Annotated in this window: 47 protein-coding genes and 4 tRNA genes; 39 read left to right on the top strand and 12 right to left on the bottom strand. The window is 46.1% G+C overall.

Annotated features, from left to right (window positions below):
- The first annotated feature begins 98 nt into the window (after positions 1-98).
- The 4 genes from L3V27_RS20505 (at position 99) to L3V27_RS20490 (ending at position 533) form a co-directional block, all read left to right on the top strand.
- Positions 99-174: transfer RNA gene (locus L3V27_RS20505), tRNA-Gly, on the top strand.
- A 36-nt stretch (positions 175-210) separates the two neighbouring features.
- A tRNA-Gly gene (locus L3V27_RS20500) sits at positions 211-286 on the top strand.
- A 35-nt stretch (positions 287-321) separates the two neighbouring features.
- Positions 322-397: transfer RNA gene (locus L3V27_RS20495), tRNA-Gly, on the top strand.
- Positions 398-456: 59 nt separating this feature from the next.
- Positions 457-533 (top strand) — tRNA-Met (locus tag L3V27_RS20490).
- Positions 534-1,170: 637 nt separating this feature from the next.
- Here the strand turns inward: L3V27_RS20490 and queG are convergent.
- On the bottom strand, positions 1,171-2,298 hold the full coding sequence (queG, locus tag L3V27_RS20485) for a tRNA epoxyqueuosine(34) reductase QueG (RefSeq protein ID WP_005395385.1): 1,128 nt from the start codon (positions 2,296-2,298) through the stop codon (positions 1,171-1,173).
- 277 nt (positions 2,299-2,575) lie between these two features.
- On the opposite strand from queG, the gene tsaE reads away from it, so the two are divergent.
- The 8 genes from tsaE (at position 2,576) to hflC (ending at position 11,728) form a co-directional block, all read left to right on the top strand.
- Positions 2,576-3,040: a tRNA (adenosine(37)-N6)-threonylcarbamoyltransferase complex ATPase subunit type 1 TsaE gene (tsaE, locus tag L3V27_RS20480; RefSeq protein ID WP_005395381.1), complete on the top strand. Its 465-nt coding sequence runs from the start codon at positions 2,576-2,578 to the stop codon at positions 3,038-3,040.
- Positions 3,034-4,749, top strand: coding sequence for a LysM peptidoglycan-binding domain-containing protein (locus L3V27_RS20475; RefSeq protein WP_237312627.1), 1,716 nt, complete (start codon positions 3,034-3,036; stop codon positions 4,747-4,749). The genes tsaE and L3V27_RS20475 overlap by 7 nt, the downstream gene beginning before the upstream one ends.
- Positions 4,750-4,767: 18 nt before the next feature.
- Positions 4,768-6,780: a DNA mismatch repair endonuclease MutL gene (gene mutL / locus L3V27_RS20470; protein ID WP_237312626.1), complete on the top strand. Its 2,013-nt coding sequence runs from the start codon at positions 4,768-4,770 to the stop codon at positions 6,778-6,780.
- Positions 6,777-7,709: a tRNA (adenosine(37)-N6)-dimethylallyltransferase MiaA gene (miaA, locus tag L3V27_RS20465; RefSeq protein WP_005381378.1), complete on the top strand. Its 933-nt coding sequence runs from the start codon at positions 6,777-6,779 to the stop codon at positions 7,707-7,709. Before mutL ends, miaA begins: the two co-directional genes overlap by 4 nt.
- Positions 7,710-7,902: 193 nt before the next feature.
- Positions 7,903-8,166: an RNA chaperone Hfq gene (gene hfq, locus L3V27_RS20460; RefSeq protein ID WP_005381379.1), complete on the top strand. Its 264-nt coding sequence runs from the start codon at positions 7,903-7,905 to the stop codon at positions 8,164-8,166.
- A 38-nt stretch (positions 8,167-8,204) separates the two neighbouring features.
- Positions 8,205-9,494 (top strand): ribosome rescue GTPase HflX, encoded by a 1,290-nt coding sequence (gene hflX / locus L3V27_RS20455; protein ID WP_237312625.1) that lies wholly within the window; start codon positions 8,205-8,207, stop codon positions 9,492-9,494.
- A 45-nt stretch (positions 9,495-9,539) separates the two neighbouring features.
- Entirely contained in the window at positions 9,540-10,745 is a 1,206-nt protein-coding gene (gene hflK / locus L3V27_RS20450; protein ID WP_005395374.1) for an FtsH protease activity modulator HflK, read from the top strand.
- A gap of 2 nt (positions 10,746-10,747) precedes the next feature.
- Entirely contained in the window at positions 10,748-11,728 is a 981-nt protein-coding gene (hflC, locus tag L3V27_RS20445; RefSeq protein WP_005395373.1) for a protease modulator HflC, read from the top strand.
- Positions 11,729-11,790: 62 nt separating this feature from the next.
- On the opposite strand, the gene L3V27_RS20440 is transcribed toward hflC, so the two are convergent.
- Complete coding sequence (locus L3V27_RS20440) at positions 11,791-11,976, bottom strand: DUF2065 domain-containing protein (RefSeq protein ID WP_005381383.1); 186 nt, start codon at positions 11,974-11,976, stop codon at positions 11,791-11,793.
- A gap of 172 nt (positions 11,977-12,148) precedes the next feature.
- Here L3V27_RS20440 and L3V27_RS20435 point away from each other — a divergent pair, with 172 nt between their 5' ends.
- On the top strand, positions 12,149-13,465 hold the full coding sequence (locus L3V27_RS20435; protein ID WP_005395372.1) for an adenylosuccinate synthase: 1,317 nt from the start codon (positions 12,149-12,151) through the stop codon (positions 13,463-13,465).
- A gap of 219 nt (positions 13,466-13,684) precedes the next feature.
- Positions 13,685-14,320: a tetratricopeptide repeat protein gene (locus tag L3V27_RS20430; RefSeq protein ID WP_005387944.1), complete on the top strand. Its 636-nt coding sequence runs from the start codon at positions 13,685-13,687 to the stop codon at positions 14,318-14,320.
- Between the two features lie 80 nt (positions 14,321-14,400).
- Here L3V27_RS20430 and hmpA read toward each other — a convergent pair whose 3' ends face one another.
- Positions 14,401-15,585, bottom strand: a complete 1,185-nt coding sequence (hmpA, locus tag L3V27_RS20425; RefSeq protein ID WP_005395371.1) for an NO-inducible flavohemoprotein — start codon at positions 15,583-15,585, stop codon at positions 14,401-14,403.
- 157 nt (positions 15,586-15,742) lie between these two features.
- Between hmpA and nsrR the strand changes: the two genes are divergently transcribed.
- The 5 genes from nsrR to trpS all read left to right on the top strand — a co-directional run bounded on the left by nsrR (position 15,743) and on the right by trpS (position 21,523).
- Positions 15,743-16,168: a nitric oxide-sensing transcriptional repressor NsrR gene (nsrR, locus tag L3V27_RS20420; protein ID WP_005387939.1), complete on the top strand. Its 426-nt coding sequence runs from the start codon at positions 15,743-15,745 to the stop codon at positions 16,166-16,168.
- Between the two features lie 115 nt (positions 16,169-16,283).
- On the top strand, positions 16,284-18,788 hold the full coding sequence (gene rnr, locus L3V27_RS20415) for a ribonuclease R (RefSeq protein ID WP_237312624.1): 2,505 nt from the start codon (positions 16,284-16,286) through the stop codon (positions 18,786-18,788).
- A gap of 70 nt (positions 18,789-18,858) precedes the next feature.
- Positions 18,859-19,605, top strand: a complete 747-nt coding sequence (gene rlmB / locus L3V27_RS20410; RefSeq protein ID WP_005395369.1) for a 23S rRNA (guanosine(2251)-2'-O)-methyltransferase RlmB — start codon at positions 18,859-18,861, stop codon at positions 19,603-19,605.
- A 99-nt stretch (positions 19,606-19,704) separates the two neighbouring features.
- On the top strand, positions 19,705-20,391 hold the full coding sequence (locus tag L3V27_RS20405; protein ID WP_139059418.1) for a phosphoglycolate phosphatase: 687 nt from the start codon (positions 19,705-19,707) through the stop codon (positions 20,389-20,391).
- A gap of 115 nt (positions 20,392-20,506) precedes the next feature.
- Positions 20,507-21,523: a tryptophan--tRNA ligase gene (gene trpS, locus L3V27_RS20400; RefSeq protein ID WP_053807770.1), complete on the top strand. Its 1,017-nt coding sequence runs from the start codon at positions 20,507-20,509 to the stop codon at positions 21,521-21,523.
- Between the two features lie 55 nt (positions 21,524-21,578).
- Here the strand turns inward: trpS and L3V27_RS20395 are convergent, their stop codons facing one another.
- Positions 21,579-21,953 (bottom strand): hypothetical protein, encoded by a 375-nt coding sequence (locus L3V27_RS20395; RefSeq protein ID WP_012841336.1) that lies wholly within the window; start codon positions 21,951-21,953, stop codon positions 21,579-21,581.
- 546 nt (positions 21,954-22,499) lie between these two features.
- Between L3V27_RS20395 and L3V27_RS20390 the strand changes: the two genes are divergently transcribed.
- The 6 genes from L3V27_RS20390 (at position 22,500) to L3V27_RS20365 (ending at position 31,446) form a co-directional block, all read left to right on the top strand.
- Positions 22,500-25,454: an ExeM/NucH family extracellular endonuclease gene (locus L3V27_RS20390; protein WP_237312623.1), complete on the top strand. Its 2,955-nt coding sequence runs from the start codon at positions 22,500-22,502 to the stop codon at positions 25,452-25,454.
- A gap of 175 nt (positions 25,455-25,629) precedes the next feature.
- On the top strand, positions 25,630-26,217 hold the full coding sequence (locus L3V27_RS20385; protein WP_005397690.1) for an aminodeoxychorismate/anthranilate synthase component II: 588 nt from the start codon (positions 25,630-25,632) through the stop codon (positions 26,215-26,217).
- A 361-nt stretch (positions 26,218-26,578) separates the two neighbouring features.
- Positions 26,579-27,790 carry an aspartate aminotransferase family protein gene (locus tag L3V27_RS20380; protein WP_005397689.1) on the top strand — a complete coding sequence of 404 codons (1,212 nt, stop codon included), beginning with the start codon at positions 26,579-26,581 and terminating at the stop codon, positions 27,788-27,790.
- Between the two features lie 109 nt (positions 27,791-27,899).
- Positions 27,900-28,919, top strand: a complete 1,020-nt coding sequence (astA, locus tag L3V27_RS20375; RefSeq protein ID WP_237312622.1) for an arginine N-succinyltransferase — start codon at positions 27,900-27,902, stop codon at positions 28,917-28,919.
- Between the two features lie 28 nt (positions 28,920-28,947).
- Positions 28,948-30,405: a succinylglutamate-semialdehyde dehydrogenase gene (gene astD, locus L3V27_RS20370; RefSeq protein WP_237312621.1), complete on the top strand. Its 1,458-nt coding sequence runs from the start codon at positions 28,948-28,950 to the stop codon at positions 30,403-30,405.
- A 249-nt stretch (positions 30,406-30,654) separates the two neighbouring features.
- On the top strand, positions 30,655-31,446 hold the full coding sequence (locus L3V27_RS20365; RefSeq protein ID WP_237312619.1) for a DUF1338 domain-containing protein: 792 nt from the start codon (positions 30,655-30,657) through the stop codon (positions 31,444-31,446).
- Positions 31,447-31,591: 145 nt separating this feature from the next.
- Here the strand turns inward: L3V27_RS20365 and crp are convergent, their stop codons facing one another.
- The 6 genes from crp to L3V27_RS20335 all read right to left on the bottom strand — a co-directional run bounded on the left by crp (position 31,592) and on the right by L3V27_RS20335 (position 37,204).
- Positions 31,592-32,224, bottom strand: coding sequence for a cAMP-activated global transcriptional regulator CRP (gene crp, locus L3V27_RS20360; RefSeq protein WP_005381432.1), 633 nt, complete (start codon positions 32,222-32,224; stop codon positions 31,592-31,594).
- 240 nt (positions 32,225-32,464) lie between these two features.
- Complete coding sequence (locus L3V27_RS20355) at positions 32,465-33,334, bottom strand: phosphoribulokinase (protein ID WP_005397679.1); 870 nt, start codon at positions 33,332-33,334, stop codon at positions 32,465-32,467.
- A 124-nt stretch (positions 33,335-33,458) separates the two neighbouring features.
- Entirely contained in the window at positions 33,459-33,671 is a 213-nt protein-coding gene (locus tag L3V27_RS20350; RefSeq protein ID WP_048626696.1) for a YheU family protein, read from the bottom strand.
- Between the two features lie 33 nt (positions 33,672-33,704).
- Positions 33,705-34,712, bottom strand: a complete 1,008-nt coding sequence (locus L3V27_RS20345) for a hydrolase (protein ID WP_046874535.1) — start codon at positions 34,710-34,712, stop codon at positions 33,705-33,707.
- Between the two features lie 87 nt (positions 34,713-34,799).
- A complete protein-coding gene (locus L3V27_RS20340; RefSeq protein ID WP_005397673.1) occupies positions 34,800-35,288 on the bottom strand; it encodes a TIGR02444 family protein in 489 nt (162 codons plus the stop codon).
- Entirely contained in the window at positions 35,285-37,204 is a 1,920-nt protein-coding gene (locus L3V27_RS20335; protein WP_031780646.1) for an ABC transporter ATP-binding protein, read from the bottom strand. Before L3V27_RS20335 ends, L3V27_RS20340 begins: the two co-directional genes overlap by 4 nt.
- A gap of 209 nt (positions 37,205-37,413) precedes the next feature.
- On the opposite strand from L3V27_RS20335, the gene kefG reads away from it, so the two are divergent.
- The 5 genes from kefG (at position 37,414) to L3V27_RS20310 (ending at position 41,722) form a co-directional block, all read left to right on the top strand.
- Positions 37,414-38,007, top strand: a complete 594-nt coding sequence (gene kefG / locus L3V27_RS20330) for a glutathione-regulated potassium-efflux system ancillary protein KefG (protein WP_046874534.1) — start codon at positions 37,414-37,416, stop codon at positions 38,005-38,007.
- On the top strand, positions 37,991-39,787 hold the full coding sequence (gene kefB / locus L3V27_RS20325) for a glutathione-regulated potassium-efflux system protein KefB (RefSeq protein ID WP_237312617.1): 1,797 nt from the start codon (positions 37,991-37,993) through the stop codon (positions 39,785-39,787). Before kefG ends, kefB begins: the two co-directional genes overlap by 17 nt.
- A gap of 33 nt (positions 39,788-39,820) precedes the next feature.
- Positions 39,821-40,021 (top strand): YheV family putative zinc ribbon protein, encoded by a 201-nt coding sequence (locus L3V27_RS20320; protein ID WP_005381449.1) that lies wholly within the window; start codon positions 39,821-39,823, stop codon positions 40,019-40,021.
- Positions 40,022-40,113: 92 nt separating this feature from the next.
- On the top strand, positions 40,114-40,650 hold the full coding sequence (gene slyD / locus L3V27_RS20315) for a peptidylprolyl isomerase (protein ID WP_047010415.1): 537 nt from the start codon (positions 40,114-40,116) through the stop codon (positions 40,648-40,650).
- Positions 40,651-40,780: 130 nt separating this feature from the next.
- Positions 40,781-41,722 carry an isoaspartyl peptidase/L-asparaginase gene (locus L3V27_RS20310; RefSeq protein WP_237312616.1) on the top strand — a complete coding sequence of 314 codons (942 nt, stop codon included), beginning with the start codon at positions 40,781-40,783 and terminating at the stop codon, positions 41,720-41,722.
- An 84-nt stretch (positions 41,723-41,806) separates the two neighbouring features.
- Here L3V27_RS20310 and L3V27_RS20305 read toward each other — a convergent pair whose 3' ends face one another.
- Both L3V27_RS20305 and L3V27_RS20300 read right to left on the bottom strand, forming a co-directional pair.
- Complete coding sequence (locus tag L3V27_RS20305) at positions 41,807-42,034, bottom strand: SlyX family protein (protein ID WP_005381455.1); 228 nt, start codon at positions 42,032-42,034, stop codon at positions 41,807-41,809.
- Positions 42,031-43,017 carry a PQQ-binding-like beta-propeller repeat protein gene (locus L3V27_RS20300; RefSeq protein WP_046874532.1) on the bottom strand — a complete coding sequence of 329 codons (987 nt, stop codon included), beginning with the start codon at positions 43,015-43,017 and terminating at the stop codon, positions 42,031-42,033. Before L3V27_RS20300 ends, L3V27_RS20305 begins: the two co-directional genes overlap by 4 nt.
- Positions 43,018-43,145: 128 nt before the next feature.
- On the opposite strand from L3V27_RS20300, the gene fkpA reads away from it, so the two are divergent.
- The 9 genes from fkpA to L3V27_RS20255 form a co-directional block, all read left to right on the top strand.
- Positions 43,146-43,928, top strand: coding sequence for an FKBP-type peptidyl-prolyl cis-trans isomerase (gene fkpA, locus L3V27_RS20295; RefSeq protein ID WP_005397659.1), 783 nt, complete (start codon positions 43,146-43,148; stop codon positions 43,926-43,928).
- Between the two features lie 143 nt (positions 43,929-44,071).
- Positions 44,072-44,794 carry a transcriptional regulator gene (locus tag L3V27_RS20290; protein WP_031780643.1) on the top strand — a complete coding sequence of 241 codons (723 nt, stop codon included), beginning with the start codon at positions 44,072-44,074 and terminating at the stop codon, positions 44,792-44,794.
- Positions 44,791-45,186 carry a sulfurtransferase complex subunit TusD gene (gene tusD / locus L3V27_RS20285; protein WP_046874531.1) on the top strand — a complete coding sequence of 132 codons (396 nt, stop codon included), beginning with the start codon at positions 44,791-44,793 and terminating at the stop codon, positions 45,184-45,186. The genes L3V27_RS20290 and tusD overlap by 4 nt, the downstream gene beginning before the upstream one ends.
- Positions 45,183-45,539 (top strand): sulfurtransferase complex subunit TusC, encoded by a 357-nt coding sequence (tusC, locus tag L3V27_RS20280; protein WP_005397648.1) that lies wholly within the window; start codon positions 45,183-45,185, stop codon positions 45,537-45,539. Before tusD ends, tusC begins: the two co-directional genes overlap by 4 nt.
- Before the next feature lie 7 nt (positions 45,540-45,546).
- Positions 45,547-45,822 carry a sulfurtransferase complex subunit TusB gene (tusB, locus tag L3V27_RS20275; RefSeq protein ID WP_047010412.1) on the top strand — a complete coding sequence of 92 codons (276 nt, stop codon included), beginning with the start codon at positions 45,547-45,549 and terminating at the stop codon, positions 45,820-45,822.
- Between the two features lie 177 nt (positions 45,823-45,999).
- A complete protein-coding gene (rpsL, locus tag L3V27_RS20270; protein ID WP_004399892.1) occupies positions 46,000-46,374 on the top strand; it encodes a 30S ribosomal protein S12 in 375 nt (124 codons plus the stop codon).
- A 101-nt stretch (positions 46,375-46,475) separates the two neighbouring features.
- Positions 46,476-46,946: a 30S ribosomal protein S7 gene (rpsG, locus tag L3V27_RS20265; RefSeq protein ID WP_005382796.1), complete on the top strand. Its 471-nt coding sequence runs from the start codon at positions 46,476-46,478 to the stop codon at positions 46,944-46,946.
- Positions 46,947-47,021: 75 nt separating this feature from the next.
- A complete protein-coding gene (gene fusA, locus L3V27_RS20260) occupies positions 47,022-49,121 on the top strand; it encodes an elongation factor G (RefSeq protein ID WP_005397643.1) in 2,100 nt (699 codons plus the stop codon).
- Between the two features lie 153 nt (positions 49,122-49,274).
- The coding region (locus L3V27_RS20255; protein WP_227484038.1) for a GTP-binding protein at positions 49,275-49,402 on the top strand (128 nt) is incomplete at its 3' end.

Genomic DNA, 49,402 nt, shown 5'->3' with positions numbered 1-49,402 from the left:
GAGCAGCTTGGTAGCTCGTCGGGCTCATAACCCGAAGGTCGTCGGTTCAAATCCGGCCCCCGCAACCAAATTCCATTAATAGCGACTGCTGTTAATATGCGACACTAGCTCAGTTGGTAGAGCGCAACCTTGCCAAGGTTGAGGTCACGAGTTCGAACCTCGTGTGTCGCTCCAATATATAGCCCTCATCGTGCTTAACGGTGACGAAATGCGACACTAGCTCAGTTGGTAGAGCGCAACCTTGCCAAGGTTGAGGTCACGAGTTCGAACCTCGTGTGTCGCTCCAATATATAGCCTTCATCGTGCTTAACGGTGACAAAAGCGACACTAGCTCAGTTGGTAGAGCGCAACCTTGCCAAGGTTGAGGTCACGAGTTCGAACCTCGTGTGTCGCTCCAGTTTCTTTTTTATAAATGAAAGCAAAGCCTTCATCATCAACAAAGATGAAGTACTCGGACGCGGGGTGGAGCAGCTTGGTAGCTCGTCGGGCTCATAACCCGAAGGTCGTCGGTTCAAATCCGGCCCCCGCAACCAAATACAAGACGATAGATTGAATGCTTATTTATTAGCACAATCCTATTTATTAGCACAATCCTAAGTCGTCGACGGATGCGCCGCTTGATTCAGTTCCTGCTTCTCGCAACCAATCACATCGCTCTTTTCATAATGCTGCGAAGCATGAATCCCCAAAAACTAAATTTTATCCGCATCATATGATGTCGGACGATTTCGTTTGTGTTTAAAACACGATATGAATCGGCTGGCGTACAAGTATGATGAGGTTCTGCATGTTTTATCTACTTTAATTAACAGAGTTATCCACATACGTCGTTCTGTGGATAAGTTAGTTGATAAAGTGTTTTTAGCTTGACTTTTTGCGATGGAGAAGAAAGATCTTTTCGCTGAAGGAAAGTCGAAATAATAACGAAATATTGATTAAGTCTTTGTTAAATAAGAGAAAAATAAGTTTTTTGTCGGATCGGATACGTTAAAATACGATCATTAACTGGTATTTTTTTGATCCTAGTCATTTCTCCAAGCTGTGTTTAACTTTTTTCTGCTAGCTTGTTTTTCTTGAATCTCAAATTTTTTTCCACATTACAAAATTGAGAACAAGGTCATGAATTGAACATGTAAAAGTGCTTTCAATCTCTTGCATATAGACTACGCACTATGCGTCTCTTGGTAGCCCCTTCTCGACGATTCTTATTAAGCGCTGCTTTTTCGTCTCTGTAGATGCTTTATTCTCAATGGGGAGTTGATTCAGTTGCTCGGCCAAAGCCCATTTGATGTGTTCATCAAGTAATTTATTTTCACCTTGTCGACTTTCTAACGCATCAATGACTCGTTGACTGTATTCTGCATTACCAAGTGCGACAGCAATATTACGCAGCCACTGTATATGACCAATGCGACGAATAGCGGAGCCTTCCATATTTTTTAGAAAAGTCGCTTCATCCCAGTTAAACATGTCAACGAGATCCGGGTTTTTGAAACTATCGCGACGATGGAAATCACTCTGCTCCGTTATGTCGGCGTAGCGATTCCATGGGCAAACCAATTGGCAGTCATCACAGCCATAAATGCGGTTACCCATTGGCTTGCGAAACTCTTCAGGGATCACGCCATCGAACTCGATGGTGAGGTAAGAGATGCAGCGTCTAGCATCAACAACTTTGTCTTCAACGATGGCTTGTGTTGGGCATGAGGTAATGCATGCTTTGCATTTACCGCACTGATCAACGCTTGGCTCGTCAACGGGAAGTGGCAAGTCGATAAGTAACTCGCCTAAAAAGAACCACGAGCCACAGTCTTGATCTAAAATCAGGGAATGTTTCCCTGTCCAGCCTAAGCCTGCTTTTTGGGCGAGTGGTCGCTCCAATATTGGTGCGGAGTCGACGAAAGGTCGGTAACCATACTGACCAACTTCTTGTTCAATAAGTTTGCCAAGTTTATTCAGTTGTTTTCTGACGAGCTTGTGATAATCACGCCCTAATGCATAGCGACTAATATAGGCATGATTTTTATTCGCTAGGTTCGAAGCGAATTGTGCTTCTGGTGGTAGGTAGTCCATCCGAACGCTGATCACACGAACGGTTCCCGGGAGTAGCTCATTGGGTCTAGCTCGCATCATACCGTGACGAGCCATCCAGTCCATTGAGCCGTGATAGCCTGCATCGAGCCATTTTTGCAGTGCGGCTTCATGCTCACTCAGATCAACGTCGCAGATCCCAACTTTTTGGAAGCCGAGCTCTTTTCCCCAAATTTTGATTTGTTGTGCGAGTTGTTCGTAGTTCATGCTAACCACCGGAATAAAAGGGGGGCGGATCTTAACGGATCTCTGGCTTTGGTGCTACCCAGTTAGGGACGTTTTTGATGCTGTGAATACTGCTTATTGAAGTCATTTGCATATATTCTAAATCTAGGTCGATACTAAGGTGATTAAGATACCGTTCCTTGGATACTTTTTTCGCACATATGACATTTGAAAGCTTGTCTCTCAAAACCAACACGGTTTACTATTCCTGTTCTTTTGATTTTTATATAGTCAACGATCATTAGTTAGAGAAGCATCAATGAGCACGAAACAATTCAATTTAAAAGATGAGCACGAAACGGTTGCACTAGGTACCGCTCTGGCTCACCTTTGTTCGCAACAAACCACAATTTATCTGCATGGTGATTTGGGTGCAGGTAAAACAACCTTTAGTCGTGGTTTTGTCCGTGCTCTTGGCCATCAAGGTAACGTGAAAAGCCCAACTTATACTCTAGTCGAACCGTATCAGTTGGATCAGTGGCAAGTGTACCATTTCGATCTTTATCGTCTTGCGGATCCTGAAGAGCTTGAGTTCATGGGGATTCGAGATTACTTCACAGATGATGCAATTTGCTTGGTTGAATGGCCTGAAAAAGGGCATGGTTTGTTGCCACAACCGGATCTTGATGTGAACATTCGCTACCAAGGTGAGCAGCGTGTAGCCGAACTAACAGCTAATAATGATTATGGTGTGCAGTTACTCAGTCGATTGGAGCTATGTTGAGTTTTTCAAATTTTAGAGTAGTGGCGACGTTTGTCGCCACTTTTCTCCTTCTCATCCCCAATTTAGCATTTGCTAACGTCGTAAAGAGTTTTCGAGTTTGGCCTTCTCCTGATGAAACGCGTGTTGTCATCGATTTAGGCTCGGAAGCTGACTATTCCTATTTCTCTTTATCCGGACCGGATCGTCTTGTCGTGGATTTAAAAAGCACGACCATGCAGGCCAAACTGCCTGTTACTGTTACGGATAGCCCGGTTTTAAAGCTAGTTCGAAAAAGCTCTCCGCCAGAGAAGGGCACCTACCGTTTGGTGTTTGAACTGAAAAAGAGCGTTCAAGCGGAATTGTTTAAATTAAGCCCAACGCCTGGCGGGCAATATGGTCACCGTTTGGTGATTGACCTGCCGCACGGTAAGAAAGCATCGACTTCAGCTTCTAAACCGAGCAAGCCAGCGGCGACCAGCAAAGACATGAGTTCAGTTCAACGAGCTCAAGAAGTCTTGATCGTTATCGACCCTGGTCACGGTGGTGAAGATCCTGGCTCTATTGGCCCTTCACGCCGTAAGTACGAGAAAGACGCGGTATTGAGTATCTCAAGAAAAATTGCTGCTCAGCTCGATGCTACGCCTGGGATTAAAACGCGTATGACACGTACCGGAGATTACTTTGTGAATCTAAACCGTCGTGTAGCCATTGCCCGTGAAAATGATGCGCACTTACTGATTTCCATTCACGCTGATGCGTTTACCTCACCGAAGCCTCGCGGAGGTTCGGTTTTCGTGCTGAATACCCGTCGTGCAAATACTGAAATTGCTCGCTGGGTTGAGAACCATGAGAAACAATCTGAAATATTAGGTGGTTCGGGTAATGCGTTCTTCACTAAGACCAAAGATCGTAACGTGAACCAAACTTTGTTGGACTTGCAGTTTAGTCATTCACAAAAAGAAGGGTATAAGCTGGCAACAGAAATCCTTGGTGAGATGGGACGTGTTGCGCACCTGCATAACACCAAACCGATTAATACTAGCCTTGCTGTTTTACGCTCTCCGCAGATTCCGTCTGTATTAGTGGAAACGGGCTTTATTTCTAACCCAACAGAAGAGCGGTTGCTGTTTCAACGAGCGCACCAAGATAAGTTAGCTCAGGCGATCACTAAGGCGGTCGTTAAGTACTTAAAAGATAATCCACCAGAGGGTACGGTATTCTCGCCTTCAGCGAAGCCAATAGTGCATACCGTAAAACGTGGCGAGTCGTTATCGGTGATTGCGAATAAATATGGGCTTAGCTCTAAAGCGCTGATGTCGGCAAACAACTTGAAGTCGACTGGATTAGCAATTGGTCAGAAGCTCAAAATCCCTTCTGCTGGCACGATTAAAGTACCAAGTAAACCGATTACTGTTGAGACAGAAACCATCATTCATAAGGTTAAGTCAGGTGAGTTCTTAGGTAAGATCGCGAGTCACTATAAAGTGAAGGTTTCAGATATCCGCCGTGAGAACAACTTGAAGTCAGATACCTTGTGGGTAGGACAAAAGTTGAAGATAACCGTTGCTGTCAAAGATAAGCCGATCCGTAAGCACAAAGTTTCTCGAGGTGAATACCTTGGTAAAATAGCGTCCAAATACGGAGTCAGCGTTTCGAGCATTCGTAAAGCGAACAACTTACGCTCCGATCAGCTTTCGGTTGGGCAAGTCCTTATCATTCCAAACAAATAGGTGAGCTTTTAACTCATTATGACGATTAAAATTTTGCCAGCTAGACTTGCAAACCAAATTGCAGCAGGGGAAGTGGTCGAAAGACCCGCCTCTGTAATTAAAGAACTGGTTGAAAATAGTCTTGATTCTGGCGCAACTCGAATCGATATCGATATCGAGAAAGGAGGCGCAAAGCTGATTCGTGTTCGTGATAACGGCAAAGGTATCGCGAAAGATGAACTCGGCTTAGCGCTCAGTCGTCATGCTACATCTAAGATACATACTTTGGATGATCTCGAAGCCATCATGAGTCTAGGTTTTCGTGGTGAAGCGTTAGCCAGTATTAGCTCAGTCTCGCGTTTGACGCTCACATCGCGTCCTGCGGCACAAGAAGAAGCCTGGAGTGCCTACTCCGAAGGGCGTGATATGCAGGTGAAGCTTAAGCCAGCAGCGCACCCGATTGGTACGACTGTTGAGGTGTTGGACTTATTTTTTAATACTCCAGCGCGTCGCAAATTTCTGCGTACGGAGAAAACCGAATTTGCTCATATTGATGAGTTATTGAAACGCATTGCGTTAAGCCGCTTTGATGTCACCATCAATGTGCGCCATAACGGCAAGATCATTCGTCAATATCGTGCGGCGAAAAATCAGCTTCAAACCGAAAAACGTATTGCAGCTGTCTGCGGTAATGCGTTTGTGCGGCATATGCTCAGAATCGAGCTTGAGCATCAAGGGTTAAAGCTACATGGTTGGATTACCACACCAGAAGGAGCAAGGCAGCAAAGCGATTTACAGTATTGTTATGTGAATGGCCGAATGATGCGTGACAAATTAATCAATCACGCGATTCGTCAAAGCTATGAAATGAGCTTAAAGCCAGATCAGTTCGCTGCCTATGTGCTCTTTATTGAGTTAGACCCGCACCAGGTAGATGTGAATGTCCACCCCGCTAAGCATGAAGTGCGCTTTCACCAAGCTCGCTTAGTGCATGATTTCATCTATCAAGCTTTGGCGGATGCACTTGCGCAAAGCGCCGTGATTGATAAACCACAGGTTAATGAATCCGCATTTCATCGTGTGGAACCGACTGAGTCCGAAGAGGTTGAGCATTCGCCTGAGCCTGAAAAAGTGCAAAGGCCGACACCTTCACCAGTTCCAGAGCGTGTTTATCAAGCGATAGAGAGCACACCGGCTTATCCTGGACGCAGTGATTATGAAGTCAAACCTCGCGATCGCAGTCCTAGGGATACATCCGTGCGAGAGGCGCGCGTAGTTGAGTCATTCAAACGTAGTGATTGGGTGGAATCCAAACCCGCACCAAAGCCGAATCACAGTAAAGAGCGCCACGTAGAGCCAGCACCAAGCAAGCAAGAAGTGCGCGCTTATCACGAGTTGTTAAAAACGCCAGAGTTTGAGTCTCAACCCGTAACGCCGATAGAGCCCCAAAAGGCAACTTCGAATGCATCACTTCCATCGATTAATGCATTAGGCAAAGCGCTAGTGATGGTCGATGAGCAATTTGTTTTGATGAGCAGTGACAGTGGGGCGGCGTTAGTCTCGTTACCTAGAGCGGAATTTTATCGTGTAAAAGGGCAGCTCACTCCAAGCGATGGCGCGCTTAAAGCACAGCCTCTACTCGTTCCTCTATCTATTAAGTTAGAGGCCGAGTTAGTGAAGCTGGCTCAAGATTATCAACAAGATTTGGCGTTACTTGGCATTCAATTGAAAGCGAGAAATGAGCAAGCCTTAATGGTGATGGGCGTTCCCGCGCCGCTACGTCAACAAAACTTACAAAATCTAGTACCAGATCTGTTATCTTACGCGCAATCTTGTGTGAAGGAAGGTATAGCAACGGCTCAGATGCTGTCTGAGTTGATAGATTGGCTCGCATTGCAGGTCACGACAGTGAAGAGTCATTATACTTTTTCTGAAGCAATTCAAATTATTGCGGAACTTGAACAGCTAAGAGGTGGTCAATTGCCATTAGAAGATACAAAATTTGTATCCGCTGTTGATTTCTCTGCCACGATAGCCAAATTAAAACCATGACAGATAAACTACCTTTGGCGCTATTTTTAATGGGGCCAACTGCATCAGGCAAAACTGAGTTGGCGATTCGTCTTCGTCAAAAGTTCCCGATTGAGATCATCAGTGTTGATTCTGCTTTGATCTATAAAGGGATGGATATCGGTACGGCGAAACCGGATGAAAAAGAGTTAAGTTTAGCGCCTCATCGCTTGATTGATATTTTGGATCCGAGCGAATCTTACTCTGTAGCCGACTTTCGTCGTGATGCATTGAAAGCGATGGATGATATTGTTGCAGAAGGAAAAATTCCACTCTTAGTGGGTGGGACAATGCTGTATTATAAGGCGCTACTTGAAGGTTTATCCCCACTTCCTGCTGCAAATCCTGAAATTCGTCAGCAAATTGAACAAGAAGCATTGACTAAAGGTTGGTCAGTGTTGCACGATGAACTCAAAGAGGTTGATCCTGTGTCAGCAGCGAGAATCCATCCCAATGATCCCCAACGTTTATCTCGGGCATTGGAAGTTTTTCGTATTTCAGGTAAAACTTTGACTGAATTGACTCAAACGAAAGGTGAAAGCCTGCCATACCGAGTCAAGCAGTTTGCAATAGCTCCCAAGGATAGGGCAGAACTTCACCGTCGAATTGAACTTCGTTTCGAAAAGATGATGGAAGCGGGCTTTGAAGAAGAAATGAAAGCGCTACATTCGCGAAAAGATCTTCACCCCGATCTTCCTTCCATACGATGCGTCGGTTACCGACAGATGTGGGAGTATTTAGATGGGGAGTGTACACGTGACGAAGCAGTATTTCGTGGCGTATGCGCGACTCGTCAATTGGCCAAGCGTCAAATCACCTGGTTACGCAGCTGGGATGACTTAACTTGGTTGGATAGCGAGAACATTGAACAGGCATTAGAAACGATGTCGGAAGCAATAGCATCTGATTGACATAGCTGTGTATAATGTGATCGTTTTTGCGTGAACGCACTCTCAAAGGATCTGTTGTTGGCGGTTTTTATACTATGCTGCTAATTACTTAGAGTGCATTTTTGATTCGTTTAGCTCAGATGCAAAAGCAGTATCTTTTGCATTGCACCACTAGCTAAATAATTACAACTACAAATTAAATAAGGAAAATAAAATGGCTAAGGGGCAATCTCTACAAGACCCATTTCTAAACGCGCTACGTCGTGAGCGTATCCCGGTATCTATCTACCTTGTGAATGGTATTAAACTACAAGGTCAGATCGAATCGTTCGATCAATTTGTGATCCTGCTGAAGAATACTGTTAACCAAATGGTGTACAAGCACGCGATCTCAACAGTTGTGCCGGCTCGTCCAGTGAGCCATCACAGCGGTGAACGTCCACAAGGTGAGCGTCCACAAGAGAAATCAGAAGATTAATTCTTCATCGAGTATTTTTAAAATAAGGAGTTGATTGCTTGTTTGACCGTTATGAATCCGGTGAGCGAGCCGTACTTGTTCATATCAACTTCACGCAAGAAGGTGAATGGGAAGATCTGGCTGAGTTCGAAATGCTGGTTTCTTCTGCTGGGGTAGAGGCGCTACAAGTGGTAACTGGTAGTCGTCAATCCCCACACCCGAAATACTATGTCGGAGAGGGTAAGGCCCAAGAGATTGCTACTGCGGTACAGTCGACAGGTGCTGAAATTGTGATTTTTAATCACGCCCTCTCTCCTGCCCAAGAACGTAACCTCGAAGCACTGTGCCAATGTCGAGTTCTCGACCGCACTGGTCTTATTCTCGATATCTTTGCTCAACGAGCTCGAACACACGAAGGTAAGCTACAGGTAGAGCTGGCTCAACTTCGTCATATCTCTACTCGTTTGATTCGTGGTTGGACGCACCTTGAAAGGCAGAAAGGGGGTATCGGTTTACGTGGCCCGGGTGAAACCCAGCTGGAAACCGACCGTCGCTTATTGCGTGACAGAATCAAAGCCATCCTGCGACGCTTAGACAAAGTAGCGAAGCAGCGTGAACAAGGGCGCCGCGCCCGAAATCGAGCTGAAATCCCAACGGTTTCACTCGTGGGTTACACCAACGCGGGTAAGTCGACACTCTTCAACCGTATTACAGAAGCTGGCGTGTATGCCGCTGATCAACTATTTGCTACTTTGGACCCGACTTTACGTAAGATAGAGTTAGCAGATGTTGGGCCTGCCATATTGGCTGACACGGTTGGTTTTATTCGACATTTGCCACACGACTTGGTTGCGGCCTTCAAGGCAACCTTGCAGGAAACGCAAGAAGCTGACATTTTGTTACATGTTGTTGATGCCAGTGATGAGCGTTTTCGTGAGAATATTCAAGCTGTTCATGAAGTACTAGGAGAGATCGATGCACATGAAGTGCCGACTCTGGTTGTCATGAACAAAATCGACAATCTAGATTCGCAGAAACCACGTATAGAACGAGACGAGGAAGGCGTACCTCGCGCAGTTTGGGTTTCAGCAATGGATGGGTTGGGCATTGATGTCCTGTTTGAGGCACTGACGGAACGTCTGGCGTCACAAATGGTCGAGCATCAGTTACGAATTCCTCCACAGTATCAAGGACGATTCCGTAGTACCTTCTTCCAAATGAAGTGTATTCAACGTGAGGAATATGACCAGGATGGTAACTTGTTGATCGATATTCGAATGCAGCAAGTAGATTGGTCTAGACTTGAAAAAAGAGAAGGGGCAGTTTTGACTGGCTTTATAGTCACTTAAAGGACTGCTACAGTATAACGTCATATCAAATGATGGAGCTTTCTAATGGCGTGGAATGAGCCTGGAAATAACAACGGCAACAATGGCCGCGATAATGACCCTTGGGGTAATAATAATCGTGGTGGCCAGCGTCCTGGTGGCCGAGATCAAGGTCCGCCAGATTTAGATGAAGTGTTCAATAAACTGAGTCAAAAACTGGGTGGCAAGTTTGGTAAAAAAGGCGGCGGTGGTTCTCCAATCGGCGGCGGTGGTGGTAGTGCAATTGGCTTTGGCGTGATTGCTCTTATTGCTGTTGCAGTTTGGTTCTTCGCTGGTTTTTACACCATCGGTGAAGCAGAGCGTGGTGTTGTGCTGCGTTTAGGTAAATACGATCGTATCGTAGACCCAGGCCTTAACTGGCGCCCTCGTTTTATTGATGAATACGAAGCGGTAAACGTACAAGCGATTCGTTCACTACGTGCATCTGGTCTAATGCTGACTAAAGATGAAAACGTCGTAACAGTCGCGATGGATGTTCAGTACCGAGTGACTGACCCGTACAAATACTTGTACCGTGTAACCAATGCAGACGATAGCTTGCGTCAAGCAACGGATTCTGCACTACGTGCAGTAATTGGTGACTCATTGATGGATAGCATTCTAACCAGTGGTCGTCAGCAAATTCGTCAAACTACGCAAGAAACACTGAACCAAATCATTGATAGCTATGATATGGGTCTGGTACTTGTTGACGTAAACTTCCAGTCTGCGCGTCCACCAGAGCAAGTGAAAGATGCGTTTGATGATGCAATCGCAGCTCGTGAGGATGAAGAGCGTTTCATCCGTGAAGCTGAAGCATACAAGAACGAAATCTTGCCGAAGGCAACGGGTCGTGCTGAACGTTTGAAGAAAGAAGCACAAGGTTACAATGAGCGTGTCACTAACGAGGCTCTTGGTCAGGTAGCACAGTTCGAAAAACTACTACCAGAATACCAAGCGGCACCAGGTGTAACGCGTGACCGTCTGTACATTGACGCAATGGAAGAGGTGTACTCAAGCACTTCGAAAGTGTTGATTGACTCGGAATCAAGCGGCAATCTTCTGTACCTTCCAATCGATAAGTTGGCGGGCCAAGAAGGTCAGGCAGACACAAAACGTAAATCGAAGTCATCTTCAACCTACGATCAAATTCAACTGGAGTCTGAGCGTACACAAGAAGACACTTCGAACACGCAGTCTCGTTCAACAGGTTCACGTCAAGGGAGATACTAAGAATGCGTAAGTTAATGATCCCTGTATTGGTAATCGCACTGGCATTAATGTTGATGTCTTTGTTTGTGATTCCTGAAGGTGAGCGCGGTATCGTGGTTCGATTTGGTCGTGTTCTTAAAGACAACAACGACATCACTCGAATTTACGAGCCTGGTTTGCATTTCAAGATGCCTCTGTTTGACCGTGTGAAACAACTTGATGCACGTATCCAAACGATGGATGGCCGTGCAGACCGTTTCGTAACGTCTGAGAAAAAAGACGTTATTATTGATACCTACGTGAAGTGGCGTATTGAAGACTTTGGTCGTTACTACCTAGCGACAGGCGGTGGTAATTCGCTAACGGCGGAGGCACTACTTGAGCGTAAAGTAACGGATGTGCTTCGTTCTGAAATCGGTGCTCGTGAAATCAAACAGATTGTATCTGGTCCACGTAACGATGATGTACTACCAGAAGATGCAAGTGCAGATGTTGTCGCAACTGAAGCGGCACGTGAAGCGCTTGAGATTGATGGTGAACGTGACCTAATCATGTCTGAAGTATTGAAAGACACGCGTGAAAGCGCGATGAAAGACTTGGGTGTTCGTGTTGTTGATTTCCGCATGAAGAAAATCAACCTGCCTGATGAAATCAGTGAGTCTATCTACCGTCGTATGCGTGCAGAGCGTGAGTCTGTAGCTCGTAAGCACCGCTCTCAAGGTCGTGAGAAAGCGGAAGTTATTCGTGCTCAAGCTGAGCTAGAAGTGGCAACCATTCTAGCTGAAGCTGATAAGACTGCTCGTGTAACACGAGGTGAAGCGGATGCAGAAGCAGCGAAGATTTATGCTGAAGCATACAACAAAGACCCTGAGTTCTTTAGTTTCCTACGCTCGCTACGTGCGTATGAGAAGTCCTTCAGCTCTAAGAGCGATATCCTGGTACTTGATCCGAAGAGTGAGTTCTTCCAATACATGAACCAGTCGAAGGGCGGCATGGAGAAATAATCTCAGCGTCAAATGAAACAAAAGGCTCCTTAGGGAGCCTTTTTTGTATCTGATGCTAAGTGCTAGCTCATCATTATGGCGATTACGGCTCCAGCAACTACTAGGCAGCCACCGATGCGTCGTAGCTGATTGTTGGGCTGTTCACTTAATTGAGCCACCATATTCCGCCAACCGTTTGGAGCAATGAGTGGTCCAATGCCTTCCACGATCAAGACGAGCCCAATCGCCAACCATATGGATTCAGACATACCGCTTTCCAGTCGAATAAAGAAAACTAAATACTATCAGTGATATGCTGATTTCAAAATGAGCAAAGCAGCAAGATGACATTCTGGTAGCAACTCTGTGAACAAAAAATGACTGCAAGAAGCGTGATTCGGTGCTAGAATCCATTTTTAACTAGCAATCAGACTTGGAAAGATGGGAAATAACGTAGTCGTTCTAGGCACCCAATGGGGTGACGAAGGTAAAGGTAAAATCGTAGACCTTTTAACTGAAGATGCAAAATACGTGGTACGCTACCAAGGCGGTCACAACGCAGGTCATACTCTCGTAATTGACGGTGAAAAAACCGTTCTTCACTTAATTCCATCAGGTATCCTTCGCGATAACGTAAAATGTGTTATCGGTAACGGTGTTGTACTATCACCTGAAGCTCTACTTAAAGAAATGAAACCTCTTGAAGAGCGCGGTATTCCAGTACGCGAGCGTCTTTTCATTTCTGAAGCATGTCCGCTAATTCTTCCTTACCACGTTGCAATGGACCAAGCTCGCGAAATCGCTCGCGGTAAAAAAGCTATCGGTACAACAGGTCGTGGTATCGGTCCAGCATACGAAGATAAAGTTGCTCGTCGCGGTCTACGCGTTGGCGACCTATTCGATATGGAATCGTTCGCTGAGAAGCTAAAAGAAGTCATGGAGTTCCATAACTTCCAACTCGTTAACTTCTACAAAGCGGAACCAGTAAGCTACGAAGCTGTGCTTGAAGAAGCAAAAGGCTACGCAGAGCTACTTACTTCAATGGTTATCGACGTAACTGACGAACTAGACGCAGCACGTAAGCGCGGCGATAAGATCATGTTCGAAGGTGCACAAGGTACGCTACTTGATATCGACCACGGTACTTACCCATACGTAACGTCTTCTAACACGACTGCTGGTGGTGTTGCTGCAGGTTCAGGTTTTGGTCCTCGTCACATCGGTTACATCTTGGGTATCGCGAAAGCGTACTGTACTCGCGTTGGTGCAGGTCCATTCCCGACAGAACTATACGATGGTCTAGATAAGCAAGATCCAATTGGTAAGCACTTAGGTGAAGTTGGCCACGAGTTCGGTGCGACAACTGGTCGTCTACGCCGTACAGGTTGGTTCGATGCTGTTGCTATGCGTCGTGCAATCCAAATCAACTCTGTATCTGGTTTCTGTCTAACTAAACTAGACGTACTAGATGGTCTAGAAGAGCTAAAAATCTGTACTGGTTACAAGATGGAAGATGGCTCTGTGCTAGAAGTTTCTCCGATGGCTGCTGAAGCATTCGAAAAAGCGACGCCAATCTACGAAACTATGCCTGGTTGGTCTGAGAACACATTCGGTGCTAAAGCGCTAGAAGATCTACCACAAGCGGCTCTTAACTACATCAAGCGTATTGAAGAGCTAACAGGTGTGCCTGTAGATATCATTTCAACAGGTCCTGACCGTAACGAAACTATCATCAAGGTTCATCCATTCGAAGCTTAATTGATAGTCGTTAAAGATTGCAAAAGCCGACCTTCTGGTCGGCTTTTTTGTATCTGAACAAAAAACGGCAGTGATTCTCATATGGCAATTTTTTGCCGCTGAGTCTAAGTCAGAGGCAAAAATTGTCTAAAGCTTAGCTGGTTTTTGCCGATAAGGTTATCAAGCAGAGGAGATCCTTCATCGATCTTTGGTTTCTTAGATACCTTAAAGAGTACGTTTATGAAGTTACGAACAGTGGCTGCTTCACTGTTATTGACCTTGGTAGCTACCACAGCGAAAGCCAATGTTGCTGATGTGGGGGCGCCAGTTCCTATCTACACCGAAGCAGAGCTGATAAAGCTTATTGAGCAAAATAAGCACTTACAACGTGTGCGCGCTGATAACTGCCAGCTGGTGGAGGATATCGTTGCTCGTGCGACTCGAATTAACTTGCCCGCTTATGAATTTCTGTACGGCGACATGTTGGCGTGGGGTGTGTGTGTCGAGCAAGATGTCGAACTGGGCCTTTACTACATCGAAAATGCAGCACATCAGGGATTACCTGCCGCGCTAGAGCAGATTGGTCGATACTATTCGCGTGGCACTTTAGTGCAGCAAGATAAAGAACGAGCAATTCCTTACTTGCGAGAAGCCGCCTCAATGGGAAACCTAAATGCGCGTATTCATTTAGCCGAATTGCTCCTGCGTGATTACGGCAGCCCACTTGATTACGAAGATGCGTATCGTTGGTTATATAACTCTGTCACAGCAGATAAGCGGCAGCATAAGCGTATCACTGTATTGAGAAATGGCCTTGAGCAGCGCATGCCACAAAACGTTATTGCTCGAGCTAAACGGCGAGACACCTTTTGGTAACGCTTCAATATTGCAAACAACTTCATACAACAAAGCCCACGTCACGTGGGCTTTGTTGTTTTCCCGATAGCTGATAGCGCTTAAACCACTTTGTGTGGACCGAAGCATTCGTAATGGAATTGCTCTTGTGGTACGCCAAGTTCTAATAGTTGTTTCGCTACGTGCTGCATGAACCCGACAGGGCCACAGAAGTACACCTGCACGTTATCTTGCTTTAATGCGGCTTCAATTTCATACAGATTGACAAAACCCGTGAAGTGGAAGTCTTCACCTAGCTTGTCTTCTGCCGTTGGGTGGTTATACCAAACGAGAGCGTTCATGTTTTCTTTCGCCGCGACTAGTTGGTTCACGTGTTGCTTGAAAGCATGCTGTTGACCATTTTCTGTTGCATGAACCCAAGTTACAGGTGCTTGATGTGCTGAGAGACTTTCTAGCATGGACAGCGTTGGCGTAAGTCCTACACCTGCAGAAATTAGAACAACGGGTGTTTGTGGTTCGGCATCCATAAAGAAATCACCGGCAGGGGCGGCAAGCTGCACTTTTTCGCCAATGTTCAGGCTATCGTGCAGGAAGTTCGATACTTTTCCGCCTTCTTCACGTTTTACCGAGATACGGTAAGTGTTCTCTTGGACCGCAGAAGATAGGCTATATTGGCGAATTTCTTGGTTTTCTAACTGGTCACTGTTGATATAGATGCCAAGATATTGTCCCGGTTTATACGGTGCCACTTTTTGGCCATCGGTTGGTTTAAACACAAAGCTGCAAATGTGTTCGCTCTCGATTTGTTTATCGACTAATTCAAATTCGCGTAGACCGCGCCAGCCGCCTTCCAAAGCTTCATTTTGTTGGTAAATTTGTTCTTCGCGCTGAATAAATACATTCGCAAGTACGCCGTAAGCCTCAGCCCAAGCATCCAACACTTCCTGACCTGGATTAAAAAGCTCATCAATCGTCGCAAGTAAGTGTTTACCAACGATTTGGTACTGATCTTCTGTGATCAAAAAGCTCGTGTGTTTATGCGCAATTTTTTCTACTGCGCCAAGTAGGGCTGGCAAATTTTCAATATTGGCAGCATAGGCGCAGATGGCGTTGAATAGCGCTTCACGCTGATCGCCGTTACGCTGGTTACTCATATTAAAAATATCTTTCAACTCTGGGTTATGAGTAAACATACGTTCGTAAAAGTGCGCGGTCAGTTTTGGTCCCGTTTCGGCGATAAGTGGTGCGGTCGCTTTGACGATCTCGATGGTTTGATTGCTGAGCATATGGGCTTCCTACTTTAAGTTGTATTTATAATGCATGTTTAAAGTTGTATCTCAAATGTATCTTTCGATCAAGAAAAGATTTACACTTTTATCGATAGCTCAAGTTTGGCGTTTTAGTGTCACCAGCGAGTTATTGAATCGCACTTTGGGAGAGAATATGCAGTTAACGAGCTTTACTGATTATGCGTTGAGAACCTTAATTTTCTTGGCTTCGTTGCCGGAAGATGAGTTAACAAATATCACTGAAGTGACGGATTTATTTGGTGTGTCACGTAACCATATGGTCAAAGTTATCAACCGGTTAGGGCAACTAGGCTATGTCCACACCGTGCGTGGAAAAAACGGTGGTATTCGGCTGATGAAACCTGCTTCTGAAATCACAGTAGGTGGTGTCGTGCGAGATTTAGAGCCGTTAGATTTGGTCAATTGCGGCGTAGATTTTTGCCATATTACCCCTGCCTGTCGCCTCAAAGATAAATTGGCAAAAGCAAAAAGTGCCTTTTTGGCGGAGCTGGATGATTGCACGATCGAATCCTTGCTGAGCGACAATTCTGAGTTGTTGATCTTACTGGCTCGTCCTTAACTAATTTGCACGTCTAGAGTCGATCTCGATCATTCTTTTTTCAAAGCAATTCTGTAGCTTATCGAGAGACTCAGATATACTAGCCATATACCTTCCTTGCTAGATAGGCGTGCCTATGTCAGACAATATTCCAAACGATCCTTTTGCAGATCGTGAATCCAAAAATTACGAAAATCCAATTCCAAGCCGAGAGTTTATCATCGAGTTTCTAGAGCAAGCGGGCGTTCCAATGAATCGCAACGACTTGTTTGAGGCACTAAAGCTTGAGGGCGAAGAGCAATACGAAGGGTTGCGTCGTCGGCTACGTGCGATGGAGCGAGATGGTCAACTGGTGTTTACCCGCCGTCAGTGCTACGCATTGCCTGAAAAACTTGAAATGGTGAAAGGTTACGTGATTGGTCATCGTGATGGCCATGGTTGGGTGCGTCCAGAAGGCAGCGTCGGCAAGGATGATGATATTCTGTTACCGCACCATCAAATGAAGAACATCATCCACGGTGACTTTGTTTTAGTGCAACCTACAGACAACAGCAAGCGCGGTCGTCGTGAAGGGCGCTTGGTTCGAGTGTTAGAGGAGCGTAATGATCAAATCGTCGGTCGTTTCTTCCTCGAATATGGTTATTCCTATGTTGTCCCTGATGACTCGCGTATCAGCCAAGATATTCTGATCCCAAATGAGCACAAAGCGGGTGCACGCATGGGTAACGTGGTCGTGATTGAAATTACTGATCGTGGCTCACGCTCACGTGGCATGATGGGTAAAGTGGTTGAAGTACTTGGTGAAAATATGGCACCAGGTATGGAAACGCAAATTGCGATTCGTACACACCAAATTCCTCACGAGTGGCCAGAGGCCGTCGATAAACAAATCGAAAACTTAGGCGAAGAAGTACCAGAAGAAGCCAAAGTTGGTCGTGTGGATCTACGTGAGTTACCACTTGTGACCATTGATGGCGAAGACGCGCGAGACTTTGATGATGCTGTTTACTGTGAGAAGAACAAAGAAGGTGGTTGGCGTTTATGGGTAGCGATTGCTGACGTCAGTTACTACGTTCGCCCTGACTCTGCGCTGGATAAAGAAGCCATCAACCGTGGTAACTCGGTGTACTTCCCATCGCAAGTAGTGCCAATGCTACCGGAAGTGCTATCAAATGGTTTGTGTTCACTTAACCCACAAGTTGATCGTCTGTGTATGGTGTGTGAAATGACCATTTCCGATACTGGTAAGCTGTCTGGTTACAAGCATTACGAGGCGGTGATGAACTCGCACGCTCGTCTCACATATAGCAAAGTGAGCGCAATTCTAGAAGGGGATGAAGAACTACGTGAGCGCTACCAGCCGCTTGTTTCTCATCTAGAAGAGCTGCATAAGATGTACAAAGTGCTGAAAGAAGCACGAGATCAACGCGGTGCAATCGAATTTGAAACCGTTGAAACCAAGTTTATCTTCAATGCGGAACGTAAAATCGAAAGCATTGAGCCAGTAATTCGTAATGACGCGCACAAGATCATCGAAGAATGTATGATTTTAGCCAACATTGCTTCGGCATCGCTGGTAGAAAAAGCGAAAGAGCCTGCGCTCTATCGTATCCACGAATCTCCAGGTGAACTACGCCTGCAAGGTTTCCGAGACTTCTTAAGTGAACTTGGTCTTGAGCTAAAAGGTGGTTTAGAGCCTTCACCAACGGACTATGCCGATCTCGCACGTCAAATCTCCGGGCGTCAAGATCAAGAGTTGATTCAGACTATGCTGCTACGCTCAATGAAGCAAGCGGTATACAACGCAGATAACGCGGGGCACTTTGGGTTGGCATTGAAACGCTATGCGCACTTTACGTCGCCAATTCGTCGTTACCCTGACTTGTTGCTTCACCGTGCAATCAAGTATCTGATTGCTAAAGAAGAAGGTCGTAATCAAGATCGCTGGACACCAACAGGTGGCTATCATTACTCGTTTGACGACATGGATTTTTACGGCGAACAATGTTCGATGACAGAGCGCCGTGCTGATGATGCAACACGTGATGTTGCGGATTGGCTGAAGTGTGAATATATGCAAGACCACGTCGGTGACGAACTAGACGGTGTTATTGCTAATGTCACTAGCTTTGGCTTCTTTGTACGTTTAACGGATTTGCACATCGATGGTTTGGTACATATTTCTACCCTTGCGAACGACTACTATCAATTTGACCCGATTGGTCAACGACTTATTGGTGAAAGTTTCGGTAACATCTACCGCTTAGGCGATGCAGTAAAAGTAAAAGTACTGGCTGTTAACCTCGATGATAAGCAAATTGACTTTGAATTGGTCGAAACAAGTCGTAAGCTACGCGGCGAAGGTAAGACTGCGAAGAAACGCGTAGCGGAAGCAAAACGCAAAGCGAAAGATAAAAAACGCGCTGCGACTCGCTCTTCATCGAAAGAAGGTGGCGCGGCTCGTGCAGTTCCTGCGATAGAGCCAACTAAACGCCCAGAAGAAACGGGCGCAGTGAGTAAGCGCAATGGCCCCAAACGTGATGACGCCGAAGGCAAAAAGAAGCCTAAAGTGAAAAAAGCACGTAAAAAAAAGCCACACAGTAAGCCGAAGAAAACCAAGCGCACTAAAAAAGAAGCGTAGTAGGCTGAAGCGCCAGCTCAGTTCAAACTCAGCTGGCGCAGGCAATACGACCCGAACAACAGGTTAAACAATGAGTAACGAATTTATCTACGGCATTCACGCAGTGAAAGCGGTATTGGAGCGCGAACCAGAGCGTTTTATCGAGGCATACGTTTTAAAAGGTCGTCAAGATGATCGCCTAATGCCAATCCTAAATGATCTTCAGGTTTGTGGTGTCTCTATTCAACAAATGACGCGTAAAACACTGGATGACAAAGCGCGTGGTGCAAATCACCAAGGCATCATTGCTCGCGTAAAACCAGCAAAACAGCTGAACGAGAACGACATTGATGACATCTTAGCGCAGCATGAATCACCGCTACTGTTAGTGCTGGATGGTGTGACGGACCCGCACAACCTTGGTGCGTGTTTGCGTAACGCAGATGCGGCAGGCGCTGCGGCGATCATCGTACCGAAAGATCGTTCTGCACCAATGAATGCCACGGTAAGTAAAGTAGCATGTGGCGCTGCAGAGGTTGTGCCTTTGATTCGTGTAACCAACCTTGCACGTACAATGCGTACGCTACAGGAAAAAGGTATTTGGTTTGTGGGTACGGCTGGTGAAGCTACGCACGACATTTATCAAGCTAAGCTTACTGGTCCTCTTGCTATCGTGATGGGTGCTGAAGGTGATGGTATGCGTCGTCTTACTCGCGAAACCTGCGATGATTTAATTAAGATCCCTATGGCGGGCAGTGTATCAAGCTTGAACGTATCAGTGGCTTCTGGTATCTGTTTGTTTGAAGCGGTTCGTCAGCGTTTGGCTGCCCAAAAATAAGGCGAGCACACTAAGCGTCGCTGAGTGTGACACTGAGTGACATCAAGATTAAGCACACAGGATGGGGAACCATCCTGTGTTATTTTAGCTAGGGAATTTATGACCCAACAAGATATTAAATTGATTGCTTTTGATCTGGATGGAACACTGCTTGATAGCGTGCCAGATCTTGCCGTAGCGGCCGATCAAGCAGTTCAGGCGTTAGGCTATCCTTCTGTATCAGAAGAGCAGGTGCGTGATTACGTTGGTAATGGTGCTGATATATTGATTGGACGTGCATTAAGCCAAAGCATGACCATCAGCAGTGATTTGAGTGATGAGCTGCGTGCTAAAGCGCGTGAGCTGTTTGATGAATACTACAAGCAAAGCGGCCATAAGCTAAGTCACCTTTACCCAACAGTAAAAGAGACGCTTGAAGAGCTACACCAAGCTGGTTTTACGATGGCGATTGTGACGAACAAGCCCTCGAAATTCGTACCAGAAATTCTAGAGCAGCATGACATCGCCAAGTACTTCGCAGACGTATTAGGTGGTGACGCGTTTCCAGAGAAAAAACCAAACCCGGTGGCGCTGAACTGGCTAATGGAAAAGCACCAGGTAAAACCAGCAGAGATGCTGATGGTTGGGGATTCGAAAAACGATATCTTGGCGGCGAAAAATGCGGGTTGTGCTTCATTTGGTTTAACTTACGGTTATAACCACGGCGAGCCCATTTCAGCTTCGAACCCTGACGTAGTGGCGAACCGCCTCGCGGAATTACTGGAAGTCGTCGCTGTTTCTGCATAACGGCAACAAAAGATCTTCCAAAATACTTGTTAATGAGTACACTGAGTAAACCGTGCGCTAAAAGCCGCACGGTTTTTCATTTTAATTAGATTAAGAAGTCAAAGGAATCATTCTAATGAGCAAACCCATTGTATTGAGTGGTGTTCAACCGTCAGGTGAACTAAGTATCGGTAACTACTTGGGTGCTCTACGTCAATGGCAGCAGATGCAAGACGATTATGATTGCCAATACTGTGTAGTAGACCTTCATGCGATTACGGTTCGTCAGGATCCTAAAGCACTGCATGAAGCGACATTAGACGCACTGGCAATTTGTCTGGCAGTTGGTGTTGATCCGAAGAAGAGCACGCTATTTGTTCAGTCACACGTACCAGAGCATGCTCAACTTGGTTGGCTTCTTAACTGTTACACGCAAATGGGTGAGCTGAGCCGTATGACTCAGTTTAAAGACAAATCGGCACGTTACGCGAATGACGTAAACGTGGGTCTGTTTGATTACCCTGTGTTGATGGCAGCAGATATTTTGCTTTACGGCGCACACCAAGTACCAGTTGGTAGCGACCAGAAACAGCACCTTGAGTTAGCGCGTGATATCGCAACGCGTTTTAACAACATCTACTCACCAGAGAGTCCGATTTTTACCGTTCCTGAGCCGTACATTCCAACAGTCAATGCACGTGTGATGAGTCTTCAAGACGCGACGAAGAAAATGTCGAAGTCAGATGACAACCGTAAGAACGTGATTACTCTGCTTGAAGAGCCAAAGTCGATTATCAAGAAGATCAACAAGGCGCAAACAGACACCGAAACCCCACCAAGCATTCGCCATGATATCGAGAACAAAGCGGGTATCGCGAACCTAATGGGACTTTACTCTGCGGCGACAGGCATGAGCTTTGAAGAGATCGAAGCCAAGTACAAAGGCGTAGAAATGTATGGTCCATTTAAGAAAGATGTTGGTGAGGCGGTTGTAGCAATGCTGGAGCCAATTCAAGCAGAATACCATCGTATTCGCGCTGATCGTGCTTACATGGATGAGGTAATGCAGCAAGGTGCAGAAAAAGCCTCGGCTCGCGCCGCTGAAACGCTGAAGAAAGCATACAAAGCGGTAGGCTTTGTCGCTCGCCCATAGTTGCTAAGAATAGATTACAAAAAGCTCCACGTTAGTGGAGCTTTTTTTATGCTTTTTACTGGAATGGCGTGTCTTTCATGCAACGTTCCATATCGTAATATTCAACACGTCCTCGAGCACCTAAAAAGGCGGACTTCACCACCATGCCTCTATCAATGAAGTAACTGAGCTGCACGCATGATATATCGTAGCTAAGTTCTTTAATTCTCGCTGGGATCCAGTAGGTTCCTGGTGTTCTTAGACGCTGGGTAAAAGTAATAACACCCTCGTCACTGACCTCTAACTCTTCAATTCCATCCAGCTCATTTTTGGCTGATTCGATGATGTTTTGATTCGCGGTAGGTTGAAGTGGCTCACTGGCGGTCAATTGACATCCCGTTATCAAGCCAAGTAAGAAGAGAGCTAGCGCACTACGTTGAATTTTTTTCATTTATCGTTCCTGGGTTTACAGCTAATGAGATCTTAATGTCTCGCGCAGGTGTTATATCTTTTGTGTATGAATTTGGCTAGTGAATAAGGAGAAGTTATTGAGCAAATGATGAAAATTTTGAAGTATGAGGGTCATGCGTAAGAAAAAGCCGAGCGAATAATAGGTGACTTAAGTTTAGACATGGCTATAAAAATGAAAATCAAAGCTTTCTAAATTAGTGATTAATTATATTTTCATTTATAACAAAGTGAGCTTGGTTAATAAGCCACTTCACGAGCGATGTATTTTCTACTCCTTAACATGAAGTGAAAAAATAAACTGAGTAATTAATCTAAATTTTGATTTGTTTATCAATAGCGTTCTGTATTTATTACAAAAAATGTTTGAATGGGATGTTCTGGCATATTTTCTTACATTCACATGTGATTCATTTCACGGCTTTAATTGCTCATTCTTATTTATTTCATAAATAAACCTGATAGTAGACGCAAATGGTAGGCTCTGATCAGAGCTAAGTTTGCATTTACATAAATATCAGGTATGACAATGGACACGTTAATCAAACCCTCAATACTCGCACTAACCATCGCCAGTGCACTTAGCGCAAACGCGAACGCAGAGATTATTATTTCCCAGTATGTGGAAGGCGGCGCTTATAATAAAGCGGTCGAGATCGCCAATACAGGTGATACTGCGGTGACACTCACAGGCTATGAATTAGCAAAATCTTCGAATGGTGGCGGCTCGTGGGGCAGCACTCTTGATCTTAGTGACGTAACGTTACAAGCGAAGCAAGTGTATGTGCTTGCTCATGGCGATGCGAGCGAAGCAATAAAGGCGGTTGCGGATTACACTGATAAAAATGTAGCGAACTTTAACGGCGACGATCCGTTGGCACTTCTTAAAGATGGGGAAGTGCACGATATATTAGGTGTGATGGGGGACGTGGATTTCGCTAAAGACACCACGTTAGTTCGTAACAGTGATGCGCTTACACCTTCCACTACCTACCAATCCACTCAGTGGACAGCCTTACCTAAAGATAATATTGATGGTTTAGGGGAATTAAATACAACTGAGCCACCTGCGCCATTTGCTTGTGAAGTAGATGGACAAGAACCAGCCTTTACCACCATCCAAGAGATTCAAGGTGAAGGTGCTTCTTCTCCATTTATTGATGGCTACCCTTACATCACGACCGAAGATCACTTCGTAACTGGTGTGGTCAGTGCGGTAACAACAGGCTTAACTAAAGGCTTCTACCTGCAAGCACTTGAGAATGATGGCAACGACAAGACATCTGAAGGTTTGTTTATTCACACCGATGTTGCAGATACAGAGCTGAAAGCTGGTGATGTTGTTTGTGTGAAAGGGAAAGTACAAGAGTACTACAGCAACACTCAGCTTTCTTCTGATGCAAACAGTTATGTAAAAACAGGCACATCAAACGCCTCTTTGGTTACTCCGTTAACGATTAAGGAAGGGGAAACACTACGTGATGCACTAGAGCGTCATGAAGGTATGCAAGTTGAGCTCAGCTCGGCTAGCGAACTTTTCGTTACTCGTAACTTTTCTTACGATTATGACTCTCGACGCAACAACATGATGTTGTCTCATGAAGCACCGTTGTTTAAGCCGACTCAATTGCATGCAGCAGAGAGTGACGCTGCGGTTGCCCTTGCCAAAGAGAATGCGGCCAACCGTATTTACTTGGAATCGGATAGCAAAGCGCCAAATGGTCAAATCCCATATTTCCCAACGTTTGCACAAGATCTTGACCAAAATGGCTCTTCAGAGCAGCACATTCGCCTAGGCTCTCGTGTCGAAGGCCTGCAAGGTGTTGTGGCTTACAGCTACAACGAGTACCGCCTAATTGCGACCAATGAAGTTGATAGCAGCAACTTTGTCACGTCAGGTGATGACTTTGACGTTGCGCGTAAAGCGGCGCCAGCCATAGCCGATTCTGATTTACGAGTGGCGAGCTTTAACGTTCTTAACTACTTCACTTCGGTTGCTGACAGCGGGCACGACAACCCAACCGGGCAAAATCGTGGCGCAACAAACCTTGATGAGTTCTTGATCCAGCAAGCGAAAATCGTTTCAGCGATGAATAAGATGGACGCGGACATCATTGGCTTGATGGAAGTGGAAAACAACGGCTTTGGTGATGGTAGTGCTATCCAAAACTTGGTTGATGCTTTAAACGCTGAGATTGATGACGTGGAAGATCATTACACGTATGTCGAAATCGAAGAGCAAGACAAATACCAAGAGGAATACTTTGGCAGTGATGCGATCATGGTGGCGATCTTATATCGTGCTAACGCAGTAACGCCAAAAGACGCTGCAAAAGTGATCATCACGCCAGAGCAGCACATTGCAGAAAACACAATTACTCGTAAAGAGGGCACAGAAAGTAACCCTGCTTACGACAAATATCAACGCCATAGCTTATTACAGACCTTTACAGTGAAAGAGACTGGCGAAGATCTTTCAGTGGTCGTGAACCACTTTAAATCGAAAGGTTCTGAATGTATTGAAGAGTGGATTGCTGGTGTAGAAGACTCAGAACCCGCGGATCTGCAAGGCAACTGCAACAACTTCCGTGTTTCTGCTGCGAGAGTCGTTGGTGAAGCGCTGAAAGATATTGATGGCGATGTGCTCGTTATGGGCGATTTGAACGCTTACGGCAAAGAAGATCCGTTACTGACCCTCACTGATTACTCACAAGAGAAATACGGCCGTGATATCTACACTGCCGCTTACACAACTATTGGTGGCGGTGAGCTTCAAGTAGAGAAAACCAAGATTGAAAAAGGCTACGGTCTGCACAATTTAAACACCTTGCTGCATGGCGCTGATACGTTCTCGTACACCTATTCAGGTGAGTTGGGGAACTTGGACCATGCATTGGCAAGCAGCAGTTTAGCGCAAAAAGTGGTGGCGATTGAAGATTGGCACATCAACTCCCTAGAAAGTAACTTGTTTGAATACAGCAGCAAATACACGGGTGACATGCCGAAGTACAAAGATGCGTTCTCAGCGTCTGATCATGATCCAGTGATTATTGCTATTGATTTACCAGATGATGATATCGATTTACCGAAAGCGGGTGAAAACTTAGCTATTGATGTACGTCTACCACCAACTGCGGTTGCGGGCGATATTGTGACAGTGAACTTAACAGCATCCACACAAGCGGCCGCGACAAGCAGTGATGCAAAAGTTTACTCGGCTAGCCAAACCTTGACTCAAACTGACATTGACGCACGCAGCGTGAATATTGAGTTTGAACAAGCGCCAGAACAAGGTAATTACCAGTTAGAAGAGAAAGTGACAGACTCGACAGGCAACGTCGTTAAGTTTAGCTCTGTTCGTGATGTCTCAATGACGCAAACTGAAACGGGTGCAGAAGGTTCGAAGGACTCAGATGGTGGTTCGTTTGGTTTTGGCGCGCTACTCGCGATGCTTGGACTTGGCTTACTACGTCGCCGCAACTAAGCCTTTATCTCCTAAAATACAGCTGTAAAGACCAAAGGCCAGCCGATGCTGGCCTTTTTATTGCACAAAGACTTGCCTTTCTAGTTTGGTGTTGCAAAATACCGCCCTTAATTGTCGCAAACCAGACAATCATCTCTTAAGTCTTGCCTAAACGGATTGGAGCAGCTGACACTCTATGTTGTTGATCATCGATAACTACGATTCTTTCACTTACAACCTCTACCAATACTTTTGCGAGCTTGGCGCTAGTGTAAAAGTCGTGCGTAACGATGAAATCGACATTCAAGGGATTGAAGCGTTGAACCCAACTCACTTGGTGATCTCACCTGGACCGTGTACGCCAAACGAGGCAGGTATCTCTCTACAAGCTATCGAATACTTCGCTGGTAAGCTTCCAATATTGGGTGTTTGCCTTGGTCATCAAGCGATAGCGCAAGTGTTTGGTGGGGAAGTCGTGCGCGCCCGACAAGTGATGCATGGGAAAACGTCACCTATTCGTCACAATGGTCGCAGTGTGTTTAAAAACCTGAATAACCCACTCACCGTAACCCGTTATCACTCTCTCGTGGTGAAAAACGGTACGTTACCCGATGTGTTTGAACTGACCGCATGGACTGAGCTGCCGGATGGAAGTATGGACGAAATCATGGGTTACCAACATAAAACTCTGCCAATTGACGCAGTGCAGTTTCACCCAGAATCGATCAAAACAGAGCAAGGTCACGAGTTGCTCGCGAACTTTTTAGCACGTAAAGCGATCTGATCGCGATCACTTTTCTTAACAAATCATTCATCTTTTTGCCGAGGTGAGTGGATTGCAAAACTATGCGGTTCATTCTGGCCTCTTTGTCTATTCATGTCTTTTTAAACCTTCTATCCCCTGTATTACATAACATTTATAAAAAATCGCTTCTCTATTTTACTTTCTTGATGCATAAATAGTCATAAGCAGTGATTAATGGAAGTTGCTTTCGAGAACGAAAAGAATAAATCACTATTGAAATGGTTAATTAAATGTAAATACAATGCCGCAATAGCTTAAATGCAAAACATTATTTGCTGGCAAAGAGAGCCGGTTAAATTCGCTTATCTGCTACGCATGCGGTATCAAGAAGGAATGTGCAATGACAACGGAAATTAAAGTAGAGCGCGGTTTATTCGATGAGGTAATGGTACCTTGCTATAACCCGATGGAAATGATCCCTGTTAAAGGTGAAGGTTCACGTGTTTGGGATCAGGAAGGTAATGAATATATCGACTTTGCTGGTGGTATTGCAGTGAGCTGTCTTGGCCATTGTCATCCAGTAATGGTAAACGCATTAACAGAGCAAGCTAACAAGCTTTGGCACTTAAGTAACGTGATGACGAACGAACCAGCACTTCGTCTGGCGAAAAAGCTAACAGAAGTGAGCTTTGCTGAGCGCGTATTCTTTGCTAACTCTGGCGCAGAAGCGAACGAAGCGGCACTTAAGCTGGCACGTCGTTACGCTGCTGACGTACATGGCGCTGAGAAATCAGAAATCATCGCATTCAAACAAGGTTTCCACGGTCGTACGTTCTTTACCGTAACGGTTGGTGGTCAAGCGGCTTACTCTGACGGTTTTGGTCCTAAGCCTGGTGACGTTACCCACTTACCTTACAATGATATCGAAGCACTACAGGCACACATGTCTGATCGCACATGTGCGGTGATGATGGAGCCGCTACAAGGTGAAGGCGGCATCGTGCCACCAACGCCTGAGTTCGCTCAAGCGGTTCGTGAGCTGTGTGACAAACACAACGCCTTACTGATCTTCGATGAAGTGCAAACTGGTAATGGCCGTACAGGTAACTTCTACGCTTACCAAGGCTTAGGTATCACGCCAGATATTCTAAGTACTGCGAAATCACTTGGTGGCGGTTTCCCAATCGGTGCAATGTTGACTACTGCAAAATTAGCAGAGCACATGAAAGTCGGTACGCACGGTTCAACATACGGCGGTAACCCACTCGCGTGTGCTGTAGCAGAAGCAGTTGTGAACGAAGTTACTAAGCCTGAAGTGTTGGCTGGTGTGCTAGAACGCGAAGCTATGTTCCGCGAAGGTCTAGAGAAGATCAATGCTAAGTACAACATCTTCTCAGAAGTTCGTGGTCAAGGTCTCTTGCTTGGCGCTGCACTAAATGAAGAATGGCAAGGCCGTGCGCGTGATGTTCTTGTCGCTGCAGGAAAACAAGGTCTAATGGTATTGGTTGCGGGTGCCAATGTCGTACGTTTCACACCATCACTCGTTATCACACAACAAGAAATTGAAGAAGGCTTGGCGAAACTGGATAAAGCGATCGCGACTTTAGTTTAAGCGCGATATCAGTTTCAACGTCAACGCAGACACCCCCGTCAAGGATCTCTGATGGGGGAATTGTTCCTACAATATAGTTAGGATCTTCTTGCATCTGGAGGGAGTATTGATGCTAGTAGTTCGCCCTATCGCGATGTCGGATTATGACGCGCTGCACACTTGTGCGGTGGAGTCTGGTCACGGATTTACATCTCTACCGGTTAACGAAGAACTGTTAACCAATCGAATCAAACACTCAGAGTACAGCTTTGGTAAGCCAGATGTGGCAGAGCCAGGTGATGAAGGCTACCTGATGGTCGGCTTTGACTCTGAAACGGGTGAGGTTGCGGGTACCACCGGAATCGAAGCATCTATCGGCTGGGATGTCCCATTTTACTCGTATCACATTAGTAAAGTGGTGCACTCGTCACCAAAGCTTGGCGTCAATAATGTCGTCAAACTGCTTACTTTTGGTAATAACTACACGGGTAACAGCGAAATTTGTACCTTGTTCTTGCGTGAGAAATTCCGCCAAGGTCTGAATGGTCGTCTAATGTCGAAGTGTCGTTTCCTCATGATGGCTGAGCACCCAGAGCGTTTCTCTGAAACGATCTTTGCGGAGATGCGTGGCGTTTCAGACGACGCAGGCAACTCGCCGTTCTGGCAATGGTTACAAGAGCATTTCTTCTCCATCGATTTCACGCTTGCGGATTACCTGACAGGTATCGGCAAGAAAGGCTTTATTGCTGACTTAATGCCGAAGCTGCCTATCTATATCAACCTCTTGAGTCCAGAAGCGCAAGCGGTCATTGGCCAAGTGCATGACAACACTCGCCCAGCATTAAAGCTGCTTGAGCGTGAAGGCTTCACTAACCGTGGCTACGTGGATATTTTCGATGCGGGTCCAACCGTTGAATGTGACTTACGCAATATTGAATCGGTACGTCACTCGTTCCGTGCGCAAGTGAAAATTGCACAACATAGCAGTACGCAAGACTTCTTGATGTGCAACTCATCGTTCGAAAACTTCCGCGCAGCAGTCACCAAAGCGGCGTATGACGCTGAAACACAAAGCATCATGATCGCACCAGACGTTGCGGATGCACTTTTGGTTGAGGAAGGGGACTTTGTTCGCCTTCTTCCGCAGTAACAGACGACAGAATTTAAGGATAGAAACAATGACACATTGGATTGCAGGTGAATGGGTACAAGGTCAGGGTGAAGCATTTACGTCTCTGTCACCTTACAACCAAGAAGTGATCTGGCAAGGCAACGGTGCAACGGCAGAGCAGGTGAATCAAGCGGTATCTGCAGCGCGTGAAGCGTTTATTGACTGGAAAAAACGCCCATTTGCAGAGCGTGAGGCGATCGTGTTGGCTTTTGCTGAGAAAGTAAAAGAGAACAGCGAAAAAATCGCCGAAGTCATTGCCAAAGAAACTGGTAAGCCAATTTGGGAAACGCGCACTGAAGCAGCGGCAATGGCAGGTAAAATTGCAATCTCTATTCGTGCTTACCATGACCGCACTGGTGAAGCGAGCCGTGAAGCGGCGGGCAACCAAATTGTGTTACGTCATCGCCCACTGGGCGTGATGGCGGTATTTGGGCCATATAACTTCCCTGGTCACCTACCAAATGGTCACATTGTGCCTGCGTTACTAGCGGGTAACACCGTTGTGTTCAAGCCATCCGAGCAAACGCCTTGGACTGGCGAGCTAGCTATGAAACTTTGGGAAGAAGCAGGTCTGCCGAAAGGCGTGATCAACCTTGTCCAAGGTGCGAAAGAAACCGGCATTGCGCTTGCTGATGCGAAAGGCATTGATGGTGTACTGTTCACGGGCAGCGCGAACACGGGGCATGTATTGCACCGTCAATTTGCGGGTCAACCAGGCAAGATGCTCGCACTAGAAATGGGTGGTAATAACCCGATGGTGATCTCTGATAAATACGGTGATTTGGATGCCACGGTGTACACCATCATCCAGTCAGCGTTTATCAGTGCCGGGCAGCGTTGTACGTGTGCTCGTCGTTTGTATGTGCCATTGGGTGAGAAAGGCGATGCGCTTATCACGAAACTGGTTGAAGCGACGAAGAATATTCTCGTAGACCAACCATTTGCAGAGCCTGCGCCATTTATGGGGCCGCAAATCTCCGTTGCCGCAGCCAAGTTCATTCTCGATGCACAAGCGAACCTTCAATCACTTGGTGGTGAAAGCTTGATTGAAGCTAAAGCAGGAGAGGCGGCGTTTGTTTCTCCGGGCATTATTGATGTAACGAACATTGCTGAGCTACCAGATGAAGAGTACTTCGGTCCACTTCTGCAAGTGGTGCGTTACGAAGGGCTAGAAAAAGCCGTAGAACTGGCGAATGACACGCGCTTTGGTCTCTCTGCTGGTTTAGTTTCAACTGACGACCAAGAATGGGAATACTTCGTTGACCATATTCGTGCTGGGATCGTGAACCGTAACCGCCAGCTCACAGGTGCAAGTGGTGATGCGCCATTTGGTGGTCCTGGTGCGTCAGGTAACCTACGTCCAAGCGCTTATTACGCAGCAGACTACTGTGCGTACCCGATGGCATCAATGGAAGGTCAAGAGACTATCTTGCCTGCAACATTAAGCCCAGGTGTGGCGCTATAAGTTTTAATAACAGAGTCGCAACCATGTATTGCGGCTCACCTTGCCGGCGAATCATTTAGGTATGGGTTGTAGTGATCGTTGGCAGAACACGGAAAGTGAGCAAAGACTCGGAAAAGCGTGTTGACTGACTGGCATTTACCGTCACAGGTTGATGGCTGCTCGTTCATTATTCTGGACAACTTTTCGTTGTGAACGAGCAGTCAACTTCCGCTTACCTTTTAACTCTACATCTCGTAACAAGGAGTCGTTATGACGCCCGATGTGTTATTTGAATCGCTATGGCAAGATTACATTCAACGTCTTTGCCCTTCTGCTGCGAAAGTACATCAGCTGCTTCAAGAAGATGAGCCTCTGATTAATGATCATATAGCTTTACGTACCTTCAATATTGCGCCTCTTGGTATCGAAACCTTAGCTAAACCATTTGTAGCCATTGGCTACCAGGCATGTGGTGACTACGTTTTCGAAAGTAAAAAGCTGGTTGCTAAACACTATGAGCACTCTGATCCGAAGCAACCTAAAGTCTTTATTAGTGAGCTAAAAGTTGAGGAGTGTTCACCTGAGCTGCAAGAGATTGTGAAAAAGCTGGTGGCACAAGTCGATGCAGGCAAGCTGAACGATAGCGCATTCTTACATGGTGGACGCTTGTGGGATTTAAGCTTTGCTGACTACCAAACGTTGGCTAAAGAAAGTGAGTACGCATCTTGGTTGGCGGCGCATGGTTATGGCGCAAACCACTTCACGGTGAGCGTTAACCAGCTCAATGAATACGAAGAAGTGAAGCAAGTAAACGATCACTTACGTACGGCCGGATTTACCATTAATGAAAACGGCGGGGAAGTGAAGGGCACTCCTGAGGTGCTGCTAGAACAATCATCGACCATGGCGGATAAAGTGGCGGTTCGCTTTAGCGAAGGCACTGAAATTATCCCTGGTGGCTTTTACGAGTTTGCTAAGCGCTACCCGATGGAAAACGGTGAGCTGTACCCAGGTTTTGTGGCGGCTTCAGCGGACAAAATCTTTGAAAGTACGAATGGCTAACTTTTAGGGTTAACCTTTCGGCTAACCAACTTGCTCATTAGTCTTTTGTTGCTCTGAGCTTAATGTGGTTACAAGACAAATAAAAAGCCACCAATGTCGCCATTGGTGGCTTTTATAATTTTGTTCGCGTCACTCTGGTTTGAGATTAACGAGTACCGTAAACCACGATAGTTTTACCGTGCGCAGAGATTAGGTTCTGCTCTTCTAGCATCTTCAAGATACGACCTACTGTCTCACGAGAACAGCCAACGATTTGACCGATTTCTTGACGAGTGATCTTGATTTGCATGCCGTCTGGGTGAGTCATTGCGTCTGGTTGTTTTGCAAGGTTCAGAAGCGTCTGAGCGATACGACCAGTCACGTCTAGGAACGCCAGGTCACCCACTTTTTGGCTAGTTACTTGAAGACGACGAGCCATCTGCGCAGAAAGGCGCATTAGGATGTCTGGGTTTACTTGGATAAGCTGACGGAATTTCTTGAAAGAAATTTCAGCAACTTCACAAGGAGATTTAGCACGAACCCAAGCTGTGCGCTCTTGGTCTTCCTCGAATAGACCAAGTTCACCAATAAAGTCTCCTTGGTTTAGGTAAGAAAGGATCATCTCCTTACCTTCTTCGTCTTTGATAAGAACCGCAACAGAACCTTTAACGATGTAGTACAAAGTTTCTGCCTTTTCGCCCGCGTGAATTAGCGTGCTCTTTGAAGGGTACTTATGAATATGACAGTGTGAAAGAAACCACTCTAATGTTGGGTCGGTTTGAGGTTTACCTAGAACCATAATATCTCACTTCCTCTGCAGGGTACGCTTGCGCTATCCATATTTTAGCTAAGCCTGAATTAGGCCTACTAGAATAAGAGCACTTTTTATATGCTGCAAGCTCTCTTGTGTTTCGGTAAGAAATAGTATCCTTTTTCGAAAACGATTTCTTGATTTTAATCGTGCCATGATTGAGATTTTGTAAGCAAAACTGTGCACATGATCACGGTATGAAAAGTAAACATCTTCGCAGGCAGGTTTTTAGCCAATTTTCCCTGTTTCGATGAGCTGTTGTAGGATAGGCCGAACTATGAGCTCCATTGCAAAGCTCATCTTACCGCCTGGTACGACAATCGTGTTGTGGCGTGACATGAATGAGCCATCAATCATAGCCAGGAGATATGGGAAGTCGACTTTCTTTATCCCACGCAAGCGAATTACGACAAAGCTCTCATCCAGGCTTGGGATACCCTTCGCATTAAGGGGGTTGGAGGTATCGACCGTTGGGACGCGCTGAAAGTTAATATGAGTGCGAGAAAATTGCGGAGTGATGTAGTTAAGATAATCGTCCATCGAGCGCACGATAGAATCCATTACTGCTTCTCGTGAATGACCGCGGTCACGAGTATCACGCACAAACTTTTGGATCCACTCTAAGTTTACGATTGGTACCATACCAATCAAGAAATCCACATGCTGCGCAACATTAACATCGCCATCCACAACACCGCCGTGCAAGCCTTCATAGAAGAGAACGTCACTGTTCTCCGGTAAGTCCTGCCACGGTGTGAAGGTACCAGGCATTTGATTATAAGGTACGGCCTCGTCAAAGGTGTGTAGGTAGCGACGTACGCTGCCTGCGCCATCGTGACCATATTTACGGAAAAACTCTTCCAATCCTGGAAAGTCATTAGCTTGAGGGCCAAAGTAGCTAATGTGTCGACCTTGCTCGCGCGCTTTACGGATTTCTATATCCATTTCAGGGCGAGTAAAGCGATGGAAGCTGTCGCCTTCAACCCATGCGGGTTTAACGTTCATCATATTGAACATCTTACGGAAGGCTTCAGATGTAGTGGTCGTGCCGGCACCGGATGAACCAGTAACCGCAATAATTGGGTGTTTAGCTGACATGACAAACCTTGTCGAAAATTACTTACCTGTAATGTGCAGTAGGCTGCTACTGCACGGTCGATAACCCACTATAGCACGTAACAATGCCTTGTCATTGAGTGGGGTACGGTAAAATGTGAAGGGTCTAAAATTTTGTTTTTACCTGAATATCGACGGTTTCGTGCAGTTCAGAGAACACGATAACCGCTTCGCCTTTTTCTAATTGAGTTTTTACTTGATCCACTTTGTCTTGCAAAGAAATCTCGACGGTTCCGTAATCCGTGCCTTCACGTAAGACGAATTCACGAATTAAGTTTTCCAATGTTTCTGGCGCAATGTCTTGCCATGGAATGATCATAAATACCTCGAACTTTTATGATGAGCGGCTAGTTTACTGCTTTCGCTGCTTGGATACAGCAGAAAGGTAATCTGCGGCAATACTTTCGTAATACGCTGGCAGCGCTTCTTCCAACCAAAATTTCGGCTTGAGCGCTGAACCTGTAAGGAAACCAACATGCCCACCGTGCTCAAAGAGACGGTAATCAATATTATCTGGCAGAACAAATTTCGGGATCACATCGTCGGTCATGAATGGATCGTCTTTGGCGTGAATGATCAGTGTCGGTAGCGTGATCTGTTGTAATTTACTTAAGCCAGAACATTGATCGTAATAATCTTGTGCGTCTTTAAAACCGTGCAGTGGTGCCGTGATCAAATCATCGAATTCATACAATCGTGTGACACGTTTTATTGAGTTGTAGGACAAAGCGAGCTCGCCATGCAACAAGTGATGTTTTTGCAATGCGTTGCGTTTGAGCGAAGAGAGCAGGTAACGGCGATATACTTTCGAAAAGCCTTGTTCAATACGGTTCGCACACGCTGCTAAGTCTAAAGGTGCTGAGATAATGGTCGCCGCATTCAAAATGGGGTGGTCTTTGTATTGGGCTAAATAATTCGCCAACATGTTACCGCCAAGAGAAATGCCAACCGCAACTTTGGGGTTATCAGGAAAGCGTTGCTCAAGGTGCTCTAAGAAGTGGCGGGCGTCAGTCACTTCACCAGAATGATAGGCGCGAGCTTTCTTGTTTGGCTTACCGCTACAACCGCGGAAATGCATCATCACCGACAGCCATCCGGATTGAGCAAATGCATTCATTAGGCCATTGGCGTAAGGGCTATAGAAGCAGCCTTCTAGTCCATGAAATAAAACAAAAATCGGCTTTTTTTGCGCAGGTTCTTGGGTTGGGTCCTCGCTCCATGCGAGATCGAGAAAGTCTCCATCGGATGTATCGAGGGTTTGCCAAATCGGCGTAAACAACGCTTTTTTGCGAATAAAACGCGGTAAAAGCGTTTGAAGATGCGGGTTTTTGATCCCGGCGGCTGCGAAAAATTGTGTCATACCTAACTGCTCTTATGCGGTTCTTCGGTGTTAGTTGAAGAACTTATTAATATAATCCTTTATAAAGATTATAGGTATTCTACAGATTTATGGGCGTTTTGGTGGGTGAATGTTTGGCACCGGAATAGCAAAGGCCTGTTGCAAATGCTCACCACCAAGTTGACGACAGTATCTCAGCGTGAGTGGGGCGCCATCATTTTTGACCAGCGTGAGCGAGTTAATGCAGTTCACCAAATCCGCTTGTTGCTGCTTTTCTAGTTGCAGCTCAAACTGCAAGGTTTCACGATATAAAGCGTCATTGACTTGAGACTTAAGATGGCGACGTAAGTCGCGAAAAGAGTGCAGTAAGGTTTCGCTTCGGCCCAGACAGCTTTGTACCAGAGGCCAGTCTTTTTCTTGGAAAATGAGTTGCTGCTCATCGAGCCATCTGAGCAGCAGGAGTAGGTTCACGTTGCCGTGATAATTGTTCTGTAATGATAAACACGCTTCTTTCACTTCTCGCACACCATAAAATTGCAGACTGAACTGCCAAAGGTGTTCTAGGGTGAGTGTGTATTCAGCGTGTTGATTACTCATTGATTAAACTCTAGCTCCATCTGCTCCAGTTCTTCCTGAGCAGACATCCATTCCATTTCAATTTCTTCGAGCTCTGCCTTACTAGAAGCTTGAAGAGCCAGCACTTGGTTAAGTTTAGCTTTATTTTCGGCTTCATACAGTGAGTTATCTGCCAATTGTTCTTCAGCTTCGGCCAGTGCAGCACCTAACTTATCCATTTTATTTTCTAATTGTGTCAGCGTTTTGCGAATTGGCGCCGTCTGCTTACGAAATTCTGCATCGCGACGTTTCTGCTCTTTTTTCGCTGCCGCGCTGTTGGCGCTATCTTTGGCTGGCTGTGCGGCTTGTGCTTCTTTGCGTTCCGCTCTTTGTTGCTCGGTTAACCACTTGTAGTAGTCGTTTAAGTCACCATCGAACGGCGCAACTTGACGATCGTGCACCAAGTACAAGTCATCGGTTGTAGCACGCAATAGGTAACGGTCGTGCGAAACAATCACCATTGCACCTTCGAACGTTTGCAGGGCCATCGTCAATGCCTGACGCATGTCCAAATCCAAGTGGTTGGTTGGTTCATCAAGTAGCAACAGGTTTGGCTTTTGCCACACAATTAAGGCCAGCACTAAACGGGCTTTTTCACCACCCGAAAACGGCGCGACTTTCTCCAGTGCTTTGTCGCCTTGGAAGCCAAAGCTGCCCAGGTAATCACGTAGCTGTTGTTCGGTTTGATCCGGCGCGATCTGCATCATGTGTTGCAGCGGCGTTTCCTCTGGGTGCAGCGTTTCTAATTGATGCTGAGCAAAGTAACCTATTTTTACGCCTTGTGAGTAAGTCAGATCGCCACCTTGCGCGTTAAGCTCACCTGAGAGTAATTTGATTAAGGTCGATTTACCCGCGCCATTACGGCCGAGCAGACCAATGCGACTGCCAGGAACCAAGTTCAAGCGGATCTTCTCTAAGATCAGGTTGTCACCGTAGCCTGCCGATACTTCATCCATCATCATGATTGGGTTTGGCAGAGCCGCGGGCTCACGGAATTGGAAGCTAAATGGGTTATCGAATTGAGCGGGTAACACTTTCTCCATGCGCTCCAAAGCTTTAATACGGCTTTGAGCCTGGCGTGCTTTAGAAGCTTTATAACGGAAACGGTCGATGTAGCTTTGCATGTGCGACATCTGTTTCTGTTGCTTCTCGAACATCGCTTGCTGCAGCACCATTTTTTGCGCTCGTTGGTTTTCGAACGACGAATAGTTACCCGTGTATTCGTTCAATTGTTGGTTTTCGATGTGAATAATACGGCCAACAATGGGGTCAAGGAAGTCACGGTCGTGCGAGATCAGGATCAGTGTGCCTGGGTAGTTTTGTAGCCAACGTTCAAGCCACATCACCGCGTCTAAGTCCAAGTGGTTGGTTGGCTCATCGAGTAGCAATAAGTCAGAACGGCACAATAGCGCTTGAGCTAAGTTAAGGCGCATACGCCAACCACCTGAGAATTGAGTCAAACTCCAACTCATTTGCTCTTGGCTGAAACCTAAACCGTCGAGCAATTCTGCCGCGCGAGCGCGAATGCTATAACCGCCGATGGTTTCAATTTTACCGTGGATCTCGGCAACCAAGGTGCCGTTGTCTTGTGCTTCCGCTTCAGCCAACTGCTTTTCGAGCGCTCGGTACTCGCGATCACCATCAATGACGTATTCCAGTGCAGTGCGCTCTAGCGCAGGCGTTTCCTGTGCGACCCAAGCCAACTCCCAATGTTGAGGTTGGCTAAATGAGCCTGCATCAATCGACAGTTCATCTTTCAGCAATGCAAATAGCGTTGATTTACCGCAGCCGTTTTTGCCCACAAGACCGACTTTATCGCCAGGATGGATAGTCGCTGAAGCTTGATCTAAAAGAGGTTTACCGCCACGCAGTAACTGAATATCAGAGAAGGTAATCATAAAGTTTTCATTCACTTTGCGCAGTGCGCGTTGCTTGGTTACATAGCGAAGTGGTTTCAATCGTTTTTAAAGCCACTTGGGTATATATCTAGCGGTGAATAGTAGGGGTATTGGCCGGAAAAGTCGATTGATTCGCTTTAATTGCATTATGCTGTACAAAAAAGTATAACAATTTGATAACGGATAAAAATAACCACAAGGACGACCATTTGGCTGTTGCACCGTCTATTCTCCCAAGAGTTCTGGTCATTTATGCTCATCCAGAGCCACATAACTCGATTGCTAATCAAGTGATGATTAAAAAAGCTCAGTCGCTTGATCACGTCACTGTGCACGATCTTTACGGTGTTTACCCTGACTTCTTTATTGATGTGAATTACGAACATGAGTTGTTGCTTACGCATGATGTGATCGTGTTTCATCACCCGCTTTATATGTATTCATGCCCAGCCCTGTTAAAAGAGTGGTTGGACCGAGTGCTGGGCAAAGGTTTTGCTTTTGGCGGAGGTTCGGCGCTAGAGGGAAAATACTGGCGTAGTGTGATTACAACGGGGGGGAAAGAAGAGGCCTTTAGCGCGAAGGGGTACAACAAATATCCATTAGAGCAAATCCTACAACCGTTTGAACTGACGGCCGCCTTGTGTCAAATGCACTGGATTGAACCTTTGGTGTTGTATTGGTCGCGTAATGTCTCGGATATTGAGCGGTATGAGCACGCCGAATTGTATCGTCGGTGGTTGAACAACCCACTTGAAAACTGGGAAGCAACAGACCAAGGAGGTCAGTATGGCGATAACCAGTGAGTTTCTTCAAAGTAGCGTGGTCTTTCTCTCGGCTGCGGTTATCGCGGTGCCGATTGCTCAGCGTCTCGGACTTGGCTCGGTTTTAGGTTATTTACTTGCCGGTGTGTTGATTGGCCCATGGGGGCTTGGCTTAATTAGCGACGTTGATGCCATTTTGCATTTTGCCGAGCTTGGGGTTGTGTTGTTACTGTTTTTGATAGGGCTGGAATTAAACCCTAAAAAATTGTGGCAGATGCGAGGGCCGATTTTAGGTTTAGGCGGTGCGCAGGTTGTGGTCACGACCGCCGTGATTGGTAGTGTCGTCAGTATGTTCGGCGTAAGCATGCAAGTGAGTTTGGTTATTGGGATGGGGTTGGCGCTGTCCTCGACGGCAATTGCTCTTAAAGTGATTGAAGAGCAAGGGCTCAATGGCACCGAAACGGGTCAGTCTGGTTTTGCGGTATTGCTCTTTCAAGATATTGCCGTGATCCCAATGTTGGCAATGTTGCCCTTGCTTGCTGGCGGGCAGAGTGGCGGTAGTTGGTTGGATGTCTTCACGGTATTAGGCAGTGTGGTGGCCCTGTTGATTGGTGGTCATTTCTTATTGCGTCCACTATTTCGTTTTGTTGTGATGAGCGGCGTTCGTGAGCTCTTTACCGTCGCCGCACTATTGGTCGTGCTTGGGATTTCTGTCGTGATGCAAAAGCTCGGGCTTTCTATGGCCCTAGGGACTTTCTTAGCCGGCGTTCTGCTGGCTGAGAGTGAGTATCGACATGAATTGGAAATCGCTATCGAGCCGTTTAAAGGTTTGTTGTTGGGTTTGTTCTTCATCGCGGTTGGCATGGCGGTAAATTTGGGGTTATTGGCATTACACCCTTTAGAGATTCTGGGCGCGGTGGTGGCTTTGGTCGTGGTTAAGGGCTTGGTTTTGTATGCATTGGCGAGAGCTGCCCGTGTCGGAGCCAAAGCGAGAAGCCGTATGGCCGCGATTTTAAGCCAAGGTGGTGAGTTTGCCTTTGTCATATTTACCGCAGCGAGCCAAGAGGGCATTTTATCCAAAGAGCAAGTGGCTTTTCTGTTGGTGGTGGTCAGTCTATCCATGGTGACGACACCACTTTTGCTGATGGGACAAAAAAAATGGTTTGCTCATACCCTGAATCAAGAAGAAGAGGGCATGACCACGAAAGTAGTGGATCGTCGGCCACGTGTGATCATTGCAGGCTTTGGACGTTTCGGTCAGATCGTCGGACGTTTAATGTATGCCAATAAAATCAAAGTGACGGTATTAGAAAGTGATGCCAGCCAAATTCACCTACTGCGCAAGTATGGTTACAAAGTGTTTTATGGCGATGCTACCCAAATTGATCTTTTGCGGGCTGCTGGCGCAGATAAAGCAGAAGCATTGGTCATTTGTACCGATTCACCTGATGAGGTGATGGCCATCGTTGATATCTGCCGCGTGCACTTCCCGAAACTTAAGTTGCTAGCCCGAGCAAGAAGCCGTGTCGAGGCGTATCAGTTAATGAGCCACGGTGTCGAGAATTACTCTCGTGAAACATTTTTAGGGGCATTGGATCTCGGTCGCCAAGCGCTCGTAGAACTTGGTATGCACCCTTATCAAGCAAAGCGGGCAGAAGCACATTTTCGTAAGTTAGATAATGCTATGCTTAAGGACTTATTGCCTCAGCACAATGAAGATAAGAAATTGGCTCAGAGAGCGAAAGAGGCACGCAAAGAGCTAGAAGAAATTTTTGGTCGTGAGATGGAGAGCGACCATCAGTCACCTAATCATTGGAAGTAGTACTTGAGCCAAGACTCAAGCTAAGGAAATAGCGTGAAAATCAAGAAACGTTTTATTGCCGGCGCTAGCTGCCCAAATTGCAGCCAGCAAGATACCCTGCGCTGGTGGATTGAAAATAATATCGAGTTAGTTGAGTGTGTCGAGTGTGAGTTTACTGAGCAGCGTAAACCGCAATCTGTAGAGAAAAATAAACACTCAGATCAGGAAATGATCGGAATTTTTAAGCCGGAATAATTGAACTTCGATAATTGATCCCCATAATACACCCAGATATCTCAGTACTTAACCCCATTCAGGTTAAGTCAATTAATCTCCCTGGAGTTAGTATGAAAATTGAAAAGAACGTTGTTGCAAGCCTTGCATACAAAGTAATGTTGGAAGACGGTGTGGTTGTTGATCAATCAACTGCAGAAGCGCCTCTAGATTACCTTCACGGTCACAACAACCTAATCACTGGTCTTGAAAAAGAGCTTGAAGGTAAAGTGGCTGGCGACAAGTTCTCAGTAACGGTAGCTCCTGAAGAAGCTTACGGCGAGCACAACGATGCGCTAGTACAACGCGTTCCTGCGGATGTATTCCAAGGCGTTGACCAAATCGAAGTGGGCATGCGCTTCCTAGCTGACACTGACCAAGGTCCAATCCCTGTAGAAGTAACAGAAGTTGACGGCAACGAAGTGGTTGTTGACGGTAACCATATGCTAGCTGGTCAAACACTAACTTTCGAAGTAGAAGTTATGTCTACACGTGAAGCAACAGCAGAAGAGATCGAACACGGTCATATCCATCAAGCTGGTGGTTGTGGTCATGACCATGATCACGACGATGAAGGCTGCTGTGGCGGCGGTAGCTGTGGTTCTCATTAATCACAAGCTCCTTCACTAGATAATCTTATCTAGTAAAGCTTTGAAAAGCGCAAGTTGAGGTTTCAACTTGCGCTTTTTGTTTATCTAAGGTGTAGTGCATAGAAGAAAAGAACAACTCATGGAAAAAGCGATGACAAAACCTTTCTCGATTGCGATTCATGGTGGCGCAGGCACCATTTTACGTGAACAGATGAGCAATGAATTTCAGCAATCCATCTTGGCTGATTTGGAAGCGTCGGTAAAAGCTGGCTATCAAATTCTAGAGAAAGGCGGCGACGCTTTGGATGCGGTTGTGGCTGCAGTAATAGTATTGGAAGACTCGCCTAACTTTAATGCGGGTAAAGGCTCGGTGCTGACCAACAACGAAATGGTAGAAATGGATGCCTCTGTCATGGATGGTCGAAACCAAGCCGCAGGCGCGGTCGCTGGTGTTCGTCATATCAAGAATCCAATTGAGCTCGCTCGTGACGTGATGCGAAACAGCAATCACGTGTTGTTGGTGGGTGAGGGCGCAGAGCAGTTTGCTTTTGAACAAGGCCATGAGTATACCGAACAGGATTACTTCTTTACTGATCGCCGTTATGAGCAGTTGCTGTCTATGCGTGAGAAAGGGCTGTTTGCTTTGTCGGAATCTCGCTACCCAGATGATCGTAAACATGGCACCGTCGGAGCCGTAGCGTTGGACCAACAAGGTAACTTAGCAGCTGCAACCAGCACGGGTGGCGTAACGAATAAGCAATACAATCGAGTTGGGGATTCGGCTTTGATAGGCTGTGGCACGGTGGCCGAAAATGGCGTTGTCGCAGTTTCAACTACGGGTGTCGGTGAGTTTTTTATCCGTAAACGTGTCGCAGAAGACGTCGCCGCGCGGATGCGTTACTTACAAGAAGATATTCATACTGCTTGTGAGCATATTATTCAGGGGGAACTGAAAGAGATGGGCGGCGAAGGCGGTTTAATCGCAATTGACGCGCAAGGTGAGCTGCACTTTGCGATGAACAGCTCTGGTATGTACCGAGCTGGCATCAACACTCAAGGCGAGTTGAGCGTCAAAATCTACGCTGACGAATAGCTTCCCCTTGAGCAATATTCTTAAGTAATCAATACAAAAAAGCCCAGAATATGTTCTGGGCTTTGTGCTATTTGAGCCTGCATTTTAATAATGCGGTGGTGGGGTTTCTTCTGACGGATCGGCTAAATTCGACGAGTCCATATTTTTTACTTTACCTACCACATATTTCATCTGATCGAGCATCTTGGTAATTTGCAGTTGCTGCTGCGATAAGGCGCCGTTCAGATCTTCAATAGTCTGTTCTTGGAACGCAAGCTGACATTCTAAGTCATTAATGCGTGCTTCCAATTGCTGAATGATTTTTTCTGTCATGATCCGTTCTCTAACTGCCAAGCTTGGGCAATACCTGCTGAAGTAGCAGTAATTACGCGTTGTTTTGAATCAAAGGCTGCATCATACACGACCGCACGGGGAGGGCGAGTGTCTTTTTTTGGCTCAACTTCAAATCCGCCAATCCGTTTTCCGGTTTGAGTATCCCATATTGAAACGCGGCCAGAAGGCGTTCCTGTCACTAACTGAGTTCCGTCGTCAGAAAATCGCGCAGTAGAAAAGATCAATTGGCGCGACCAACTGCTCAACTGTGTGACTTCTTGTCCAGTTTTTAAATCCCAAATTACCGCTTGGTTTCCGCCATCGGATGTCATTGCTAACTTGCCATCTCGTTGCAGGGCAACACGAACAACCCGTTGTTCATGTTCGAAGGTCCGCAGCACTTGTCCGGTTTCGGTGTCCCACAAATACGCTTTGTAGTCATTACCACCAGTCAGTGCGAAGCGGCCATTAGGAGAAATGGCGACGGAATTGACTTTTTCACGATGCGCAAGGAACTCCAAGCGACGTCCGGTGACTAAGTTGACGTAAATTGCTTTACCGTTGGATAACCCGAGCAGAACTTGCTCACCGTTACTGGTGATATCAACGTCGCGAATGAGCGCATCAGAAATAGACCAAAGGCCTTCGGATTGCGTCCAACCTAAGTCCCAAACTGCGAAGTTCATTTGGCTTGCTGTGACTGCATAGCGACCATTGTCAGAGATACGAATATGGGATACCACGTTGGCATCGGCATCGAGCTCGCCCAGGTTGGCTAGTTGTTCATTTTGCTCTAGGTCCCACAACATCAAATGGTGTTGCTGAGAATAGAGCAGAGCAAATCGTCCATCTCTGCTAAGTGCGAAGCTCGTCGCACCCTGAGGCTCTATCGGCCAACGGTGCACTTCACGCTCGGCGAAAAAGCAACCATTTAACGTGGTGATGACAATTAAATATAGGAATAAATGAGAAATTCTTTGCATCACATCTAATAATCCGGTTTGTGTCTTAAGACATATAGCTAGTATATTGGTATAACGATTGTCTTCACTAGTCTCATAGAAGATTTGTGCACAACAACCAATGGCAAAGCCATTATTGGGAGAATTTAATGAAATCAGTTTTAAAAGTGTCGCTACTTGCTGCAACAGTTATGCTAGCGGTAGGTTGTCAGAAAGAAGAAACTAAAACAGAAGCCGCACCTCAAGCAGAACAAGTTCAAGCAGAAACCGGTAAAGCGGTTCACTTTAAAACCGACGACGATAAAGCGGCATACGCAATCGGTGTTTCATTTGCTAACTACCTAAGCACAAGCATCGACAAGCCAAGCGAAATCGGCATTAATCTTAACAAAGACTTGGTGCTAAAAGGTATCGAAGACGTCTTCAAAGGCAATGCTGAGTTGAATGAAGAAGAAACACGTGCAGCACTAGAATCTCTAGATAAGCGTGTTGCTGAAAAGATGCAAGCACAAGCGGCTGAGAAAGCAGCTGAAGCAAAAAAAGCTGGCGATGATTTCCGTGCTGAGTTCGAGAAGCAAGAAGGCGTAGTGAAGACAGATACAGGTCTTCTATACCAAGTTATTACTCCTGCTGAAGGTGAGAAGCCAAAAGACACTGATACGGTTCAAGTACACTACAAAGGTACGCTAATCGATGGTACGCAATTTGATAGCTCTTACGATCGTGGTGAACCTGCAACATTCCCACTTAACCGTGTAATCCCAGGTTGGACAGAAGGTGTTCAGCTAATGCCTGTGGGTTCTAAATTCAAATTCGTTATCCCGCCAGAGCTAGCATACGGTGATCAAGACACACCAAGCATTCCTGCTAACTCAACGCTAGTATTTGAAGTTGAGCTGCTAAAAGTTGAGAACGACAACGCAGAGCAATAACAATAAGCCGCGATAAGTTATTGAAAAAGGTCCGTTTAACGGGCCTTTTTTGTTCTAGGTCACTAGTTGGTGAGTTTGCTAGGTTGATTTTCAAATTTTCTGATAAACTTACACCAATTTGTTGATTTTTCGCTCGAAGGCTTATGACAACTACAGAAACAATAAACGCGGAGATGCTGCTCGAAATGGAATCCGTTAACGTGATGCCGTTTACCGAGCACGACAAAATCATTTTAAGATCTTATGAGGCGGTCGTTGATGGTATCGCCAGCCTGATAGGTCCCTTTTGTGAAATCGTTCTTCACTCGCTAGAAGACTTAAATACCTCTGCAATTAAAATCGCTAACGGTGAAAACACGGGTCGCCAAGTCGGCTCACCGATCACTGACTTAGCGCTTAAAATGCTAAAAGACATCGAAGGCTCGGAGCGCAACTTCTCACGTTCGTACTTTACCCGTGCAAAAGGTGGCGTGTTGATGAAGTCGATCACTGTCGCCATTCGTAATGGTGAAAATCGCGTTATTGGTTTGTTGTGTATCAACGTCAACTTGGACGCGCCCTTCTCGCAAGTCCTTCAATCTTTCATGCCAACGCAAGAAGCAAAAGAAGCGGCTTCCTCCGTTAACTTTGCTAGTGACGTAGAAGAGCTGGTGGACCAAACTGTTGAACGCACCATCGAAGAGATCAATGCGGATAAATCCGTATCGAACAACACCAAGAATCGCCAAATCGTGATGGAATTGTACGACAAAGGCATCTTCGATATTAAAGATGCCATCAACCGCGTTGCAGATCGTCTTAACATTTCAAAACACACCGTCTACTTATACATTCGTCAACGTAAAACCGAGGACGATGAAAAGTGAGTAAACTGACTTACACGTTGGTGGTGAACGGTCCTGTTTACGGTAGCCAGTCAGCGCGCAGTGCTTATCAGTTCGCCAAGGCGGTGATTGAGCAAGGCCATCAGTTAGTGAGCGTTTTCTTTTATCAAGAGGGCGTGACCAATGGTACTGCTTTGAGTGTGCCTGCCAACGACGAATTTGATCTCAATAAGGCATGGCAATCTTTGGCAAAAGAGCATGGTGTTCGTCTAGAAACTTGTGTTGCTGCGGCTTTGCGTCGCGGGATCGTAAGTGAAGAAGAAGCGAATCAACATGGTTTGGTCCAGAGCAATCTAGCGGAAGGTTTTGAGCAAGCCGGCTTAGGTAGCTTAGCCGAAGCGATGTTAACCCAAGACAGAGTGGTACAGTTTTGAGTCAGCTAACTTATCTATTTCGTAGCGCACCGCATGGCAGTGCGGCTGGTCGTGAAGGTGTGGATGCACTGTTAGCCGCGTCGGCTTACTGTGAAGATATCAGCGTCATTTTCATGGGAGATGGGGTTTACCAGCTTCTACTAGGACAAGAACCGAGTAAGATCTTGAGCAAAGATTATGCGCCGATGCTGAAGCTTTTCGATTTATACGATATCGAACAAGTCTTTGTGTGCTCAGAGTCATTAGCTCAGCGAGGTTTGGCTCAAGCGGATTTAGTCATTGAAGCTCAAGCGTTAAGCTCAGAGCAGCTCAAAGATAAGTTGCAACACGCTGGCAAGCTACTGTCGTTCTGAGGAAGTTATGCTACATATTATAAAAACGGTCTCCGCCCTAGAAGACGCCATGCCCTTATGTAATGTACAGGATGACATCTTACTTATAGAAGATGCCGTGTACGCTGCTAACTCGCAGCATAAAGCGTTTTCCCACCTAAAAAACCGCAGTGTATTTGTGCTAGAGAGCGATATTCACGCTCGCGGTATTGCGAATCGTATCAGTCCATCACTGACGATCGTGAATTACTCAGGCTTCGTTGAGCTCACAGTTAAACAGGATAAATCGCTTACTTGGGATTGAACGTGATTTACTGTCGCTAAAGCTTTACGGATGAATTGTCCTAATTGAACAAAAAAGATCCGTATATTTCTTGACACACCTCTCACTGCTGCATAGAATTTTGCGTCCCTAACTGCAATGGTAGTTGGGGATAGATTTTTCACAAAGCTTACTTTCAAGTAAATCAGGAGCTAGTTAATGGCAACTATTAACCAGTTGGTACGTAAGCCTCGTGCAAAGCAAGTTGTTAAAAGCAACGTGCCTGCACTAGAAGCGTGCCCACAAAAACGTGGTGTATGTACTCGTGTTTACACTACTACACCTAAAAAACCTAACTCAGCACTTCGTAAAGTTTGTCGTGTACGTCTGACAAACGGCTTCGAAGTTACATCGTACATCGGCGGTGAAGGTCACAACCTTCAAGAGCACAGTGTTGTACTAATCCGTGGCGGTCGTGTAAAAGACCTTCCGGGTGTACGTTACCACACTGTTCGCGGTGCACTTGACTGTGCTGGCGTTAACGACCGTAAACAAGGTCGTTCTAAGTACGGTGTGAAGCGTCCTAAGTCTTAATGGATTCCGTTAAGTAAGGCCAAACACTAAATTATTTTTAATTTTTTGAAAAAACTGAAAAGTTTTGGATAAAACCTGAAGAAGACAACGGAGATAAATCCATGCCACGTCGTCGCGTCATTGGTCAGCGTAAGATCCTTCCAGATCCAAAATTCAAATCTGAATTGCTGGCAAAATTCGTTAACATCCTAATGGTTGACGGTAAAAAATCTACTGCAGAGAAAATCGTTTACACTGCACTAGATGCTATGGCTGAAAAGTCTGGTAAAGACCACTTAGCTATTTTTGAAGAAGCTCTTGAAAACGTACGCCCTGCGGTAGAGGTTAAATCTCGCCGTGTTGGTGGTTCAACTTACCAAGTACCTGTAGAAGTACGTCCGGTTCGCCGTAACGCACTTGCTATGCGTTGGTTGGTTGAAGCTGCGCGCAAGCGTGGTGAAAAATCTATGGCTCAACGCCTAGCAGCTGAAATGCTAGACGCGTCTGAGAACAAAGGTACTGCGGTTAAGAAACGTGAAGACGTTCACCGCATGGCTGACGCAAACAAAGCGTTCGCTCATTACCGCTGGTAATACCTTCTGTGCTGCGAGGTTCTCTCGCAGCACTTTTCTATACTCTAAGGTACACCTTAGTAAGAGGATACAATCGTGGCTCGTAAAACTCCTATTGAGCGCTACCGTAATATCGGTATCTGTGCTCACGTAGATGCAGGAAAAACAACCACAACTGAGCGTATTCTGTTCTACACTGGCCTTTCTCACAAAATCGGCGAAGTTCACGATGGTGCAGCAACCATGGACTGGATGGAGCAGGAGCAGGAACGTGGTATCACTATCACATCCGCTGCGACTACTACATTCTGGCGTGGTATGGAAGCACAGTTCCCTGAGCATCGCGTAAACATCATTGATACCCCTGGACACGTTGACTTTACTATCGAAGTAGAGCGTTCTCTTCGTGTACTTGATGGTGCTGTGGTTGTGTTCTGTGGCTCATCTGGTGTTGAACCTCAGTCTGAAACTGTATGGCGTCAAGCAGACAAATACCACGTTCCACGTTTGGTATTTGTAAACAAGATGGACCGTGCGGGCGCAGACTTCCTACGCGTTGTGGACCAAATTAAAAATCGTCTTGGTGCGAACCCTGTTCCAATCCAACTGAACGTTGGTGCAGAAGATGAGTTCAGAGGTGTCATCGACCTTATCAAGATGAAGATGATCAACTGGAATGAAGCCGATCAAGGCACTTCGTTTACTTACGAAGACATCCCAGCTGACATGATCGAACTTGCTGAAGAGTGGCGCAACCACATGGTTGAATCCGCTGCCGAAGCTAGCGAAGAGCTGATGGACAAGTACCTTGAAGAAGGTGAATTGACTGAAGCTGAGCTCAAACAAGCTCTACGTACTCGTACACTAAACAACGAAATCGTACTGGCCACTTGTGGTAGTGCGTTTAAGAACAAAGGTGTTCAAGCGGTACTAGATGCTGTGATCGAGTTCTTGCCATCGCCAGTTGACGTACCTGCAATTAAAGGTGTTGACGAAAGAGAAAATGAAGTTGAGCGTCACGCTGACGACAACGAACCATTCTCTGCGCTAGCATTTAAGATCGCGACTGACCCATTCGTGGGTACGCTAACGTTCATGCGTGTTTACTCTGGTGTAGTAAACTCCGGCGACGCTGTTTACAACTCTGTAAAAGAGAAGAAAGAGCGTTTCGGTCGTATCGTTCAGATGCATGCGAATAAGCGTGAAGAAGTGAAAGAAGTTCGCGCTGGTGATATCGCTGCTGCTATCGGTCTGAAAGACGTAACAACAGGTGACACACTGTGTGATCAGAACCACAAAGTGATTCTAGAGCGCATGGAGTTCCCTGAACCAGTTATTCAGATTGCTGTAGAACCTCGTTCTAAGGCAGACCAAGAGAAAATGGCTATCGCGCTAGGTAAACTGGCTGCGGAAGATCCATCATTCCGCGTGGAAACGGACGACGAATCAGGTCAGACTCTGATCTCAGGTATGGGTGAACTTCACCTAGACATTATCGTTGATCGTATGAAGCGTGAATTCAGCGTTGATTGTAACGTTGGTAAACCTCAGGTTGCTTACCGTGAAACCATTCGTGGTAAAGCGGAAGTTGAAGGTAAGTTTGTTCGTCAATCAGGTGGTCGTGGTCAATACGGTCATGTGTGGGTCAAACTTGAGCCTTCTGAACCTGGCGAAGGTTTCGTATTCGTAGACGAAATCGTGGGTGGTGTGATTCCTAAGGAATACATCAGTTCGGTATCGAAAGGTATCGAGGAACAAATGAATAGTGGTGTTCTAGCGGGTTACCCTGTACTAGATATTAAAGCTACACTATTTGATGGTTCTTACCACGATGTAGACTCAAGCGAGATGGCGTTTAAGATCGCTGGCTCGATGGCATTCAAGAAAGGTGCACTAGAAGCACAACCTGTGATTCTAGAACCAATGATGAATGTCGAAGTAACCACTCCGGAAGACTGGATGGGTGACGTTGTTGGTGACCTAAACCGTCGTCGCGGTATCATTGAAGGCATGGACGAAGGTGTGGCTGGTCTTAAGATCATCCGTGCTCAAGTACCACTATCTGAAATGTTCGGTTACGCAACTGATCTACGTTCTGCAACTCAAGGCCGTGCGTCTTACTCTATGGAGTTTCACGAGTACGCTGAAGTGCCGAAAAACTTCGCAGATAAAATTATTGCAGAGCGTGGTTACTAATTGACGATTGAACTACAAAAAGTTTACGACTTTTTGCGAGATCAGGGCGTCCAAATATTGCGCTAACGGGCGTTGGCGCATAAAATAACAATTTCTGGCGCGTCGTCGATCAATAATGATCACGACGAATCATAACTAGGAAGGAACACGATCGTGTCTAAAGAAAAATTTGAACGTACGAAACCGCACGTTAACGTTGGTACTATCGGCCACGTTGACCACGGTAAAACAACTCTAACTGCAGCTATCTGTACTACTCTTGCTAAAGTTTACGGCGGTGT

Source organism: Vibrio sp. J2-3(2022) (assembly GCF_021725735.1).
Classification (GTDB): Bacteria; Pseudomonadota; Gammaproteobacteria; order Enterobacterales; family Vibrionaceae; genus Vibrio; species Vibrio diabolicus.
Note: the sequence above shows the minus strand (reverse complement) of the source record. Positions and strands in the feature narration are given on the sequence as shown.

Coding starts and splice junctions, on each gene's coding strand:
- queG (WP_005395385.1), bottom strand. CDS start 2,298: ATGAACTACGAACAACTCGCACAACAAATCAAAATTTGGGGAAAAGAG.
- tsaE (WP_005395381.1), top strand. CDS start 2,576: ATGAGCACGAAACAATTCAATTTAAAAGATGAGCACGAAACGGTTGCA.
- L3V27_RS20475 (WP_237312627.1), top strand. CDS start 3,034: ATGTTGAGTTTTTCAAATTTTAGAGTAGTGGCGACGTTTGTCGCCACT.
- mutL (WP_237312626.1), top strand. CDS start 4,768: ATGACGATTAAAATTTTGCCAGCTAGACTTGCAAACCAAATTGCAGCA.
- miaA (WP_005381378.1), top strand. CDS start 6,777: ATGACAGATAAACTACCTTTGGCGCTATTTTTAATGGGGCCAACTGCA.
- hfq (WP_005381379.1), top strand. CDS start 7,903: ATGGCTAAGGGGCAATCTCTACAAGACCCATTTCTAAACGCGCTACGT.
- hflK (WP_005395374.1), top strand. CDS start 9,540: ATGGCGTGGAATGAGCCTGGAAATAACAACGGCAACAATGGCCGCGAT.
- hflC (WP_005395373.1), top strand. CDS start 10,748: ATGCGTAAGTTAATGATCCCTGTATTGGTAATCGCACTGGCATTAATG.
- L3V27_RS20440 (WP_005381383.1), bottom strand. CDS start 11,976: ATGTCTGAATCCATATGGTTGGCGATTGGGCTCGTCTTGATCGTGGAA.
- L3V27_RS20435 (WP_005395372.1), top strand. CDS start 12,149: ATGGGAAATAACGTAGTCGTTCTAGGCACCCAATGGGGTGACGAAGGT.
- L3V27_RS20430 (WP_005387944.1), top strand. CDS start 13,685: ATGAAGTTACGAACAGTGGCTGCTTCACTGTTATTGACCTTGGTAGCT.
- hmpA (WP_005395371.1), bottom strand. CDS start 15,585: ATGCTCAGCAATCAAACCATCGAGATCGTCAAAGCGACCGCACCACTT.
- nsrR (WP_005387939.1), top strand. CDS start 15,743: ATGCAGTTAACGAGCTTTACTGATTATGCGTTGAGAACCTTAATTTTC.
- rnr (WP_237312624.1), top strand. CDS start 16,284: ATGTCAGACAATATTCCAAACGATCCTTTTGCAGATCGTGAATCCAAA.
- rlmB (WP_005395369.1), top strand. CDS start 18,859: ATGAGTAACGAATTTATCTACGGCATTCACGCAGTGAAAGCGGTATTG.
- L3V27_RS20405 (WP_139059418.1), top strand. CDS start 19,705: ATGACCCAACAAGATATTAAATTGATTGCTTTTGATCTGGATGGAACA.
- trpS (WP_053807770.1), top strand. CDS start 20,507: ATGAGCAAACCCATTGTATTGAGTGGTGTTCAACCGTCAGGTGAACTA.
- L3V27_RS20395 (WP_012841336.1), bottom strand. CDS start 21,953: ATGAAAAAAATTCAACGTAGTGCGCTAGCTCTCTTCTTACTTGGCTTG.
- L3V27_RS20390 (WP_237312623.1), top strand. CDS start 22,500: ATGGACACGTTAATCAAACCCTCAATACTCGCACTAACCATCGCCAGT.
- L3V27_RS20385 (WP_005397690.1), top strand. CDS start 25,630: ATGTTGTTGATCATCGATAACTACGATTCTTTCACTTACAACCTCTAC.
- L3V27_RS20380 (WP_005397689.1), top strand. CDS start 26,579: ATGACAACGGAAATTAAAGTAGAGCGCGGTTTATTCGATGAGGTAATG.
- astA (WP_237312622.1), top strand. CDS start 27,900: ATGCTAGTAGTTCGCCCTATCGCGATGTCGGATTATGACGCGCTGCAC.
- astD (WP_237312621.1), top strand. CDS start 28,948: ATGACACATTGGATTGCAGGTGAATGGGTACAAGGTCAGGGTGAAGCA.
- L3V27_RS20365 (WP_237312619.1), top strand. CDS start 30,655: ATGACGCCCGATGTGTTATTTGAATCGCTATGGCAAGATTACATTCAA.
- crp (WP_005381432.1), bottom strand. CDS start 32,224: ATGGTTCTAGGTAAACCTCAAACCGACCCAACATTAGAGTGGTTTCTT.
- L3V27_RS20355 (WP_005397679.1), bottom strand. CDS start 33,334: ATGTCAGCTAAACACCCAATTATTGCGGTTACTGGTTCATCCGGTGCC.
- L3V27_RS20350 (WP_048626696.1), bottom strand. CDS start 33,671: ATGATCATTCCATGGCAAGACATTGCGCCAGAAACATTGGAAAACTTA.
- L3V27_RS20345 (WP_046874535.1), bottom strand. CDS start 34,712: ATGACACAATTTTTCGCAGCCGCCGGGATCAAAAACCCGCATCTTCAA.
- L3V27_RS20340 (WP_005397673.1), bottom strand. CDS start 35,288: ATGAGTAATCAACACGCTGAATACACACTCACCCTAGAACACCTTTGG.
- L3V27_RS20335 (WP_031780646.1), bottom strand. CDS start 37,204: ATGATTACCTTCTCTGATATTCAGTTACTGCGTGGCGGTAAACCTCTT.
- kefB (WP_237312617.1), top strand. CDS start 37,991: ATGGCGATAACCAGTGAGTTTCTTCAAAGTAGCGTGGTCTTTCTCTCG.
- slyD (WP_047010415.1), top strand. CDS start 40,114: ATGAAAATTGAAAAGAACGTTGTTGCAAGCCTTGCATACAAAGTAATG.
- L3V27_RS20310 (WP_237312616.1), top strand. CDS start 40,781: ATGACAAAACCTTTCTCGATTGCGATTCATGGTGGCGCAGGCACCATT.
- L3V27_RS20305 (WP_005381455.1), bottom strand. CDS start 42,034: ATGACAGAAAAAATCATTCAGCAATTGGAAGCACGCATTAATGACTTA.
- L3V27_RS20300 (WP_046874532.1), bottom strand. CDS start 43,017: ATGCAAAGAATTTCTCATTTATTCCTATATTTAATTGTCATCACCACG.
- fkpA (WP_005397659.1), top strand. CDS start 43,146: ATGAAATCAGTTTTAAAAGTGTCGCTACTTGCTGCAACAGTTATGCTA.
- L3V27_RS20290 (WP_031780643.1), top strand. CDS start 44,072: ATGACAACTACAGAAACAATAAACGCGGAGATGCTGCTCGAAATGGAA.
- tusB (WP_047010412.1), top strand. CDS start 45,547: ATGCTACATATTATAAAAACGGTCTCCGCCCTAGAAGACGCCATGCCC.
- rpsL (WP_004399892.1), top strand. CDS start 46,000: ATGGCAACTATTAACCAGTTGGTACGTAAGCCTCGTGCAAAGCAAGTT.
- rpsG (WP_005382796.1), top strand. CDS start 46,476: ATGCCACGTCGTCGCGTCATTGGTCAGCGTAAGATCCTTCCAGATCCA.